Raw genomic sequence first — 57,671 nt, forward strand, 5'->3', positions numbered from 1 at the left:
GGATGGAGCGTCGATGTGTTCGGCGGGGCAAACGCGCCATTGATCGTAGCCGAAGCCGAACGCGCCACACCGGTGACCAACCTGACGATTCCCAAATTCTGCATCACCGAAATCACCGATCAGCCCCGATTCAACAACGACGGGTTGGCCGGGCGTCCGTTCAGCGAATGGGCCGACGACTTCGAACGCGAACTCGCCCAGCAGGGACCGCATTTCCAGCAGTATTTCGGCAAGAATCGCATGGCCTGAATCCGGTGCGCCCCAGCGGCCGTGCTCGAACGCACCGGATTCAGCACCCCGATCAATACATCTCAGTACATCAACGTGGCCAAGCGACGACGTGCGCGCTTCAGACGCTCATCGGTGGGCTCGGGAATGGCGAAGTACTCCAGCAGACGCTTGCGCACCGTCTCAAGATCCGCCTTGTGCCCGGCAGCCAGGAAGTCCAGCAACCTGTCGAATGCGTCCTGAATCTGTCCGCCGATCATGTCGATGTCAGCGACGGCCAGCTGGGCGTCCACATCGTCGGGAGCGGCGGCAGCCGCGGCACGCACCTCACGCACATTGGCCTGACCGGAACGGGCCAGCAGCAAAGCCTTGGCACGTTCGCGGGCGGCAAGCGCATCGTTCGGATCGGATTCCAGCACACGCTCGTATTCGGCCGCGGCCCCGGCATAATCGCCTTCTTCCGCCAGTCGATGGGCTTCAGCATGTTCCGGCGGCACCTGCTGTTCGGCAGCGCCCGCGCTCTGCGCCGCATCCGAATCAGGATCGCCAGAGTACGGAGCAGTGCCGTTCACACCGGCCTGAGCGGCGGCGGCAATGATCTTGGGAATGACTTCGTCGCACAACTGCTTCAGTTCATCATCTCCCGGCAGTCCCTGCAGCAACGGCATCGGACGGCCGCCGATCAGGGCGAACAGTGCGGGCGCACCGGTAACCTGCAACGCCTGAGCAATCGAGGGATTGGATGCGATATCGATACGGGAGAGCTGGATCTGACCGTTCAGCTTGTTCACCGCGTCACCCAAGGCACGAGCCATCGGGAACAGACGATCATCGGTCGGCACCCACAGCAGCAGCAGAATCGGGAACGTGGCAGAGGTGGTCACCATGGCCTGGAACGTGTTCTCCGTGGTGTCGATCACATAGCCGCCGGCCGCCGGCGCGCCACCGGCCTGTCCGGGCTCGGCCTTGACCTGATGCTTCAGCGCCTCCAAATCGACCGCCCCCGCGAGCGAGACTCCGGGATGGAACTGCTGATCTGCCATTTTTTGCCTCCACGTTCGTATTCGTTATGACTCCAAATATCACAACGGTGCCGGAACCGATTGTAGTTCCAGCACCGAAGGATTATGGCTTTCTATGCCCAGGCTATGCTCACGGCGTCAGCATGCCGTTCGCTTTACAACGCCTCGACCTTGACCGGCTGACGATCGGATCCCACTGCCGTGATCTGCTTGCCGGAATCCTTGAGCGGAATGTACAACGCCACCACGTTCACATAGGTGACCTTCATAGTGCTGGTGTACTTATCGCTGTTGTACAGCACTTTCTCATCGTTGGACGCGGGCTGCGATTCACGGCCGTCACCAGCGTTACGAGTCCATTCACCATTAATACGGCCCACGACCAGATCGCCGCCGTCCGCAGCGCGCATCACCCACATCTGATCGGGCACCGCGGTGAAGGTCTGCTGTTGCGTGCCGTTGTTGCCTTTTACGCCTTCTTCGACCTTCTGGGTCAACGTAGCCAGCTCCTGACGCATCACATCGTCCGCGAAGTTCGCCGCGTACTGGCTTTTGTCGCCGTTCTGCAGCACGTCGGCATATTGCGCCAAGGCATCGGCCGGAGTGGCCACCAGATTATCGTCCTTGGCGGTACCCATCTTCGATCCGATGGTAGGCACTTCGAACTTCGGCAGCTGTGCGCCGTCGAACAGTCGGGCCATGGCCACCAACTTATAGTTCTGCTGTGCCGAATCCTGGCTCAGCACCAACAGTCGCTTGGCCTGCTGATCTTCCGTGGTGGTGGTGATGTCGAATATCGTACGCGGCCAGCCGTCTTCCGTAGGGATCACGGTCTGGGCAATATCCTTGGGGATGGTGGCGTACTTGGACATGCCGCCGCCGCGTTGGTTGATGATGCCCTGGCTGGTGCGAATTTCCAGCTGCGGGCCGCCCATCACGGCCGCATACGCATCCGGATTCTTCGCCTGATCAGCCTCATCGATGGCCTGAAGAATACGCAAACGAATTTTCTTCTCCTGTGCCTCGGTCAGGTCCGGGGCGGCTTTGGCGGAAGTCGATACGCTCGGCGTCGGGATCTGGCCCTCGCATGCCGTCAGCGGTGCTACCAAGGCAACGGCGGCGAGCGCGGCCACGCACAGTCTGCTCCAGCGCTTGGTCATCGGTTCTCCTCCGTTTCCTTGTTTTCGTGGGGTTCGGGTTCGTTACGCAGACTCGGGAAGGCGAACGTGCCGGTGGAGGCCTCCGCCGTGTTCCCTTGCGAAGCGCTCCCCTGAGTCGTGCTCTCCTGTGCCAGACGCGAGAAGTACGCCTGCAGTTCGTCCGGCGTAATCACGGACGTAGATTCGTTGTCCTGTGCCGAAGACCAGTCGTCGGACTGTCCGGAGGACTGCTGATCGGCCACCAGATTACGTGAAGCGGGGTCAATGATTACCGGCGACGACGTTTCGACGGACTGCTCATTGGCGCCGAGCGAACGATCGTTGCTCACAGCCGGACGGCTTCCCCGACGATGCGACGCATGACGGCGGCGGCCGCGTCGACCCGACGCGGCGCTTGCGCCACCGGACGCCGTAGCCCACGACACGCTCGCCGTCTCCTCTTCCTGAGGCATGGTGGCCACACCTTCCACAAACCGCTTGCGACGCTTATGCGGCGGCATGGCGAACACCGATGCGGACAGTGCGGCCAGAATGGCCAGCAATCCGCCGGACAGGTAGAACGGCATCGCAAAATCCGGCACTTCGGAGCGCACCCAGTGCAGCTTGACCGTGCCCTTGGTGTTGTTTTCTCCCAAGTCCACGATGGCCACGGTGGAATCGGCCGTGTCCTTGCTGTTTAAGGACACCGATTTGGCACCGCATTTCACCGACGACCACATGTCGGAGTCTTTAAAGGCCACGGCGTTCCCGTCGCCAGCGGCATTTTGAGAACTCTGGGATGCGCTATTGCCCTTTTTGGTGGTCAGGTCGGACCAGGACGACATACCGGTAATACGGGTGTAGGCTTCGGACGACACCCAGCCGGTCACATCCTTGGACGCCCCCAGCGCCACGCATGCTTCGGCTTGCGATGTGGAACCAGCGGATTCCACGGTGATGGTCGTACTACGGTCCAATAAAGTCAACACTCCGGGATCAGTCACCACATAACGAGTCCCGGTAATGGCGGCGGATACGGTGATCTCGCTGGAGGGCTTCCATATCGTAGCGTTCAAATACCCCAACGCGATGGCTGCCACAGCAAGCAGACCAAAGATAGGCGTCACCACTCCACGCATGATTACGGCATGACGGGATGGGCGCTCGGCACCCTTATCCGGTCTTGTAGTCTGTTCTTCAGCACTCATAACTCCACCATTCTACAATCTTCACTTGTTGATTACCTTGAGAGGGCGGAAAATCAGGGTTAGTCGGTAGTCTGGTGTGTCATGCGCAAGTCTGTTGTCACCAAAATCGTAGCCCTCGCCTGCTCGCTGATCATGTGCGCAGCAGTGGCCGGCTGCTCCTCCGATTCATCCAGCTCATCGGATTCGTCCAAGTCGTCCGATGCGTCTTCCAGCAAGAACCAGATCGCCGGCGTCACCGCCACAGGAAAGCTCGGTGAAAAGCCTACCATCTCCTTCAATGCTCCGATGACCGTCTCGGACGGCTCATATGTGGTGTTGCAGAAGGGCGACGGCGACGTGATCGAAGACGGCGATCGCGTGTGCGCGCAGGGCATCGCGCTGAACGTCAAGGACGGCACCGAGCTCATGGACACGTGGACCAAGAACACGCCCGACTGCTCGCTCAAGGTGAGCTCCTCCACGCTGAACTCCACCTATTACGGTCAGATCAAGGGTGCCAAGCTCAACACCACCATCGCTTTCGGTGTAAACGACCAGAATTCCTCCGGGTATTCGTACATTCTGGCGATGACTCTGGTTTCCAAGTCCAAGGATCTTGAGAAGGCCACCGGCGAGGAAGTCAAGGACATTCCCGCCAATCTGCCGAAGGTCACGCGTGCGAAGGACGGCAAGCCCTCCATTGATATGAACGGGCAGGGTTCAGTGGATTCGTTGATCTCCCAGACGCTGATCAAGGGTTCCGGCAAGAAACTGACCGATACCAACACGGCAGTGGTCAAGTACTCTGGTTGGCTCACCGACGGCACCCAGTTCGATTCCTCTTGGACCAAGAACACCACGATCGACGCTGACCTTTATTCGGGCGGCCAGCATACGGTGATCGCCGGCTGGCAGAAAGGTCTGATCGGCCAGACCGTCGGCTCTCAGGTGCTGCTGGTGATTCCTCCGGATCAGGCCTACGGATCTTCCGGTCAAGGCTCGATTCCCGGCAACTCCACGCTGGTGTTCGTCATCGATATTCTCGCCGCGTACTGATCTCTCGCCGATACGCAGCTCATACGCAGCACAGATATCCTCGGCTCTCCTTTGCAGGAGAGCCTTCTTATTTTTACGAATCGCTATGGATTGTTATGGAGTACGTTACAGTGGGTGCCTATGCGCATTATCGTTGCCGACTGCTCGGCCGAATATTCCGGCCGACTCAACGCCACACTTCCGCTGGCCAAACGTGTACTGCTGATCAAGGCCGACTCCAGTCTGCTGATTTTCTCCGAACTGGGCTCCTACAAGCCGCTCAACTGGATGACCGCCCCCTGCACCATCAAGGAGCTCGACCCATCCTTTTCGCGCGAATCGGACGGCAAAGACGATTCTGAGCCCTCCGAATCAGACTTTTCGCGCGAATCGGGTGCAGAGAGTGCAGAGAGTGCAGAGAGTGCAGAGAGTGCAGAGAGTGCAGAGAGTGCAGAGAGTGCGGAAGGCGCGGAAAGTGCGGAGAAGGTGCTGCGGGTTTCGTCAGATAAGGGAGCTGACGTGCTGGAAGTTACGTTGTGGCACGTCTACTCCGACCAGACCTATGACCTAGGCGAGGATCCGGGACTGATCAAGGACGGCGTGGAGGACCATCTGCAGCAGTATCTTGCCGAACAGATCGAGCGTATCGGCAAAGGCGCGAAATTGGTACGACGCGAATACCCCACAGCCATCGGCCCGGTGGACATCATGGCCATCAACGCCGATGGCGAGCATGTGGCGGTGGAGATCAAACGACATGGCGGCATCGACGGCGTGGAGCAGCTCACGCGCTACTGCGAACTGCTCAATCGCGATCCCCTGCTGGCTCCGGTGCATGGCATTTTCGCCGCACAGACCATCACACCCCAAGCCCAAGTGCTTGCCAAGGATCGTGGCTTCACCTGCCTGATTCTCGATTATGACGAGATGAAGGGCACCGAGGACGACTCGCTGCGACTGTTTTAAGGCGGGGATGCGCGCGATTGGTTCTGTAGCGATCGTGATTGTGCGCGGTATGTGGCTACGTATGGCACGAGAGGCAGTTTGCAGTAGGCGGCTGCTGCTCGCGATGCGCGATTGCCCCATAACACGGGCCACGCAATACGTGATTCCCCCTATCGCATGGCCCGTCGCGGTACATGATCGCATGGCCCGTCGCGGTACATGATCGCATAGATCGCGATTATGCAATCACGTACCACGCCTCCAACCAAGTGCTCACCACATAAAGCCAAAGTGTTTGCCACATGGCCACAGAAATATGTAATTCGCCGTTTTGTGGCAAGGATGCGCGGTACGAAACCGCATAAACCGCATTATTGCGATTTCGTGGCGCAAGTGCCGTCGCGATCTGTCCGTTTCCGACCGTGCTGCGTGCCGTGCACCCGCCGCAATGAATCATATTCCGGTGTGCGGCACATCCCAAGTAACTCAAGCAACTACAGAACAGCAATAAGTAGTGATTAAGCAGTAATCGCTACGCCGATCGCAAACCACGCACACGCACACGCATATACAAAAAGGGGCTCTCTCTGCACTAGTCATCTAGTCAGAGAGAACCCCTCATGCTATTCGCTATCCAACAAGCGAAGTTCAGGCCTCCACGCCGGAGTACTGCACGTCGTGGCCGCGTTCGACCGCCACGGTGAGCTTGTTCGAGTCGAAGGAGATGAATCCATCGGTCACCTCGAACATGTGGCGATCGCCATCGGGCTCAACCACGGTGAGCGTACCCTGCTTGATCACCGTGAGCACGGGCTCATGGTCCGGCAGAATGCCCATGCCGCCTTCGGAGGCGGGAATGGTCACGCTCGACGCCTCGCCGTGCCACACCGGGTGGTCGGCGGCGACGATGTTGACCTTCATCGTGGTCTTAACCGAATCAGCCATCACGCACCCAGTTCCTTCTGCATGTTGTGCCACTTCTCTTCGAGATCGTCGATGCCGCCGATGCCGGAGAATGCCTGCTCCGGAACGTCGTCGTACACGCCGTCGCAGATGCGGGTGAATGCTTCGATGGTCTCGTCGGCCGGCACATAGGAGCCCGGGCGACCGGTGAACTTCTCGGCCACGTAGAAGTTCTGGCCGAGGAACTGCTCGATCTTACGAGCACGGTTCACGGTGGTCTTATCCTCTTCGCCGAGCTCGTCGATACCGATCAGGGCGATGATGTCCTGCAGCTCCTTGTTACGCTGCAGAATCGCCTTGACGCGGTTGGCGCACTCGTAATGAGCCTGGCCAACGTAACGCGGATCGAGGATTCGCGAGGTGGAGCTCAGCGGGTCCACTGCCGGGTAGATGCCCTTGGAGGCAATGTCACGAGAAAGCTCGGTGGTTGCATCCAAGTGGGCGAAGGTCGTGGCCGGTGCCGGGTCGGTGTAATCATCGGCCGGCACGTAGATGGCCTGCAGCGAGGTGATGGAGTGGCCTCGCGTCGAGGTGATGCGCTCCTGCAGAGCACCCATCTCATCGGCCAGGTTCGGCTGGTAACCCACGGCGGAAGGCATACGGCCCAGCAGCGTGGACACCTCGGAACCGGCCTGCGTGAAGCGGAAGATGTTGTCGATGAACAGCAGCACGTCCTGGTTCTGCACGTCGCGGAAGTACTCGGCCATGGTCAGTGCGGTCAGCGGGACGCGCAGACGGGTACCCGGCTGCTCATCCATCTGGCCGAAGACCAGAGCGGTCTTCTCCAGCACGCCGGCCTCGTCCATCTCGCCGATCAGATCGTTACCCTCACGGGTACGCTCGCCCACGCCGGCGAACACGGACACACCGCCGTGGTTCTGGGCCACGCGCTGAATCATTTCCTGAATCAGCACGGTCTTGCCCACGCCTGCGCCGCCGAACAGACCGATCTTGCCGCCCTGCACGTACGGGGTCAGCAGATCGATAACCTTGATGCCCGTCTCGAACATCTGGGTCTTGGACTCCAGCTGATCGAATGCCGGCGGGTTACGGTGAATCGGCCAACGCTCGGTGATGGTGATCTGCTCTTCCGGCTTCTTGTTCAGGATGTTGCCGGACACGTCGAAGACGTGGCCCTTGGTCACGTCGCCGACCGGCACGGAGATCGGAGCGCCGGTGTCGTACACGGAGGCGCCACGCACCAGGCCGTCGGTCGGCTTCAGTGCGACGCAACGTACCGTGGAGTCGCCGAGGTGCTGTTCAACCTCAAGCGTGATTTCGGTGGCCTTGGCTTCGCCCTCTTCCTTGGCACCGGTGTTGACGATCGTCACATGCAGTGCGTTGTAGATGTCAGGCAGATGGCCCACCGGGAACTCAACGTCGATAACCGAACCTTGGACTCGGGTAACACGTCCGTGAATCGGCTCGCCGTTGGTCTCGGAAGCCACAGTGGTCTGGTTCTCAGCCATAGTGTTCCTACTCTTCCTTTGTATTCAGCGCGTCGGCGCTGCCGATGATCTCGGTAAGTTCCTGGGTAATCGAAGCCTGACGCGAGGCATTGAGCCTACGGGTAAGCGCATCGATCAGGTTGCGTGCGTTGTCCGTTGCCGTGTGCATGGCGTTCTGGCGGCTTGCCGTTTCGGAGGCGGCAGCAGTCAGCAGACACTCGTGGATACGAGACTGGATGTACTTCGGCAAGATGGCATCCAGCACTTCATCCAGACTCGGCTCGAAAGCGTACAACGGGGAGATATCCTCCGCGGCCTTCTCGTTCTCCGGGTCCGGAACCTTGGCTTCGTTCCCCACGATTTCCACAGGCAGCATGCGCAGCACGCGCACCTTCTGGACCACCATGTTGATGAACTCGGTGTAGACGATGTAGAGCTCGGAAACTCCACCCTTCTCCGCCGGCTTCATGTAGGCATCCATCAGGGTGTTGGAGATCGTCTCAGCGATTTCCACGCCGGGCTGGTCGGTGTCGCCTTCCCATGTGGCCGCTACGTCGCGGTTGCGGTATTTGTAATACGTCGAACCGCGACGCCCGTACACGAACAGCTCCGGCTGCTTGCCATCCGCCTCAAGGCGGGCCAGCAGCGACTCCGTTTCACGGATGATCGAAGAGGTGTACGGGCCGGCCATGCCACGATCCGAGGTGAGGGCGAGAACAGCCACGCGCGGGTTGCTCTCGTCCTTCACTGCGATCGGATGCGTGATATGGGTGTGTGCCACCAACGCTTGCACGGCATCGAAAATCGCATCTGTGTACGGCTTCGCGTTCAGGGCCACATCACGGGCCTTGGCGATATGCGAAGACGCAATCATCTCCTGAGCGTTGAAGATCTTCTCCAGCGACTCAGTGGAGCGGATGCGTGATTTCAATGCGAGTTGCGAGCCCATGGCTTACTTCTCTCCCGCCACGATCTTTTCCTGCTCGACCGGAGCGGCCTGAGAGGTGTCAGGCTTCTTCTCCACCAAGGGCTTGCCGGCGGAGGTCACGAAGGTGGCACGGAAGGCATCCACAGCCTCGCCGAGTGCGGCCTCGGTATCGGCGGTGAAGTCCTCAGTCTCGCGAATGGTCTTGAGGATATCGGTGTTGTGGTCGAGGTAGTCCAGCAGACCCTGCTCGAAGGGAAGCACGTCGGCCAGCTCAAGGTCGTCGAGCTTGCCGTGGGTGCCGGTCCAAACGGACACGACTTCCTGCTCCATCGAGTACGGGTGGAACTGCGGCTGCTTCAACAGCTCGGTCAGGTGGGCACCACGGGTCAGCTGAGCCTTGGATGCCGCATCCAGATCGGAGGCGAACATGGCGAAGGATTCCAGCGAACGATACTGTGCCAGGGAGATCTTCAGCGTACCGGAGACCTTCTTCAAAGCCTTGGTCTGTGCGGCGCCACCGACTCGGGAGACGGAGATGCCCACGTCCACGGCAGGACGCTGGTTGGCGTTGAACAGATCGGACTGCAGGAAGATCTGGCCGTCGGTGATGGAGATCACGTTGGTCGGGATGTAGGCGGACACGTCGTTCGCCTTGGTCTCGACGATCGGCAGACCCGTCATCGAACCGCCGCCGAGATCATCGGAGACCTTGGCGCAACGTTCAAGCAGACGGGAGTGCAGGTAGAACACATCACCCGGGTAGGCCTCACGCCCCGGCGGGCGACGAAGCAGCAGGGAAATCGAACGATAAGCTTCAGCCTGCTTCGACAGATCGTCGAAGACGATGAGCACGTGCTTGCCGTTGTACATCCAGTGCTGGCCGATGGCCGAGCCGGTGTACGGGGCGATGTACTTGAAGCCTGCGGAATCGGAAGCCGGGGAAGCCACGATGGTGGTGTACTCCATGGCACCGGCGTCTTCGAGGCTCTGCTTCACCGAAGCGATGGTGGAGCCCTTCTGACCGATGGCCACGTAGATGCAGCGCACCTGCTTCTTCGGGTCGCCGGATTCCCAGTTCGCCTTCTGGTTGATGATGGTATCGATCGCGATGGCGGTCTTACCGGTCTGGCGGTCGCCGATGATGAGCTGACGCTGGCCGCGGCCGATCGGCGTCATTGCGTCGATGGCCTTCAGACCGGTGGACAGCGGCTCGTCGACCGGATGGCGGTGCATCACGTCGGGGGCCTGGGCCTCCAGAATGCGTCGGCCTTCGCTCTTGATCTCGCCGAGGCCGTCGATCGGCTTGCCCAGCGGGTCCACGACGCGGCCGAGGTAGCCGTCGCCGACAGGCACGGAGAGCACTTCGCCGGTACGGCGCACTTCCTGGCCTTCCTCGATTCCAGCGAAATCGCCGAGAATCACCACGCCGATTTCACGGGCGTCAAGGTTGAACGCCAGGCCGAGCGTGCCGTCTTCGAACGTCAGCAGCTCATTGGCCATGCAACCAGGCAATCCCGTCACGTGGGCAATGCCGTCACCGGCCGTGGCGACATAGCCCACTTCCTGGGTGGGGGTGTCGCTCGGCTGGTAGGACGAGACGAAGTCGTCCAAGGCCTTGCGAATCGAGGCGGGATCGATGGTCAGTTCTGCCATGATCACTCCTTCTATTGGTTATTGTTCAGTCAAGTCTTTGCTTGTGTTCCGCTGTGCGGTAGGCGCCCAACCTTACGTACTCGAAGTGCGATCGGGTTGGACTTGTCGATCCGCTCAGTTCGTGTTCGCTCTTACGGTGCGATGCAGGTTCTGCAGCTGAGCCACCACGGTGTTGTCCGTGACCTCATCGCCGATCTGGATGCGCATGCCGCCCAGAACGCTCGGATCCACCACGGAATTGATGTGCACCGGACGTCCGGCCTTGGCCGAGTAGATCGCGGTCAGGCGCTTGATCTGTTCGTCCGTCAGCGGGGTTGCAGTGGTCACGGTGACCATCGACTCGCCCATGTGACGGGAGAACTTGTTGATCAGCCACTGGATGGTCTCCAGATAGCGGCGACGACGCAGGTTACAGGTGGCGTGTTCGGCCAGCCTCATCGTGATCACGTTCAGGCCCTTGCCATCGAACACCTCGCGGAACAGCTTCACGCGGGCTTCGCTGGTTGCCTGATCGTCATAGAGCTTGGCGCGTACCACCGGCAGCGTCAGCAGCGCGGAATGCAGCTGGGACAGCTCGATGGATACCTGCAATGTGGCACCGGTGGCATCGGCGTAGTACATCATGGCATCCACACCGAAGTCCTCCACCGCATTGGCGATGTCTCGCGCGCGGCTCCAACGACGAGCGACCAGATCGGTCATGATCTCCATGGTCATCGGATGGGCCGCACCCTTGAACATCTCGTTCAAGACAGCGACCTTGTCGGCCACGGGCCTTGAAGGATCCGTCAGCGCACGCTCCAACGCGATGTTCTGATCGAGCACGCTGGTGATTTTGAACAGTTCGTTGCCGATCCGCCATGCATCCTCACGGGTGTCACGCAGCTTCGGGGCGAGCGAATCACGCGACTCGCGGTCTGCAATTCGAGATGCCTCTCCTCGCATGGTCACCTCCCTTTCTGGTTACGGATGTTCCTGACGATGTTCACAGTCACTTCTTGGCGTCCAGATCGTCGAGCATGGAGTCGATCATCGAGGACTGCACTGCGCTGTCTTCAAGCTTGGCACCAAGAATCTTGCCGGCCAGAGCGGTGGCAAGAGCACCGACCTCGCCCTTGAGCGAGACCATGGCCTGCTGCTGCTGAGACTTCAGCGAACGCTGGGCATTGGCGGTGATCTGAGCCGCATCGGCTTCGGCGCGAGCACGGGCGTCGGCAACGATATGCGATGCTTCGGCGCGGGCGTCGTCGCGAATCTTCGCGGCCTCCACACGGGCGGTGCTCAGCTGGGCCTCATACTTGGCCTTAGCCTCGGCAGCGTCCTTCTGGGCTTGCTCTGCTTTGGCGATGCCGCCTTCAATCTTGGCGGTACGCTCATCGAACACGGCCTGGAACTTCGGCATGAAGAACTTGTAGAAGAACACCGCGATGACCAGCAGAATAATCAGCGACCATACGATGTCGTAGACCTTGGGGATGAACAGATTGATTCCGTCTTGCTCCGCGAAAGTCATTGTCGTTCTCCTTTCATAGCTTCATTTCCACTTGCGATTGCTTTCGTTACCACCGATCGGCCGTCATGCATGCGCACTGCACGGTCGTGCGGCAGTCAACGATGGCGATCACTGGAAGATGAAGCCGGCCACCAGTCCGAGGAGGGCCAGAATCTCGACGAATGCCAGACCCAGGAACATCAGGGTCTGCAGACGGCCGCCGAGCTCAGGCTGACGAGCGGTGCCTTCGATGGTCTTGCCGATCAGGATGCCCAGACCGATGCCAGGGCCGATGGCGGCCAGGCCGTAGCCGATTGCGTTGAGATTACCAGCGACCTCAGCGAGGGTGATGATATCCATGGGTTTTTCCTTTCTGGTTTTTCTTCTGTAACGAAGGAAATATTGAAAATCTTTGATTATGCAGCGGAAGCGAAGAGTCGCTTGGTCAGCGACCGTTGCTATGCCTTCGCTTCGCTAAGCGTCGTGTTGCCGGCCGTTGCGGACTGTGCCTGATTCATCGATGCCCGGCAAACGCTTGGTCTCACTCGGTCTCCGGGTAGCTCATGTTGATGTATGCGGTGGTCAGCATGGCGAAGATGAATGCTTGCAGGGCGGCAACCAAAATTTCGAACAGCGTCATGACAAGGCCGGCGGCAAAGGTGCCGATACCCAGGATGGACCACAGCTTGTTCGGAATCTCGATGAGGAACCACTGCGTGGCTGCAAGGCAGACAGCCACGGTGATATGGCCGGCAACCATGTTGGCGAAGAGTCGCAGGGTCAGGGAGACCGGACGGATCACCAGCAACTCAAGCAGCTGGATCGGAGTGAGCAGAATGTAGATCGGTGCCGGAACGCCTCGGGGGAACAGCTCCTCCTTGAGGAAGTGGCCGAGGCCCTTCTCTCGTGCGCCGGCAACCCAGTACTGCACGAAGCACCAGCCGGCGAAGACCAGCGGCATCGTGATCGTGGCGGTGGCGGCAATATTGAAACCGGGGATGATGCCACACAGGTTGAACACCAGAATGGTGAAGAACATGGTGGTGATCATCGGCAGATACCGCCGACCGCGCTCCTTACCCATCACCTGATACACGATCTGATCGCGCACAAACTCGATGACCCATTCGACGGCACCCTGCCAGCGACCGGGAATCAGCTTGGCACGCGCGGCGGAAACGCCAAGTACCACCAGCATGATCGCGGTGGCAATAATACGCACCATGATGATGCGGTCCATGGCGAACGGTGTACCCGGGAAGATGATCTGGGGAAGGAGGAAGTCGTCGACGGTGGGGAATTCCGGACCATCCGCGGCTAAAGTAAGCCCGCTGAAAAGGGCATCGTTCATTCTCACGCCTCCTGCTTCTTCAATGTCAGGTGTCAGTTTAGACCAGCGGAATGGCTGAATGTGACGTTGCGGTTACTTTCGCCCTCCGCCTCGGTGCCTGCCACAGCGCAGACATGAGTCGACGTTGGGCATTCGACTCCGAATGACTGAAAGGTGATTATTGGCCTGTGTTGGGACAAAGTCAATGCCTTGTGGGCGTGTCCGTCAGCAGACCTACTGCCGCAACGTTTTTAGGCAAGGTTACCATGCTTGGCGTGTATTAGACGATTGCCGGCGGAGTGCCGGTTTTCAGCCAAATACCGGTCCATATTACGGACAACTTTCTGTCCGCATCGTGATCACTCGGGCATCTTGCCCTATGAGATGCTCAGTCTTGGCGAATCACGCCATACCCATCGTGCATAAACGGTGCGAAATTGTCCTTACGAGGCCCACCAGGCAGATGGCGGATCGAACGGTCGGTGCCAAGCTTCTTTTCGATTCTCAGCTGCGGCACCTCGGTCAGGTCATATGGAGTGGTCTGGTATACCCAGTTCAGCCAATTGCGCCACAGCAGGTTGCCATGAGCACGCCAGCTGAACAATGGCTCCAAATTCGGGTCATCGTTCGGATAGTAATTCTCAGGGAACGGTACATTGGTCAGCCCCTTGGCCATGTCACGTTCGTATTCCTCGGCAAGCGTGTATTTGCCATACTCCCAATGTCCGAGCGCGAACACTTCAGAAAAATCACGGGTGGCCACCAGACCAGGGCCGGAGCGAGGCCCCCATGTAAGCACCTGCAGATCCTGTTTCCTCAGCGCCAGATCAGCTTCGTTCACACCGGCGAGACGGGAGTGCGGCTGAAGCGCGATTTCATCAAAACCGTTGGTCAGGAAGCAGTATTCATCCTGCAGATACTGAGGGAACACACCGAAGATCTTCTGCGGATAGTCCACCTTGCGCACACCATAGCGATAGTAGAGCGCCCCCATCGCGCCCCAGCACAGATACATGGTGGAGAACACGTGGGTGGACGCCCAGTCGAGGATGGTTTTGAACTCCTGCCAATAATCCACATCCTCGAATGCCAGATGCTCCACCGGAGCACCGGTCACCACGAAGCCATCGTAATAGTTGTCCTTGAACGCATCGAGCGTTTCATAGAACTTGACCAGATGATCGGCGGAGACATGCGTGGCCTCATGCGTGGAGGTCTTCATGAAGTCAATCTCCACCTGCAGCGGGCTCTTCGAGATAAGCCGCAGCAACTGAGTTTCAGTCTCGATCTTCTTCGGCATCAGATTCAAGATCACCAGTTTGAGCGGGCGCACCCGCTGACGCTCCGCCTCGGGTTTCTCCAGAGCAAAGATGCGCTCTGAGTCGAGAATGTCACGGGCCGGCAGGCCACTGGGAATCTTGATAGGCATACTTCATATTATGACAACACACCGCAGACGGGACACCGCAACGATTATCACCTTCGGTTATGCCGCGTTATAGACACGAGGCAGAATCGGACCGACCAAACGCGACACGCCGATTTGACATATGCATGTTTGACAGTATCTTAGATAGAGCTGTCTTACAGACAAGCCGGCGCGGGGTGGAGCAGCTCGGTAGCTCGCTGGGCTCATAACCCAGAGGTCCATGGTTCAAATCCATGCCCCGCTACCAACCGAAAGGCCGGGAATCGCAAGGTTCCCGGCCTTTTTCGTCGCCCAACATACTCGGCACTGTTGCCGACCCATCAGCCCCAACGTGGGTTTTTTCAGCGAATGCCTTATCACATCTGGAAAAACGTACGCTGACGGTCACTCAGCGTACGTTTTTCCAGATAAAACGGAATTTACTCTGGAAGAACGTACTCCACAGGCGTTCTGCCGCGGATCATAGGCACCATGCACAGAAGAACCACGAAGCTATCGGCTGCGGCGTCTGACTATAGCGAGCATCGTTCCTCCTATGGCGAGCGCCACACTGGCCAGACCGGTGGCCGCAGTGGTATCGACACCGGTAAGCGGCAGCGGAGACTGAGGCTCCTTCGGCTCTACCGGGGTTTCGGGTTTCTCCGGTTCGCAGGGCTCTTCGGGACGTTCGGGCTCGCACGGCTCCTCAGGCTCTTCTGGTTCACAGGGGTCTTCCGGTTCGCAGGGCTCTTCTGGTTCACAGGGGTCTTCCGGTTCGCAGGGCTCCTCTGGTTCACAAGGTTCCTCCGGTTCGCAGGGCTCCTCCGGTTCGCACGGCTCCTCTGGCTCGCACGGCTCCTCCGGTTCGCACGGCTCACACGGCTCGGTCACCCGGGTCCGTTCCCACGCATCGTCGTACCGACTAGCCGCCGGCGCAACCCGATCATCCCCTTTGAATTCCCATACAAACACGTACCAGCCATGGCTTTCGGCGATGATCGTCATCGGATCGCCGTGCGCGTCCGGCGAACCGGCACCGATGGAAAACGTGCCGTTCGTGGCCGGAATATCCCACTCGATGACTTTGCGATGGTTCTCATCCGGGGCCGGCACATCGGCACCCGTGGGTTTGTACGCATCGTCATTGGCGGAATCATTCGGATCTCCGGACCACCACACACTCACCTGCGCATACTTACGGTCCGCACCGAATCCATAAGCCGCATTACCGGTGAACTCGCCGTGGTCGGACGGAAAGCCCGTCACGGTGATGGTGTCACTCAATTCAGAACCGACTTCAGCGGAGTGCTCGGTAACCGTGGACTTGACCGTCACCTTGTCTCGCGCCACATTACTTTCGGCGGCCTCCAGGAAGGCACTCGACCAGTCTCCGGTCAGGTAGCCTTTCACCTGATCACTCTGATCCGCTCGACGAATCACCCACACCCATGTACCGAATTTGCTGCCCTGATGCGTCAGATACGGGGTGCTGCCGTCGGGTGTGGTCATGGCCTGCGCATGCACGCGCTGATTTGGTCCGGTGAATGTCGCCGTACCATATGCCACTGGTTTATGGCCAGCCGTGGCCAGCCGGGCGAGGAAATCATCAGCACTTTCCTGTGTTTTCGGAGCGACGGTACCGCCCAGCGCATGGCGAGCGATCCCGTCGAAGTAATATCCGCGCGCCTTGACCTCCATACCGGTCACCCACCTGCTGTCTTGATCGGCCAGGCCACTGGTCACGTCGTCGAATACCGGCGAACCGACGTCAAGCACCTTGTCTGACACCGTAGTGGATACGGACGGCGCGAAATCCTTGCGCACACGGAACGTGATCGAAGATCCGCCATCCACACTGATCGAATCGAAGGCGATCATGTCTTGCGTACTGTCCATCACATGCATCTGCGGACGCTTGTACGTGGTGGTGACGCTCACTTCACCCCGACCGGTCGCATGCCACGGCAATTCAATCGGCCCGGTTGCGGACGTTCCCGAATATTCAGTGCCGCCGTTGGCGAATTGGCCGGGCCCGTGCAATGTGGCGGTGAACGGTATGCCGGCTACCGGCTTGCCCTGATAGTCCACCACGCTTACCTTGACCTTGCCGCTGCGCATCGCCTCGGCGTCAATGCGTTCCACCACCGTGCCGGCGGCCACTTTGCCGGCGGACTCATCCCAAATCTGTGCCGCACGAGTCACGACGGTCGGATAATGACGGCGAATCACCTCCATCTGGCGCGCCCAATCCTCATCATCCTTACCGAAATGGTCCTGTACCACGATGGCGATCGCGGCATGGGTTCGCGCATCGGTTTCACGGTATCGCTCAAGAATCCACGCCATACGCTGTGTGTTCTCGTCGTTCTTCACCACGGTGGTCGGACCAAGTAGATAGTCGGTCAACTTACCGGCCTCGATACAGTAGTATTTGTTGCCGTTACCGTCCATGGCAACCGCCCCTAGGTAATAATCCCTGTTGTCATAGGGGAAAGTCACTCGATGCCGGGCATCCGTCTGGTCCAACGTTGCGGCGTGTGCGGTGAACGACAGCGAGCACACCACACCGATCATCGTGACCATACCTATCACCATGGTGATTACAGCCATAACCGTTCTGCGCCATGCCGGCGCCCGCATTGCATTCATATCCCCTACCATCATTGGTCCTTTCCTTGATTCCGGCCGCTCGCGAACGCAAGCCGGCGGCGTATCCGGCCCTTGCCGCCCCTGTACACTTCGATGTGCTCAGGTAGGGCTCGATCATGGCAGATTTCACACGCGCATCACCCGGTTTTCGACCAATGTGGTTCGAGCTTGCTGATTATCGGCGAGTTGTGGATAACTCAGCGCCCGATTACCGGGAAGTTATCCACTTCATGCGGATTCCAGAAGGTTTACATGGAAGTTATCCACAATCCACCTGATTGGCACAAATCCCTCTAGAATGAGCAGGTATGGAAGAAGTACAACAAAGCGCGATTACGCGCAGCCATACCAATACCAATAATTCCTCAGCCACCAAGGCTCCCAAGGCATCGAAGTCAAAGGCGACTTCCTCCGCGAAAACGTCTAAATCCACTCGTCGTCCCCGTCTCAGCGCCGAAGCCGCACGCACGGCCAAGGCTCTCGAAGGACTGGCGTTCGAGGCTCCGGCCCCGGTCATCGAGGCGAACGAGCCCGGTCAGTTCGGCCGCATCAACGTCATGGACGTTACGCCGGCTGAAGAGCGCGGCATTTATCCCGCGCGCGTGGAACTTGGCGAGCCGTTCAAGGTGACCGCTCAGGTGTTCATCGAGGGCCGCACCAAGGTGGGCGCCACCGCCATCGTGCGCAATCCGCGCGGCAAGGAGATGCTGCGCCTGCCGATGACCTGCACGAACCCCGGCCTGGACCGCTGGGAGGTCATGCTCAAGTGCGGCGATCACAGCGACCTGAAGCCGTGGGAGGACGGCTATGCTGTGGTCAAGCGTCAGCTTGGCATCTGGACCGTGACCGTCGAGGGCTGGGAAGACACCTACCGCTCTTGGCTGCATGACGCACGCATCAAGGTGCAGGTCAAGGATGATGTGGACAACGCTCTGAATTCCGGTGCCGAACTGCTGGCACGCTGGGCGCTGACCAAGGATGCCGGGCTGAGTGCCAAAGACCGCAAGACGCTGGAGAAGGCCGCTGAAACCATGGCCGATGAATCCTTGAGCGCTGAAGATCGTCTGGCCGCCGGCGATAATGACGAAATCGCCGCATTGCATGTGGCCCATCCGCTGCGCGACGGCGTCTCGCCCAGCCAGCCGCAGCGTTTCAAGGTGGAGCGTCCGAAGTCCAGCTTCGCCGCCTGGTATCAGTTCTTCCCGCGTTCCGAAGGCGCGACCGTCGATCCGGAAACCGGCAAGATCGTACAGGGCACGCTTCGCACTTCGATGGCCGGTCTTGAGCGCGCCGCCGCGGAAGGTTTCGACATCGTCTATCTGCCGCCGATCTTCCCGATTGGCGTGACCAACCGTAAGGGCCGCAACAATTCGCTGATCGCCGGTCCGGACGATCCGGGCTCCCCGTTCGGCATCGGCTCCGAACTCGGCGGTCATGACACCGTTGATCCGCTGCTGGGCACGATGGATGATTTCAAGGCCCTGACCGCTCGCGCCCACGAGCTGGGACTGGAAATCGCTCTTGACTTCGCCCTGCAGTGCTCGCCTGATCATCCGTGGGTCAAGCAGCATCCGGAGTGGTTCCGTCACAAGCCGGACGGCACCATCGCTTTCGCCGAGAACCCGCCGAAGAAGTATCAGGACATCTACCCGATCGACTTCAACGCTGACATGCCGGGCATCGAAAAGGAAGTCGAACGCATTCTGAACCTCTGGATTGAGGCAGGCGTGACCATCTTCCGCATCGACAACCCTCACACCAAGCCGGTTCGTTTCTGGCAGGATGTGATCGCCTCGGTAACCAAGAAGCACCCGGAGATTCTGTTCCTGGCCGAAGCGTTCACCCGCCCGGGCATGATGCGCGCGCTGAGCTACGTGGGCTTCACGCAGTCGCACTGCTACTTCCCGTGGCGCAACACCAAGGAGGAGCTGGCCGAGTACCTGCCGATCACCAATGGCGACGACGGTTACTACCAGCACAACACGTTCTGGCCCACCACCCCGGATATTCTCACCGCTTACGTGCGCGACAACGGCATCGCCGGCCATTGCGTGCGTGCGGTGCTTGCCGCCATGGGCTCCCCGAGCTGGGGCATCTACAACGGCTTCGAACTGATCGAAAACAAGCAGCGTCCCGGTTTCGAGGAGCAGATCGACAACGAAAAGTACGAGGTCAAGGTCCGCGATTGGTCCAAGGCCGAACGTTACGGCGTGGCCAAGATGCTTACTACGCTCAACAAGATTCGCCGTGAGCATCCGGCGGCCCTCAGCTACCACAACCTGACGGTCCTGCCCACCTCCGATCCGAATATTCTGGCCTTCATGCGTCGCACGCCGGCCGAACTAACGGGCACCGGTCAGGCGGACACGCTGATCGTGGTGGTTAACCTCGACGGCCACAACGCACATCAGTCCACCGTACACATCGAGCTTGGCGAGCTGGGCCTGCCCACCGACCGACCGCTCAACGTGCGCGATGAACTTACCGGCCGTGAATTCCAGTGGGGTTGGGACAACTTCGTCTCGCTCGCCCCATGGGCCGACGTGGCGCATATCTTCACCGTGCAGTGAGTTTTGCACCCGTTCGGTAGTAGTGTGTGTAACGAATAATTTGCCGATTCCCTAAGGAGAACAACAATGGCAGAAACCTTCAACGTCGTGGTCGAGATTCCGCGCGGTTCCAAGAACAAGTACGAAGTGGATCAGGAGACCGGTCGCGTGTTCCTGGACCGCGAGCTGTTCACCGCCATGGGCTACCCGGATGACTATGGCTACATCGAGGGCACCCTGGGCGAGGACGGCGATCCGCTGGACGCCCTCGTGATGGTCAAGAACTCCGTGTTCCCGGGCTGCGTCATCGAGTGCCGCGCCGTTGGTCTGTACCACATGGAAGACGAAGAGGGCGGCGACGACAAGGTGCTGTGCGTGCCGGCCGACGTCCGCTACGACGGCATCAAGGATGTCAAGGACGTCAACGAGTACCACCTCGCTGAGATCAAGCACTTCTTCGAGCAGTACAAGGCTCTGGAGCCCGGCAAGGAAGTCAAGCCCGGCGACTACTGGACTGGTGCGGACGTGGCCGAGAAGGAAATCGTCGAAGCGCGTGAGCGTCTCGCGAACAGCGCGAAGTGATTTCCGTCAGGACAGCCCAGTGGGCTGTCCGCGGCCACGTGCGAGGATGCGACAGCATCCGAGCCAATATTGAGCCGGCCAAAGGCCGTCCATAATTGCAGGACCGTGGCCGAGAAGGAAATCGTCGAAGCGCGTGAGCGTCTCGCGAACGCTTCTAAGTGATCCTTTCACTGAACTAGCAACACGCTAATGAAGAGGGGAGCATTCCACCCGGGATGCTCCCCTCTTTCGTGTCATCAGCTGTGGCGGTAAGCCGAAATGTGTCCGGCGCAAGCGCTCCAAGCGATGTCGACCGCTGAGACGACCATCTGCCGGCCGTCTCAGCGCACGTTCTTCCAGAGCAATGTCTCCATTTTCGGAAAAAGGTACGCTGACAGTCACTCAGCGTACCTTTTTCCGGAAGAGGCGATTTTCCGGTTCCCTCACGCCAAAGCGCGCAGGAACGCGGCGGATTGACGCATGAATTGCAGTTGATTTGGCGCATCGAAATGTTCGATGGCGAAATAGCCGTCATACCCCGTCTGCGTACGCGCCGCACGAATCAGACGGGCGATCGGCATGTATCCGCCACCCGTTGGCACCACTGCCATGCCTTTGCGAACTGCACCGTACGGCATCGAAGCCGAATCCCGCGGTTCGATGCCCCTGTCCTTGACGTGGAAATGCATGATGCGATCACGGAACAGCCGATAGGCATCATCGCAACGTTCATCGCTGAATACGTAGTTTCCGGTATCCAACGTGTGCCCCAATCCCGGAACCTGCTCCAGGAACCAGCGAATCTCGGCAATACGGGCGATCGGCGAGGTCACCGCATCGAAATCCTCGATAGTCACGGTAATGTTTCGCTCGGCTGCATACGCAACCATATGACGCAATGCGTCGCGCATGGCCGATACACGAGCATTGCCACCGAGCCATGCGGCAACCTGCCGGTATGCGGTCTGCGTCGAATCACCGAAGGCATGATCGACCGACCAATCACAGGCGTCCAGCAGTGGCGTAAGCTGCGCCGCCTCATCTTCAGGGAGAAAACCCGGAATCGGCATGACACGGCGGACTCCGAATTCCGCGGCAAGATCGATGACGGCTTGCGCATGCGCCGTCTCCCCCTGAGCGAGCGCAATGTCGCCGAACTCAAAGAACTCATATATATTGCTGATCTCCAGTCCGGCTTTCGGCAGTTCTTCGGCGAACATCTCGCGTTCGGCAAGCAGTCTCTTGCCCTCGACTTCCAGGCCGGTGATGCCGAGCGCACGGATCTCGGCGAACAGTTCAGGCAGATCCTTGCCGGTCTGTACTGCGGCTTCAGCTACATGATCATAAAATACGGAAATCTTCATAAGATGCATCCTTGGGTCATTGTTGCCATCGTTCTCGCGGTGCCGCATCACTGATGACGGGCAGCATATTCTTCTTCAGGCGTACGTTCCAACGCCACGCAATCAATCGGTTCACGCTGACGTATCGTCGGGGCCGCCCAACGTACGCCGTTGGTGATGATGCGCTGGATTTCAGGAATGTAGTACGTTGGATATTCCTCGTGACCGGGCTGGAAATATAAGATGCGACCCAGGCCGCGCGTCCATGTACAGGCCGAGGGGAACAGATTGCCTCCGGCGAACCATCCGGCGAACACCACATCGTCCGGCTTGGGAATGTCGAACGGCTCGCCGTACAGCTCTTCTTGGTCGATGTCCACGAACTGCGGCACACCGGCTGCGATCGGATGGGCGCGGTTTACACAGACCAACCGCTCGCGATCGTCATGTTTCCAGCTCAACGTCATGCTGGTGCCCAGCAGCCGTTGCATGATGCGACTCCAATGCGCCGAATGCAAGGTCACCAATCCCATGCCTCGCAGCACATGGTCGCGCACGCGTTCCACTTCTTCATCGGTGAAGGCGTCCTGTGCCATGTGGTTCCAGAACACCAGCACGTCCGTATCGTCAAGTGTGGCCTCGTCCAATCCGTGATCGGCCATATCCAGCGTACGAGTGGTCACGGCAAGGTCTTCTTCTTTGCTCAGGAATCCAGCGAGAACCTCATGGATACCGTCCGGATATACCGTTCGCACATTTGGGTATTCGCGCTCTTCGATGTATTCGTTCCATACGGTGACGTTGATGGTCATAATCGCTCCTTTGCTTGGGCTCCGTAGCCCCGACCTTGCATCATCCCAACTTCAGATGACCGGTTTCCGATAATAGTGATACAGTGATGTTTTGTCTTTTCAACTAGGCGTAGGCGGCGTGTGGGAACGCTGGTCGAGGCCCATCGCGCGGATGTCCGGCGATGAACCTTCTTCACACCATGATTTCGATCATTATTCAAACGCTGTTGATTTCCATTTCCGTTGCCATGGATGCTTTTGCCGTTTCCATTGGCAAAGGCCTGACAGTAAGTCGTGTTCGTGCGATAGATGCCATTAAGACGGCTTTATGGTTCGGCGGCTTCCAAGCGTTATTCCCTATTCTCGGTTATTTTGCGGCCTCCACATTCAGCTCGTACATGACCGCTTTTGATCATTGGATCATTTTCGGCCTGCTCGCGTTCATCGGAGGCAATATGGTGCATGAAGCCTTCGAGGAAGACGAGGTCAACGCCAAGGAAACAGCGCAATTCGATTGGAAGCACATGCTTCCGTTGGCCGTGGCATGCAGCATCGATGCTTTTGCGGTAGGCGTAAGTCTGGCGTTCATGAAGATCAACGTCATTTTCGCCGTAACCATGATCGGCGTGGTCACCGGACTGTTCTCCGCACTCGGCTTGTACATCGGTCGCATATTCGGCTCCCGCTGGCAGAAGCCCGCACAGATCGCCGGCGGCGTGGTGTTGATTCTCATCGGCGTCAAGGTGCTGCTGGAGCATCTGGGAGTTCTGGCGCTGTAGACGAAGCCTTGCGAGCGGATGTGCATCAGCTCCTGCACACGAAGTAGGATATTCACCAGATATTGTCATGACGGAAGAGGGAAAGCACATGAGCGCAATCACCCCAACCCAAGCGAACTGGAAGAATAAGACCTTGGGCATGCTGCTGACCCAGCTCACGGCATACGTGCTGCTCATCGCGGCCACGGCCATTCCCGCCCGCGGTCCTCTACCGGCAATTCCGCTTATCGTCGCAGCCCTAGTTCTGGGTGAATTCGTACTGTTCTGGCCGTTCCGTGGTTCGACGTTGGACCGTGCGGTCACGCTGGTGTTCGGCGTAGTATCGCTGATGTTCGTCGTCGTCCCCTTCCCCTCCGGCGAAGTGCCGCCCGAACAGATGGACAGCCATCATGAAGCGTTTCCGTGGTACTCATGGTCGCTGGCCGTGGGCTTCCTGCTGATCGCACTGGTGATTTTCTCGTTCGGACGTCAGATGGCTCGCGAGAATCGTACGCATCTTATCCGCGCGCTGTCTCATGCCGTAACCTCTGGAGTCGCCGCCATTGCGGTGGCCGGATGGTGCTTCCTGCCACCGCTGGGGGCCATGCTGCTCAAAGGCAGCACGATCGGCATCGTTGCCGTGGCGGTACTGGTAGTACTTGCGTTGGCCCTTGCCGTAGCCTCTGTGCTGTGGGTGCGTGACGCCGATCCCGATCCGGCGATTCGCTACCCTTGGATCGGCACCGGTCTGATGCCCGTGATGATGATGGGCGTTTCCATCGCTGCGGCCACACTGATTCTCTCGCGTCTGGGAGCCTGAATCACCCGTAATATTCGTTACCGACTCGTTGCGACTCCGGCCACGGTTTCGCAACGTTTCGGTAACGATTACGCATCGATTCTTGCACACGCGAGTGCAATACAACACCATGCCGCCGATGGGGTGATCCGCCTACCGTTGATTGGCGAATTCATATTCTGTGCAGGTTACATTCATGTGTCCACTGCACGCGCGTACAATGAAAAAAATCAACCATGGCAACGTTCACCATTGCTGGCTCTACGAGCAGCAATGCAACAGCACAGTCTCCGCTCCTGACGAGGACTGAAGAGAATGAGGGGGAACAGCGTGACGGATCTTACGTTGATGACATTCGCCAGCGACCCCGCCACCGTGCTGCCATCCCTCGCCCTGTTGTCCCATCGCGTACGCGTACTGCCCATGGATGCGGCGAGTCTGGTAAAAATGCCGGAGAACACCATTCTGTTCCTTGACGCACGAGACGACTTGGCCACTGCCAAAACACTGTGCCGCATGATTCATGCCACCGGACTATCCACGCCGATCGTGCTGATTCTCACCGAAGGCGGGTTCACCGTGGTCAACTCGCAGTGGGGTATCGCCGATGTGGTGGTGGCCACCGCATCGCCCGCCGAAGTGGAGGGCCGTCTACGGCTGGTCTCCGAACGCGGCAATGCGCCCGCCACGACGTCCTCCAGCCTGCCCGCCGATTCCGGCACTGCGGTGGAAGACGGTCAGATTCGTTCGGGCGATCTTATCGTGGATACCAACGGATACACCGCATCCTTGCATGGTCAGCCCATCGATCTGGCATACAAGGAATTCGAGTTGCTCAAATACTTGGTGCAGCATCCTGGCCGTGTGTTCACGCGCGCCCAGCTGTTGCAGGAAGTATGGGGCTACGACTATTACGGCGGCACCCGCACGGTGGATGTGCATATCCGTCGTCTACGCGCCAAGCTCGGCGGAGAATACGAGCATCTGATCGGCACCGTGCGCAATGTCGGTTATCGTTTTGATCCGCCGGAGAACGATCATGGCGAGGCGGCGGCCAAGCAGGCCGCACAGTCCGCCGCCCACAACGCTTCTGCTCCCGCGCCCGTTGCCGCTGACACCATTGGCGCCGCCGCCCACGTCGGTTCCGGCATCGACACCTCAGCCGATGGCCTCAACGCCTGATTCAGGCCGATTCCATGCGCGAAACCAAAACCGCACGAATCGCACGCATGCATGACGAGTACGCCACGTTATGTCAGGTGATTCCCGCTCCCCGATGCGCACTTAACTTTTCCTCGCCGCTGCAATTGCTGATCGCAACGGTGCTCAGCGCCCAGACTACGGACAAGCGCGTGAACACCGTGACTCCTGAGCTTTTTTCCACCTACCCCACCGCCGCGGCTCTGGCCGGGGCCAATCCCGCACAGGTAGAGGAGATCATCCGTCCGCTGGGCTTCTTCCGGTCCAAAACACAGCATCTCATCGGACTGGCCACAGCGTTGAGCGAACGGTTCGATGGCGAAGTTCCGCACACGATGGATGAGCTCACCTCGCTGCCGGGTGTGGGGCGCAAAACCGCGAACGTGGTGCTCGGCAATGCATTCGGCGTTCCCGGCTTCCCGGTGGACACTCATGTGATGCGCGTCACCGGACGGCTGCGCTGGCGCACCGATTGGCGGATCGCCAAATCCGACCCGGTCAAGGTAGAGCGGGAGATCACCGCCTGTTTTCCTCCGGACGAATGGACCGATCTGAGCCATCGATTGATTCTGTTCGGACGGGCCACCTGCCACGCGCGCAAACCCGACTGCGGCCACTGTCCGCTGGCCGATTCCTGCCCCAGCTATGAACCCGCACAGTCATAAGCATGCATAAAGCCAGCGCTTGGCGGTTTGCCCCCGCTGAGGGTGCTTGATGCGGCGGTTAACTGCCAAGTGCTGGCCATTCAACGTCGCTGGGTTCTCTTAGCGGCGACGAACTGCCAATCGTCGGCAGGATAACTGCACCAGAAACACCATTAGCGAAGTCGGATAGCCAACGTATGGCAAACATCCGCCGCCGTCTTACGCGTCTCATCGCTCTCCACCGCTAGACTGGGCGGCATGCGAAGCAGGCATAACAGGCAGCCCAACGGATGGGCGCAATGGGGGATTTTCTTCGGAGTCGCGGCGGCACTCGGCGCACTCGTCTGGACCGGGTGGGCTGTCCTCGGACATCATTCGATATTGCCGACCGGCACCGCATCCAACACTCAACAGGTCAACATTGGTGTTACCGACTTGCCGCAGTCCTTGGATATTCGCCCCGGTGGCGCAACGACCGTATCCGGCAGCGACGAGGCAAGCATCGATAATCTCAACGCCACGCCGAGCGCCGACCGTCTTCTGCTGGGCAATGTCTACGAAACACTGGTCACCATTGATCAGCACAATCAGCCGCAGCCGGGGCTGGCCACCAAATGGAACATCTCCGACGATGGCCTGACCTACACCTTCACACTTCCGTCGGCGGTCACATTCTCCAACGGACATACTCTCGACGCTACGGATGTGGTGTGGTCACTGCAACAGGCACAGTCAGCCGAAAACAAGTCGAACGACACTGGCGATACCACCAATCCTTCCGACACCCTCGGTAATCTCGCATCGGTGACCAATCCGGACGCCACCACCGTAACCATCACGCTGACGCAACCGAATCCCACGCTGTTACGCACCCTCAGCGGTCCGCTCGGCGCAGTTTTCGACGCCGAACTTGGCGATGGCTTCGACTATGCCACCCAAGCCGCGGGGTCCGGACCTTTCACCATAGCCGATTTCAAAGCCGGCAAATCCCTGACGCTCGCCCGCAACGACACCTATCACGGCACCAAAGCGGCGAGCGCAACCGTCACCATCACCAAATTTGATGATGACGCCGCCCTGTCCAAGGCAGTTACGGACGGCACTGTGGACCTGGCCGCCAATATGTCAGGGAAGCAGGCGGCCACGCTCACCAACGACAGCGGCGTGACGGTGAGCAAAGGCACCACCACCAGCAAGGTGCTGCTGGCATACAATCACGGCAATGATTCCCTACTTTCGGACGAACAGGCGCGAAAGGCGTTCAGGTATCTGTTCGACGCAAACGCTATTGCAGACGCACAGTCGGATTCGGCCGGGCTTCTGTCCGGTCCGATCAGTCAAACGGAACCGGGCTACGAGGACCTGACCAGTCTGTTCCCGCATGATGTGGCCAAGACGCAGGAAATGTTCGCCTATTTCGATCCGATGTACCTGACCACCGTGGATCTGGTGGTCAGCGAACAGTATCGCTCCATTGGCGAGGCAATCGCTCAGCAAGCCGGCCAGCTCTCGCTGCCGCCCGTGCAACTGGAGGTCCTGCCCGAAGCCGAATACGCACAACGCATCGCAGCAGGAACATGGGCCATGACCGTGGTCAGCATGAACGGCACAGGCGACGCCGGCCTGTTCGCAGACCCGAATTCGATGTTCCATTACAATCATGGCGAGGCGCAGCAGGCATGGGCCGCGGCGCGGGCAGCCACCAATGACACCGACTACGAATCGCGGATGAAAGCGTATGCCCGACTGGTCAGCGAAGATGCGGCGGCGGACTGGCTGTATACGCGGGCCTGTCTTACGGTGGCACGGGACGGAGTCAGCGGATACCCGACCGAGATGACCGATCAGCGGATGGACCTCAGCCAAGTGCAGGGCGCATGAATGTGAGTGTGAATCCGCGGTTCCCCTCAAATCCATCCGGGGAGTGCGGCAGGGGCCAAATAATAGGCCTTGTCATACAACATGCATACACTTTGGCCTTATGACTGAAGGCAATTCCATCATCAACGCCAACCTCACCCCGCTGCCCGACAAGGTCGGCGTGGACGGTCTTGAGGATAAGTGGCGCGCCGTTTGGGATGAGAACGGCACCTACAAGTTCAACAACACCCGTGACCGCAAGGCCGTGTACTCCATCGACACCCCGCCGCCCACCGTTTCCGGTTCCCTGCACGTGGGTCACGTGTTCTCCTACACGCATACCGATGTGATCGCACGGTACAAGCGCATGCGCGGTTATGACGTGTTCTACCCGATGGGCTGGGACGACAACGGTCTGCCCACCGAACGCCGTGTGCAGAACTATTACGGCGTGCGCGTGGACGTCTCCCTGCCGTACGATCCGGATTTCAAGCCGCCGTACGAGGGCACCGACGGCAAGAAGATTGACGCCAAGGATCAGGTTCCGATCTCCCGCAAGAACTTCATCGAGCTGTGCGAGAAGCTGACCGCTCAGGACGAGAAGCTGTTCGAGGCGCTGTGGCGCAAGCTGGGCCTGTCCATCGACTGGTCCCAGACCTACCACACCATCGGCGAGCACCCGCAGCGCGTGGCCCAGAAGGCCTTCCTGCGCAACCTCGCTCGCGGCGAGGCCTACCAGCAGGACGCTCCGGGCCTGTGGGATGTGACCTTCCAGACCGCCGTGGCTCAGGCCGAGCTGGAATCCCGTGAATACCCGGGCTTCTACCACAAGGTGGCCTTCCGTTTCGAGGATGGCACCCCGATCTACATCGAGACCACCCGTCCGGAACTGCTGGCGGCCTGCACCTCGCTGATCGCCAACCCGGAAGATGACCGTTACAAGAAGTATTTCGGTCAGGAGGTCTATTCTCCGCTGTTCAAGGTGAAGGTGCCGATTCTGGCTCACCCGGCCGCCGAGATGGACAAGGGCGCCGGCATCGCCATGTGCTGTACGTTCGGTGACGTGACCGATGTGCAGTGGTGGCGCGATCTGAAGCTGCCCACCCGCCCGATCATTCAGCGCAACGGCCGCATCGTGATGGACACCCCGGACTGGATTACCGACCCGGCCGGCCGTGAGATCTTCGCCGAAACCGCCGGCAAGACCACCTTCTCCGCACGTAAGGTGATTGTGGACAAGTTGCGCGAGGCCGGCGATCTGGACGGCGAGCCGACTCCCACCAAGCGTATGACGAACTTCTACGAGAAGGGCGACAAGCCGCTCGAAATCGTCACCTCCCGCCAGTGGTACCTGAAGAACGGCGGTACGGATGCCAAGCTGAACGCCGAGCTCATCGAGCGCGGCAAGGAGCTGAACTTCCACCCCGACTTCATGCGCGTGCGTTACGAGAACTGGGTGCATGGCTTGAACGGCGACTGGCTGATCTCCCGCCAGCGCTTCTTCGGCGTACCGTTCCCGCTGTGGTACCCGGTCAAGGCTGATGGTGAGCCGGACTATGACCACCCGCTGACCCCGTCCGAGGATCGTCTGCCGATCGACCCGACCATCGACGTGCCGGAAGGCTATACCGAGGACCAGCGCGATGTGCCCGGTGGCTTCACCGCCGAGAAGGACATCATGGACACCTGGGCCACCTCCTCGCTCACCCCGCAGATCGTGACTCACTGGGCTGAGCCGGATGAGGCTTCTCAGGCGTTGTTCAAGGCCACTTTCCCGATGGATCTGCGCCCGCAGGGTCAGGACATCATCCGCACCTGGCTGTTCTCCACCGTGGACCGTGCCCATCTGGAGAACAAGTGCCTGCCGTGGGCTCACGCCACTCTCTCCGGTTGGATCCTCGATCCTGACCACAAGAAGATGTCGAAGTCCAAGGGCAACGTGGTGGTGCCGAACGAGCCGATCGAGAAGTTCGGTGCCGACGCTGTCCGCTATTGGGCTGCGGCCGCCCGTCTGGGTCTGGACGCCACCTATGACGTCGGCCAGATGAAGATCGGCCGCCGTCTGGCCATCAAGCTGCTGAACGCCACCAAGTTCGCTCTGGCGATCGGTCGTGAGGACGAAAACCATCATGTGGCTGATTCTGCTGTGGCTGCTTGGAATCCGGCTGACGTGACCGAGCCGCTGGATCGCGCCGCCATGGCCAAGATGGCCCTTGTGGTGCGTCAGGCCACTGAGGCCCTGGAAGCCTACGAGCACTCCAAGGCTTTGGAGGTTATCGAAAGCTACTTCTGGCAGTTCTGCGACGATTACATCGAGCTGGTCAAGAACCGTGCTTACGGCACAGCGGATGCCACCGGCCACACGCCGTCCGAGGCCGCCGTGAAGTCCGCTCGCACGGCTCTGGGCCTGGGTCTGGATGCTTTCACCCGTCTCCTGGCTCCGTACCTGCCGTACGCCACGGAAGAGGTGTGGAGCTGGATGCATGCCGGTTCCGGTTCCGTCCACCGCGCTGCATGGCCTACGCCGGATGTGTATGCCGCTGCCGCGTTCAAGGTGAATCCGGAGCTGTTGGCTCACGCCGGCGAAGCACTGGCTGCGCTGCGCGGCATCAAGTCCAAGGCCAAGGTGTCCATGAAAACCCCGATCCTCTCCGTCAAGCTCGGTGTGGACGATGAAGTGCGTGCCTCCTTGGAAAGCGCTCTGGGCGATATCGCCGAGGCCGGTCGTGTGGTGGGCCGCATTTCCTTCGTGGGTGCCGCCGCTGCGCTGAAGGCCGTGCACGAGACCGCTGAAGCCGCTGTGGACGCCGCGAAGAACGCCAAGGCCGAAACCGAGAACGCCATCAGCGTGATCGTTGAGGACAGCGAGCTCGGCGAGCCGCCTGTTAAGAAGAAATGATTCCACTTCTTCTTAACAGGCGGCCTTCGCGGCTGCTTATAGTGCAGCCGCTCACCTCGCCTACGGGAAGCCCACTGGGCTTCCCGCTATACGGCTCGGCCTGTTAAGAAGAAATGACGGCTGCCGCGTCACCGCTGTTTCGGCAAGCTCTATAGCTATATGAGGTAGGGGTTTGTCCGACTGATTGAACCAGTCGGACAAACCCCTACCTCATTGTTTATGCGAATACGTCGAGCACGCCCGGGTCTCCCCCGGCATCGGCGATGTGCTGATGTCGCTTTTTCGCTTCGGTCACCACGAACTCGCGGTATTTTTCTGCGATTTCCGGGTCTAGGCCCGCTTCGATGGCGATGCGGTGAAGACGTTCGATCTGATAATCTTCGCGTTTCATGTCTTCGGGAGCGAATCCGGCATTGGCTTTCAGTACGCCCACCTGCGAAGTGGTTTTGAACCGCTCGGCAAGCAATGAAATCACAGCGGAGTCAATGTTGTCGATGGATTGACGAAGCGCTTTGATGCGCGCCACCGCCTGTGCGGTTTCCGGATGGGCCGCCGCCTGGGCGGAATCAATGGTGGTCCTCTGCCAGTCACTGCTCGTTTCGCTCATAGATTCGAGAATACTCCTCCACCACGGTTTTTCGCGAGCCTTTGTGTTCTTTTGCGACCCCGCACGATGCTCTTGTACGTCCAAATAAGCCAGCTATCACGTTACAAGGGCTGATTTCCGGTCTTCCAGCCGATGCGGGGCAATCATCGCACAGTCGGCCGGTGAAAAACATCCTCTCCCTATCCACAATGGAATGCCCACAGTGGAGCCCAGCCCCCCCAATACGACAAAAAGGGCTGCATTCCACATGACATAGAATACAGCCCTAGGCGCACGTTACGGCGTCAGTTGCCGTTGGTGGCATTGCCAGTATTGGCCTGCTGCACAATGGCTGCGAGGAAATCGCGATTGGTGGCGGTCTTCTTGAGACGCGGCACCAGCGTCTGATAGGCCTGTTCGGGCTCCATGCCGCCGAGCAGACGACGCAGACGGTAAATAATCGGCAACTCCTGCGGATTGGTGATGAGCTCCTCGCGTCGAGTACCGGACGCATTGATGTCGATGGCTGGGAAGAGACGCTTGTCCGCCAACTCGCGAGACAGACGCAATTCCATATTGCCAGTGCCCTTGAACTCCTCGAAAATCACCTCGTCCATCTTGGAGCCGGTTTCCACCAGCGCGGAGGAGATAATCGTCAGCGAGCCACCGTTTTCGATGTTGCGGGCGGCACCGAAGAACTTCTTCGGCGGGTACAGTGCCTGAGCATCCACACCACCGGAGAGAATACGACCGGAGGCCGGAGCCGCAATGTTGTAGGCGCGGGCCAGTCGGGTCATGGAGTCAAGCAACACCACTACATCCTGTCCCAGTTCCACCAAACGCTTGGCACGTTCGATGGCCAGCTCAGCAACCGTGGTGTGGTCGGAGGCCGGACGGTCGAAGGTGGAGGAGATAACCTCGCCCTGCACCGTGCGCTCCATGTCGGTGACTTCTTCAGGACGCTCGTCCACGAGCACCACCATCAGATGCACTTCAGGATTATTGGTAGCGATGGCATTGGCGATGTTCTGCAGGGTAATCGTCTTGCCGGCCTTCGGCGGGGAGACGATCAGACCACGCTGGCCTTTGCCGATCGGGGCCACAATATCCATGATGCGACCGGTGAGCTTGTTCGGCACGGTCTCCTGCTTCAAACGCTCCTGCGGGTAGAGCGGAGTGAGCTTGGAGAACTGCGGACGGTTCAACGATTCTTCAACGCTCTGGCCGTTGATGGAATCGATGGATTGCAGCGGCACGAACTTCTGACGCTGATTGCGGCGATCACCTTCACGCGGAGCGCGAATGGAACCGTGCACCGCATCGCCCTTACGCAAGCCATACTTCTTGACCTGTCCCATGGAAACATACACGTCGTTCGGTCCGGGCAAATAACCGGAGGTACGCACGAAAGCGTAGGAATCAAGCACGTCGATAATGCCCGCCACGGGGACCAGATCCTCGGCCGGCTCTTCACGGCGGGCGTCACGATCCGCGCGTTCCGCGCGCGCTTCATGATCGTCACGACGACGATCGTCCTCGCCGTTGGCGTCACGGCCACGCACACGACGGCCACGACGATCCGCGCGATCGGAACGGTCGTTGTGAGTATCGCGATCGGCACGGTCACCACGGTTGCGGTTGCGACGCACAAATTCACGTTCTTCGCCGTTGTCCTCACCTTCGGCCGGTTCCACGTGCTTCTGCGTAGGCAAGGTGGCCAGAATATCATCAAGATCACGCACATTGTCGTCACGATCCTCATCACGACGACGCTCCTGATCACCCTCGTCATTGCGAACACGACGGATAATCGGCTCGACAGGCTCCTCACGACGCGTACGACGAGAGGCACGATCGCCGCCATCGCCTTCTCCCAAATCAAGCGAGGCAAGCAGATCATCTGCAATATCGTCCTGCTTGCGGGACTTGCGGCGCGGGGCCTCACCATCGGCGTTTTTACGACGTGCGGTACGACGAGAATCTGCAGCTTCCGACTTGCGACGAGTCCGACGACGAAGAGCTTCCGATTCGGCACCATCTGCGGATTCAGAGACGGTTTCCACCGCGGCGGCAACGAGATCAGCGGCATCCTGAGCGCGGGCATCGACATCGTCGGAGGCGGCAACGGAAGCATCCGCAGCGGACTCAGCGGGAACAATCGGAGCATCCGAGATGTCTGCAGACGCGGCGATAGGCTCGGACTCGGTCGACGAAGTGGCGATCTGGGCAGCGGTCTCGGCATCCTTGCTGGTTTTGGTGCCCTTAGGCGCACGTACGGTCACACCAGCCGGCGCCTGACCGCCACTGCGCGCGGCCTGAAGAGTGGCGATGAGTTCGGGCTTGCGCATGGTCGACGTGCCGCGCAATCCCATCTGCTTGGCGAGCTCCTTGAGCTCAGGCAGTTTCATACTCTCAAGATCTTGGCTATTTGCCACTGGTATGCCCTTTCCGTACCGCGCAAGCCCACGGCCGCCACGGCGTTAAGAGTGATATTTGCGGGTTCACCCGCCAACGAATGTTCGTCTGCGTCTCTGGTGCCTGAACGAACGTTGAACACTTTACAACGTCAACCAGACCAACGCAAAACGACTGCGGAACGTCCCTATCAAACGCAGATCAACGGTCATATATCGCATAATCCAATCAGATTGCAGCGTACAGACTCAACAGATACGGATGTGCCGGAAGAAGCACACAACAGAAAAGCCCTCTCAGGCGGGATTGCGCTTGAGAGGGCTTTGTCACGTCACAACAATCGTCGGACTGTTGTGTCACGCTCCATTATTTACTTTTGCTCATGGTAGGACTTTTCAGTGTTGACAGACCACACGTTCTTCTTGGAGGTCTTGCCGGTCTTGATGTTGTCCACGGCTTCCATGGCGGTGGCCATGGAGTGATCCATGTTGTTGTAACGGTGCTGACCGTTACGGCCCACGCAGTACAGGTTGCCGAAACCATCGAGGTATTCGATGAGCTCGTCCATGTGCTCGTAGGTGTCGAAGTAGGCGGGGTAGGCCTTCTTGACGCGCTCACGATGAGAATCGAGCACATCGTCCGGACCGCTGATCACACGCATGCGGGTGAGCTCGGAAATGGCGAATTTGGTGGCGTCCTCGTCGCTCATGTTCCAGAAGGAGTCACCTTCCTCGCAGAAGTACTCCAGGCCGACCCACACGGTGTCGTCCACATCCTTGACCAGATACGGGCTCCAGTTGTTGAAGATCTGCAGACGGCCGACCTTGTAGCCCGGATCCTGCACGTAGATCCAGCAATCCGGCACGATCGGCGGGTTGCCGAGAGTGGGGATGTCGGTGGTGTTCTTGAGCTTCAGATGCTTGACCAGAAGGCCCACGGTCACGAAGTCGCGGTACGGCAGACCGTTGGCCACGGCGGTCATATCGGTCGGGGCCGGCTTGGAGTCGGTGGCCTCAGGATCGGAACCGGCGGCGTCGATCGCATTGACCAGATCCTTCACCGGCATCGAAGAAATGAACTGATCGCCGGCGAGCTCGGTACGGTTGCCCTCGGAATCCTCGTACACCACGGAAGAGACAGCACCGTTGGTCTGACGAAGCTCCACCACCTTGGCGTCGGTCAACACCTTAACGCCCGCGGCCTCGCAGTTGGACTCCACAGTTTCCCACAGCTGGCCGGGGCCATACTTCGGGTACCAGAATTCCTCGATGAGGGAGGTCTCCACCTCGGCGTTGGAGCGCTTCTTCGGCAGCAGCTTCTGGAAGGCGTTCTTCAACACCCCCATGATGGACAGGCCCTTGACGCGCTGAGCGCCCCAATCAGCGGAGATCTGGGAGGGGTGACGGCCCCACAGCTTCTCGGTGTAGCCCTCGAAGAACATCGAGTACAACTTGCGGCCGAAACGATTGATGTAGAAGTTCTCCAGATTGTCTTCCGGCAGCTTGTGGAACATGGACTTCAGGTAGCTGAAGCCGGCCACCAGCGTGAGCTTGAAGCCCATGGCCTTGAACGTGTTGGGGCTCAGCGAAATCGGATAATCGAAGAAACGACGGTTCCAGTAGATACGGGACACACGGTGGCGCTTGAGCATCACCTTGTCTTCCACTTCAGGATCCGGGCCGCCCGGTTCCATGTCGTGTTCGCGGCCAAGCTTCTTGTCATCGTAGGAAGGAGCGCCCTGCAGCGGCAGCACGTTCTTCCACCACTCCATGATGCGATCGTCCTTGGAGAAGAAACGGTGACCGCCGATATCCATGCGGTTGCCGTTATGTTTGACGGTGCGAGAAATGCCACCGAATGCGCGGGTCTCCTCCAACACGGTCACGTCATACTTTTCGGAGCCACCGTCCTTGACGAGCTCCCATGCGGCGGTCAGACCGGCGGGACCACCGCCGATAATCACCACGGATTGCTTTTCGCTCACTTGCATCTCCTTATAACCAAATCAGCGATAGCTTACCTTAAGCCTTGGAAACGCACGCTCTGATTGTGCATTTCGTCACGATTTCTCTTCGGCAATCGCCTGTGCTCCAGAGTGCTTAATGGATTGCCTAATGGATATCGTCCGGGATGTCGATATCGGTTTTCTGGACTTCCTCTACATTCACGTCCTTGAACGTTACGATACGCACGGATTTGACGAAACGGCTGGAACGGTACACATCCCACACCCATGCGTCAGTCAGCTGCACATCGAAATACACATCCTGTCCGGCGGAACGTACATTGAAATCCACTTTGTTCGCCAGATAGAAGCGACGTTCAGTCTCCACCACATAGGTGAACAGCTTGATAACGTCGCGGTATTCCCGGTACAGAGCAAGTTCGGCGTCGGTTTCGTAATTGTCAAGATCCTCGGCGCTCATGCCTGATTATTCACCTTCCGTTTCACGCTTACGGCCGCGGCCCAGCGTACGCCACCATGCTTCCTTTGACGGCTTGCGCTCGCCCTGCCCGTACGGCCAGTTGCTTTCCTCTTCCAGACTGCGGCGAGTGGCACTGTGTTTGCCATCTTGACGCTCGTCACCATTGCGCTTGTCCTTGGCCTTGGCCGCATCCTCATGGGTTTCAGACTCGCCCGCCATACCTGGTTGAGTATATTCCACCTGATCGGTGCCGGACTCATCCGATGCGACCGCCCGTTCCTGATTCACCTGAATGGCGATGGAGTGCTCACGCGCGGACAACGCCTCTTTGACGCCGGGATTGTCTTCGATCAAATGCATGCCGAACGCGTCAAGAGATCGAATCGGATCGTATTCGTCCACCAAGGTGTCCATGACGATCAAATCCTGATACTTGTCGTTTTCCGCATCCCACAACGCATCGCGCGAGGTGCCGGACGGCACGAAGCCGAGCGACTGGTACACGGAAATGGAACGGCTGTTCTTCTCCGGCACACCAACCCAAATACGGTGCATGCCAAGGCCAGCCGGCTCAGGAGCGAAACCATAGGTCATCACACGCGGCATGGCGTCGCGCGAATAGCCACGGCCACGATAATCCCGACCCAACACGATCTGGATACGGGCGGAGCGGGACCAACCGTCGATATCGATCAGGAAAATCATGCCAATGACGTTGTCGGTTTTCGAGGCATCCACTTTACCGTCGTCGTCGTGATCGGCGTCGGTGAGTACCGCCCATGCGATCGTGCGACGAGATTCCGGGTCTCCCACACCGGATTCCGCCGGTGCCTGACCGGCTTCCCATGCCTGAGAGCGACGGACCCATGTATGCACCACCGCGCGTTCGGTGGCCGGGTCTTTGCCGGTGATTTTGGAGGCACCATAGAAGGCGTCAAGTTCATCCAAACGAGGCAGATCGTCAACGGTTGCCGGGCGCAGATGCACCATTTCACCGGCAATCGGCGGAATAACGATGCTACGCGGCAGATCGCGCGCCGCTTGCGCTTTCATTGCCATACTCAGCGTCTCGTTGGTGTCAGTCATTGCTAGTTGTCCCCTGTTTCGGCTCACGATTCAGTGCCGAACATATATTACTCGACTGGGTGAACGCTGAAAGACGACTGTGGACGCTGTATACAACACAACAGGCCGTAACCGCGCGGACCATTGGTAATGTCGCGCGGTTACGGCCTGTTGTTTGTGCGGGTGTATTGCCCGATCAGTTCTTGATCTTGCCCATGACGACCTTGGTCACGGCCTTGGCATCAGCCTGACCACGAGTGGCCTTCATCACAGCGCCGATGATCACACCCATCGGCTTCATGTTGCCGCTCTTGAGCTTCTCGACCACGTCGGGGTTGGCTTCGAACGCCGCGTCCACGGCAGCCTCGATAGCGCCGTTGTCCTCGACGATCTTGTAGCCGTGCTTGGCGACTACCTCGTCCGGGGTGCCTTCGCCCTTCAGCACACCGGCGACGGTCTGCTTGGCGAGCTTGTCGTTGAGCTTGCCGTCAGCGATGAGCTTCTCCACCTCGGCCACATCCGCCGGGGTGACCGGCAGCTCTTCCAGCGAAACGCCTTTGGCGTTGGCTTCGCGGCTCAGCTCGCCCAGCCACCACTTGCGGGCACCGGCGGCGGAAGCACCGGCCTTGACGGTTTCCTCGATGAGATCGAGGGCGTCGGCGTTGAGGATGTCACGCATCTGCAGGTCGGTCAGGCCCCACTCGCTCTTGAGACGGTTGCGACGCTCGCGCGGCATCTCCGGCATCTGGGCCTGAATCTCGGCGATGTGCTCCTTGGTGATGTGCAGCATCACCAGATCAGGATCCGGGAAGTAACGGTAATCGTCTGCATCGGACTTCACGCGGCCGCCGGCGGTGGTCTGCGTGGCCTCATCCCAGTGGCGAGTCTCCTGCAGGATGTCCTTGCCTTCGTCGAGACGCGCAGCCTGACGACGAATCTCGTACTGGATAGTCTTCTCGATGCCGCGGAAGGAATTCACGTTCTTGGTTTCGGAACGAGTGCCATACGGAGCATCGGCGGACGGACGCAGGGAGACGTTCACATCGGCACGCATGTTGCCCTGCTCCATACGAGCGTGGGAGATGCCCAGCGCACGAACGATGTCGCGGATGGCGCGCATGTAGGCACCCGCGATTTCCGGAGCACGGTCGCCAGCGCCTTCGATCGGCTTGGTCACGATCTCGATCAGCGGCACACCGGCACGGTTGTAATCCACGAGGGAGTGATCGGCACCTTCGATACGGCCATCGGCACCACCGACGTGCGTGTTCTTGCCGGCGTCGTCCTCGATGTGGGCACGCTCGATCGGCACACGGAACACCGTGCCGTCTTCCAACTCAACGTCCAGGTAGCCGTTGCCGTTGGTGGGCTTGTCGTACTGGGAGATCTGATAGTCACGCGGCATATCCGGGTAGAAGTAGTTCTTACGGGCGAACTGGCTCCATTCGGCGATCTCACAGTGCAGGGCGAGACCCAGCTTGATGGCGTAGTCGACGGCAGTCTTGTTGACCACCGGCAGGCTGCCCGGCAGACCCAGGGAAACCGGGGTCAGCTGGGTGTTCGGCTCGCCGCCGAACTCGATATGAGCCGGGCAGAACAGCTTGGTGTTCGTGCTCAACTCAACGTGGGTTTCCAAGCCGAAGACCACATCGTACTTCTTGGTGGCATCGGCGTACTTCATCAGTTTTTCAGCCATGATGTTGTTTTTCTTTCCTTCCGATGCTTTACTCAGCAAGGCCGTCGAGCCACGGGGTCTTCAGGTTGTTCCAGATCGGACCGCCCCAGCTCTCCTCAAGAGCAGCCTCAAGGGCAGCTGCCGGCTTGTACATGACCTCGTCACGCTGCTGCGGGGCGATGAACTGGAAGCCTACGGGCAGACCGTCGTCGGACAGACCGGCCGGAATGGACATGGCCGGCACACCGGCGAGGTTGGCCGGGATGGTGGCGATATCGTTCATGTACATGGCCAGCGGATCGTCCATCTTCTCGCCGAACTTGAAAGCGGTGGACGGGGAGGTCGGGGAAACCAGCACATCGGCCTGCTCGAAGGCCTTCTTGAAGTCCTGGATGATCAGGGTGCGAACCTTCTGAGCCGAGCCGTACCAGGCATCGTAGTAGCCGGCGGACAGCGCGTAGGTGCCAAGGATGATACGACGCTTGACCTCGTCGCCGAAGCCGGCCTCTCGGGTGTAGGCCATCATGTTGGCGGCGGTCTGCGGCACACCGGCCGGCGGCATGACCCTGAGGCCGTAGCGCATGCCATCATAGCGAGCCAGGTTGGAGCTCACCTCGGACGGCATGATGATGTAGTAGGCGCCCAGAGAGTAACCGATGTGAGGCACGGAAACCTCGACGACCTCGGCACCCATCTCCTTGAGCTTATCGACTGCCTCGTTGAAGCGGGCCTCGACGCCGGGCTGGAAGCCGTCGCCGCCGAGCTCCTTGATAAGGCCGACCTTCAGACCCTTGAGGTCGCGCTTGGCACCCTCGCGGGCAGCGGCGACCATCGGGCGCGGGCCTTCCGGAATGGAAGTCGAATCGCGGCGATCGTGGCCACCGATGACTTCCTGCAGCAGGGCGGAGTCAAGCACAGTACGGGAGACCGGACCGATCTGGTCGAGCGAGGAGGCCATGGCGATGGCACCGAAACGGGAGACGCCGCCGTAGGTGGGCTTGACACCGACGGTGCCGGTCAGAGCGCCTGGCTGACGAATGGAGCCACCGGTATCGGTGCCGAGGGCCAGCGGAGCCTCGAACGCGGCGACTGCGGAAGCGGAACCACCACCGGAACCACCGGGCACGCGCTCGGTATCCCACGGGTTGTGGGTGGTCTGGTAGGCAGAGTGCTCGGTGGAGGAGCCCTGTGCGAACTCATCCAGATTGGTCTTGCCGAGCAACGGCATGCCAGCGGCCTTGAGCTTCTCGATGACGGTGGCGTCATACGGCGGCACCCAGCCTTCGAGGATCTTGGAGGCTGCGGTGGTCTCGATGCCCTTGGTGACGATCATGTCCTTGATGGCGATCGGCACGCCAGCCAGCTCAGGCAAAGCGGCCTTGTCTTCGGCGGACTTCTTGTCGAAGGCGTCGGCCTGTTCCAGAGCCACATCGCCGGAGACCTTGAGGAAGGCCTTGATGGACGGCTCTGCGGCTTCGATCACCTTGAGGTGAGCTTCAACCAGCTCACGGGAGGTGACGTCGCCCTTCTTGATGGCGGCGGCCTGCTCGGCAGCGGACAGCTTGACGAGAGTTGCGGTTTCGTTGCTCATCGGGTTCACTCCTCGCTTCCCAGGATTCGCGGTGCCACGAACATACCGGCCTCGGTCTTCGGACCACCGGCGAGCGCCTCCTCCTGCGTGAGCGGGGTTTCGGCAACGTCCGGACGCATGTAAGCCTCAAGCGGAACCGGGTTTGCAGTGGGTTCAACGTCGTCGGAGGCAACTTCCTGAACCTTGTTGATGGAGTCTGCGATGACGTTCAGTTCGCCCTGCAGACGGGTGATTTCCTCATCGGTGAGCGCGATTCGGGCAAGATCGCCCAAATGCACGATTTCTTCGCGTGAAAATGTTGGCATGCGCCTTACTATACGAGCGGTTTGTGACACGCGGTTATCGGAATGGCTCGTTTCGACGCCTATTGGAACCCCTCAGCGCGGCAAAAGTCCGACTTGGCCGAGGACTCTTTCCCTTTGACGCTTGTCCGCGCGGCAAAACCTCGAATCGGCCGACGATCCGCTCCGCGAAAAGTGTCCAAGCGGCAGGAATTCTCGGGGTGGCCGATGATTCGACCCACTGGCAATTTCTCAGTGAAGCGCATTCTCGACTTTGTCTATGAAGCGCCCCGTTTATCGCGGTTATCGGAGCATATCATCGAGCCGCCCAAGAAAATGCCTCGCTAAGCGCCCGCGCACAGGGTGAAATCTCGACTGCGCCGAGAACTCGCCCCGCTTATCACCGATTACCAGGACGCATCCTCGGTCTGGTCGAACATCTGAGCGACTTATCGCTCCTCCGACTTTCGAGTTATCCACATTTCTCAATGACAGCGACGAACTCGGCATTCGCGCAATCGCTCACAATCCGGCGCAATCGCCCATACACCCGGCCAGGTGCCGAAGCTCGAACCACATTGCCTCGAATAACTGGACTCCACAGCCGCTGCTGACATACCGTCGAATCATGAAACATCACAAAGAAGTGGACACCATTGTTGCGCAAGCCAAGGCCGAGCACCGCTGCGTATACGGCACCACCAAGGCGCATCGTTCAGCGCTGGCGCGACGCGCACAGGCGCTTGAGCTCAGACGCATATCCCCCAACATGTATGTCGTACCGGAATACTGGAGTTCCTTACGGCCCGATGAACGTACCCGGCATATGGCCCGCACCGCACATCTCAAACATCCAAACTGGGTATTCGCAGGAATCACGGCAGCAGCCATTCACGGTCTCGAACATCAGTGGCGTCTTCATGACGGTTCCATCACTATCATCACGGCATCGCAAGGACCGCGCTCCAGCAGTTCACAGGTGAAACGCATATTCGCACCGAACTGCATACCGGAATATGTCAACGGGCTTCCAGTCACCAGCAAAGCCCGAACAGTCGTGGATTGCGGCCTTTCCACGGAATTCCGTTTCGCGCTGCCTATTATCAATTCAGCACTGCGCAAAGGAGTCACCGTTGCAGACATCTTCGATATCTGCGGCACCATGCATCGTGATTGCACGCCGATATTCCGTTTGTTGCATTATGCTAACCCGGAATGCGAAAACGGCGGCGAATCATTGGCCTTAGCAACAATCATCGAAGGCGGATTGATGATTCCCGAGCTACAACAGGAAATCATCGATCCGCAAACCGGATCTCTATATCGAGTGGATTATCTTTGGAGACTGCCTACAGGCCGTATCGTTGTAGGCGAATTTGACGGTTATGAAAAATATGTGAATCCGGACATGAATAATCGAAGCGGTATTCGCGGCGCGGTCCATGCGGAAAAAGAACGGGAAACCGGATTGTATCGCGCCAAAGTCGATGCCATAGTTCGATTTACCTATGAGGATGCGATGGCGCGACATCCATTGATCAGCAAGTTGCGCGCAGCAGGCATACCAAACGCCAGATCAATAATGGTTCCTGCAACGAGTGCGGGCTAGCAGACAGGCACTGCATCACCACGCATCGCCACGCACGCGGCAGAGCACCCATTATTTGATTATTTGATATCAGCTTTTGCAGTGACGGTCAGTCCGCCAATCCACGCCACGGCGACCCACGCACACAGGATGAGACCGGACTGCCACCATTCGGGAATCCAATAATTCTGCTGCGAGGTGACGGACGAGACCGCATCGCTTCTGATGCTGGCACCAAGGAAGTTGTTCATAGACATATCCGGCGTGAGATACGCCAACGTGCCAAGCCATGACACCTGGCTGACCGCCATGGAGACAATGGCCAGTATGGAAGAGAGCACCATAAGCAGCACGACCACTATGCTCACCCCTCCCACCGTGGAGCGTGTCAAGGCACCCAAGCCCACCGCCAACAGAGCGATAAGCATGATGATCAGCGGAAATCCCGCCACGGTGATGGGGATGATGCGCCACTGGTCCCCTTTCAACGCGGCGACATCATGTCCGTGGACGAACAGCCACAGTACGCCGGAGGCCAGCAGGACGCCCACCATGCCTGATGCGAGTGCATACAGCGCCACGGCGAGCGATTTGCTGGTATAGAACATGATGCGCCGGGGATTGGCGGTCAGGCTGGATTGAATAGCGGATGTAGTGTATTCGCTGGTGATGGCCATAACGCCGAAAATGCCGATCACCAGTGCTGCGGTGCTGCCCGATGAAGCCAGCACCGCCCATAGGTCAACTGCGGCAAGAGGCTTGGGATGATCAAGCGTTTTGCCAGTGGTGATGTCGACGGTGGCCATGAACGTTATGGTCCAAGCACTCAGTGCAGCCATGCCCACCATGAGCGCGGCGGCTAGGCCGAGCAATATCCAAGTGGACTTCAACGACCTGAGTTTGAGCAGCTCGGCCTTGAGCGAACCGAGGAAAGATAATCGGATGCGGCGGTTCCAACGGTTGGCGCGACGGCCGGCAGATCGGTTTACGGCAGCGCTCGCGGCTTCGGCGTTCGTGGTTGTTACGCTCATTTCGTCACCTCCGCGGCTGGCTTGGCCTGATATTCGACTTGGTTATGCGTCAAAGCCATGTATGCCTCCTCCAGCGAGGCGCGTTCCTCGACAAGTTCATATGTAATGAGTCCAGCTCGGGCGAATACATGGGCCGCAGCAACCAGATCGGCACCGGTGATGCGGAATACCTCGCCGATGGGCGGATCTGCAGGCGTCCGCTGATCTGACACGACTTGAACTTGTGACGCGTTAGCGAAAATCGCATGGAGCTTGTCTGGCTCGGGAGTCACTACGCGGATGGAGCGTGTGGAATGTTCGGCTACGAACTTGCCCACCGTAGTGGTTTCCAAAATACGTCCTTGGCCAATGATCACCAGATTGTCTGCTGTGAGCGCCACTTCGCTCATCAGATGCGAGCTCAGCAATACGGCACGTCCTTGTGCAGCGTAATAACGGCATAGTTCACGTACCCATTTGACGCCTTCGGGATCAAGTCCGTTGATCGGCTCGTCCAATACCAGATTGTGTGGGTCGCCGAGCAGCGCGGCGGCGATGGACAGACGCTGGCTCATACCGAGAGAAAAGCGTCCTGCCTTGGTGCGCGCCGCGCTTGTCAAACCGGTCATATCGATGACCTCGTCCACTCGGCGTTGGGGAATGCCATTGGTATAGGCCAACGCAAGCAGGTGGTCTCGCGCGGAACGGGACCGGTGTGCCGACTTGGCGTCCAGTACCGCACCGACAGCGCGCATCGGTGCACGGAGCTTAACGAATGGTGTGCCATCGATCAGCGCACGCCCGTCATCCGGAGCGATCAAACCGAGCATTGCCCGCATAGTGGTGGATTTACCGGCACCATTAGGTCCTAGAAAACCTGTAACTTTGCCATCTTCGGCCGTAAACGCCACATTGCTCAATGCTTGTTTGGATTTGAAGCGTTTGCTGAGCCCCTCAACCTCAATCATGCTTTAACTGTAGGCGACGATGCGCCGCTCCGCCAGCAATCATGGCACGCTGTCAACGTATGGCTACTGAATACATATGACTCGTGATGCTTGCCGGGGCAGATGCGCATCGCTGTATAGCTATGCGGTCGGTCTAATCGTGTGACCGCTCGCCCTCGGCTCAGGCGATAACCGCATGCTGCGCAATCCACGCATGCATTGCCACGGCGGCAGCGGCACCGGCGTTGATGGAACGTACGGACCCGAACTGGGAGATGTAGACCACGTCATCGGCCAGGTCAAGCGCTTTTTGGCTGAGGCCAGGGCCTTCCGCGCCGAACAGGAGCAGGCATCGTTTGGGGAACCGGTAGGTTTCCATCGGCACTGCGCCCGGAATGATATCAAGGGCGATGACTCGGGCGGCCTGTAGTTCCTTGATGCGGCTGTCCGCATCGGCAAGTTCCGCCATGGCGCGCCGCATGGGAGAACCGCCACGGGTGACGCCGATGTCCTGCCCGCCAAACGAGTCAGGAATCAATGACTGTCCGTCAGCCGCAGGAGCATGCGCGCCATATTCGTGAACATGGATGGCGGCCGCAGCAGCACGGGCACGCTCGTAGGCGATCTCGCCGACGATCCGGTTGCGCCAGCATTCCACCAGCTCGGCGATCGAAGGATGATGCTCCACATGCTGGTAGAGCTCAGTCATCAGAGCGCCCTTGCGATTCCACTTATGCGGGCCGACGATGTGCACACGCTTCGCTTGGAAAGCGTTGGCAGTACGAACCATGGAACCGATGTTGAAATCGTGGGTCCAGTTCTCTACCGCAACCTCAAAATCATGACGATCACGCGCATCCAGATCGGCTTTGATTGCCGGTACGGACCAGTAACGATAACGATCGAGCACGTTGCGTCGATCGCCTTCGTCCAATAGTTCCGCATCGAAACGGGAATCATAATTGACGGATGAGGCATCGTCCGGGCGAGGCTCGCCAGGATGGGTCTCGCTCCATGGACCTAAGCCAATCTCACGGAATTCAGGTTCACCGGATGCTTTGGCCGCTAAAGAAATCGGATTGGGTGCGTGCATGTCTATCGCAGTTCGGATTCGTCGAAGACCTGAACGAAAGGCAATTCGTGCTCGTCTCCGGTGGATGGATTGATGACATCGATAGTCTTCGCACCGCCGCCCACCAACGAGGCAATGGCCACCACGGTTGCGCCCAACTGCTCCACCACGCCGAAATCCAAGCTCAGCTCGTTGCCATTGCGCAAGGTGACCAAAGAGCTGGTCTGCACATACGACTTTTCGGACAGCCATGCGTCCAGCAGCAATACACGACGCCCGGCGATGGACGGTCCCTTGATGGAGGGATAGACGAAGTCCATCACGAATCCGTCCAAATCCTCCCCACGAGAGGCGGCAGCCTGCATCATCGCGGACACCATCGGCACAGCGGCCGCCGTCAACGCACCAACCGCATCGAAATCGTCCACCGAATAGCCGGCATCCTCCAAGGCGTCCAGCAGCACATGGCCCATCACCACAGCTGCGCGGTGATCAAAGGTCACCGCCGCCAATTCGGAGAACGGACGGCCCACCACATGTTCTTTGAGCAAGGTAGCAAGCTGTTCCCGCGGATCCAGCATGGCGAACGAGGGGGCATGCTTGGCAACGGCAAGGTCCGGGGTACCGGTAGGGCGGAATCCAGATTCAGTCATATGCACAGCCTATCGCCTGAGGGGGTCAGGAACGGGCATTGGACGAATCATCGTCCGACGGCACCACCTCGGGTGCGGAAAGTTCGTTGATATTACCTTTCTCCGACTCGATCAGTGGCACTTCCTCAATGACCTTGGTGGGTTCGATCTTCTGCAATTTACGCGCCGTGGGCAGTACACGCTTCTCCAGGCTTGCGGCGAATTTGTTATATGCACCCACCGTCTTGGAGATCTGCGCGCCGAGCTTGGTGGCGTAGTCGCCCAGCACGGCGAAGCGCTCATACAGTTCACGTGACAGATCGAACAGCTGCTTGGCATCGTCAGTCAGGGACTGCTGCTGCCATGCATACGCCACGGATTTCAGCACAGCCCAGAGCGTGACCGGAGAAGTGAGCGCCACCTTGCGGGAGAATGCATCATCCATCAACGTGGGATCCGCCTCAAGCGCCGCCTGCAGCAACGCCTCATTCGGGATGAAGGCCACCACAAAATCGGGAGCAGTGTCGAAAGCATTCCAATACGCCTTCTCCCCGAGGGCGCGCACATGCTCGCGCAACGCTTTGGCATGCGAACGCAGCAACTCATCTCGTCTGGCCAACTCCTCGGGGGTTGCAGTCTCAGGAATCTCGCATGCACGCTGATAATCGGCATATGGCACCTTGGCATCAATCGGAATGGTTTTGCCTCCGGGCAAATGCACAATCATATCCGGACGCAGCGTGCGGCCATCGGCCCCAGTGACCACCACCTGCGTATCAAAATCAACATGCTCCATAAGGCCGGCGGATTCCACAATGTTCTTCAGCTGAGCCTCGCCCCATGCGCCACGCACCTTATTGTTACGTAATGCAGCGGAAAGCGAGCTGGTCTCCTTATCCAGCCGGGCTTGCTGGTCATTCAGCCCTTTGAGCTGGGCTCCGAGCGCCCCCATCTCCTGTTTGCGCCCCTCTTCGATCTGCGTGACCTTATGCTGCAAGGCATCCAGATTCTTGGCCACCGGAGCCAGAGCTTCCAGCACTTTGCTCTGTTCTTTGAGGCGTTCTTCCTGTTCACGACGTTTGGCCTCTGCGGCACGCGCTTCAATTTCACGCTGACGTTCAGCCTCGGCGGACGCGCGTTCCCGCTCATGCTGTATGCGAATCTGCTCAGCCTGCTGCGCTTGCGCCAACTGCGATTTCACGAACGCAAGCTCACGCCCGGCACCTTCGACCTGCGCCCGAGCCGCAGCATGCTGCGCACGCAACTCGGTAATCTCCTCCTTGGCGGAAGCCAGAGCGCCCTGCGCCTCGCCAAGTTCCTCGGACTTGGCGCCCCGGGCCATCTCCTGCCCTTTCTGCCGCCCAAGTTGGAATCCGGCAGCAAGACCCAGCATGAGTCCCACCACCAGCACAACGACTACGATAATCACGGTTCCCAGTTGTTCAGACATGTTCCCCAGTATGGCACCAGACACTTGAGCCGGTAAAATTTTACCGTCATCGACGAAACCAAGCCGTTTTCAGGACTTCACCAGACGGGAAATGGCCGCAGAAGCCTCGGCAAGCTTCTCATCCGCAACCGGCCCGCCTTCAGCCGACGCCTGACGCACGCAATGCTGCAAGTGATCGTCAAGCAACAGCAACGCCACCGACTTCAACGCTGAATTCGACGCGGAAATCTGCGTGAGCACGTCAATGCAATACTTGTCGTCTTCCACCATCTGTTCGATGGCGCGCACTTGTCCCTCGATACGACGCAAACGCGCAATAATCTTCGCCTTGTCTCCGCCATAACCATGCATCGGCACACCTTTCCTGCATCTGCGGCACGCCAAACACAACCGACATGCCAGCATACGTACACGCCCGAATCCAGCCATCCGCGTCTCGATACGCCATCAGCCGAACACGCCATCATTATATACCCTCTAGGGGTATAGGGTATACACTGTGCCTCGGATACAATAGGAGAGCATCAAGGAGGAGGGATTATGACATTCAGCATCTTTCCCGTAACCGTGGCACTCTTGGCTGCAGCAGCACTGACATGGCTGGTTCTTCGATTCTTCTTCGCCCCGCAACATGGCAAGGAAGGCATCATCGAGGGAGGCCACCAACGTGCAACCATCACCGTCAAGGGCGGCTACTCCCCCGCCACGGTGACCATGCGCCCCGACATGCCCATCACACTGACCTTCGACCGCAAGGAAACCGGCGAATGCACCTCGCATGTGGTGTTTGCCGACTTGGGCATGGACATCATGTTGCCAGGAAACACGTCAACCGCCGTGGAGCTGCCACCTCTTCAGCCCGGCGAATACCCATTTGCCTGTGGCATGAACATGGTGCACGGATTACTGCGCGTCGAAGAACACACAGCAGAAGCAACAGCGCACCCCATCACACAACGTGCCGCACAACCGCTGCCACCATCCGCCACGCCAGCCGCATCGGCAACACCGAACGCGGCCGAAGCCGAACGCCGCGAAGCCGAAGAGCGCCGCGCGGAAATCAAATCACTGGCTAGGCTGGTGACCATAGGCGCGATCCTGACGATTCCGGTCTTCGCCACGACCATGCTGCACATGGCCGACCCCGCACTCGTGCCGCACTGGATGGTCAATCCTTGGCTGCAGGCCATTCTGATCACCCCAGTCATGTTCTACTGCGGCCACCCCATCCACACCGTCGGATTCCCGGCACTCGCCCACCGTTCTCCGGACATGAATTCGTTGGTGTCGCTGGGAACCTCAGCCGCCTATCTCTACAGTCTGGTGACGTGCGTCGCTCCTTGGATATTTCCGGAAGGCTCACGTGAACCCTATTTCGAATCGGTCGGCGTGGTCATCACCCTGGTACTGGTCGGTCGTCTACTGGAAAACAAGGCGCGCGAAGGCACCGGGCAAGCCGTACAGGCGTTGATCAAGTTGCGTCCACACACCGCGCACCGATTGCACAGCAACGTACCGATTACCGCGGCAAACGCCACGTTGCCGGCAACCGCAGCAGCCAGCCTCCCGTGGCGTGACCCCGCAAACAGCACGGACGTCGACGTCGACTCCATCAGTACCGGCGACCTTCTTGTGGTACGTAACGGCGAGCGAGTCCCCACGGACGGCGTCATCGTGGCAGGTGAGGTCACGGTAGACGAATCCATGATCACCGGCGAATCCAAGCCGGTGTCCAAATCGACCGGCGCATCGCTGACCGGCGCTACGGTGCTCATGAAAGGCGACTGCGTGATGCGCGCCACCCAAGTCGGCGCAAACACCGTACTTGCGCAAATCACAGCCATGGTGGCACGAGCGCAGGCCACCAAAGCCCCCGTACAGCAACTCGCCGATCGCATTGCGCGCTATTTTGTGCCCGCAGTGATGATTATCGCCATATGGACCTTTGCGATCTGGGTCTCACTGGGTCCCAGCCCGCAGCTCGCGCACGCTCTGGTCACTGCCGTCAGTGTGCTCATCATCGCATGCCCGTGTGCGCTGGGACTCGCCACGCCGCTGTCCGTGACTGTGGCGCTCGGCCTCGGTGCCTCCAACGGCGTACTGGTCACATCCGCAAAAGCTCTGGAACAGGCGAGACGCATCGGTACGGTGGTTTTCGATAAGACCGGCACCATCACCCGAGGTGTAGTCGATGATAACGCCGACTGGAGCCGCCCAAGTTACGAACAGGACACCGTCAAAGAAGGGTCAGTCGAGGCGATTGCGGCATTGCGCGCCCGCGGCATACGTACGGTGATGTTGTCCGGAGACAAGGCCGACGTGGCAGGTCGTATCGCACGCGAAGTCGGCATCGACACCGTGATCTGCGAAGTCAAGCCCGACGGCAAGGCGTACTGGATTCAGCGACTTCAGCACGAACGCGATACCCGGAATTCACATGATTCGCAATCCGCTACAGCACAACAAGGCAGCAATGCCGCCCACGATACAGCGACGGCAAACACCGGCAAGAATCGCTCGACAGCAAACCTTATCGCGATGGTGGGCGACGGCATCAACGATGCTCCGGCGCTGGCCCAAGCCGATCTCGGCATCGCCATCGGCACCGGCACGGATGTGGCCATGCAATCCGCCGACGTGACGCTGATGAGCGGCGACCTACGAGGCGTACTGAAAACCATCGATCTTTCGCAGGCCACCATGCACAACATTCGGGAAAACCTCGGCTGGGCGTTTGGATACAACGTGATCGGCATTCCGATCGCAGCCGGCGTGCTGTTCCCATTCACCGGCTGGCTGCTAAGCCCTATGATCGCAGGGCTTGCGATGGCGCTGAGCTCCGTATGCCTGGTGCTCAACGCGAATCGTCTGCATGGGGTGAACATCAGCAGATTCGATGCCGGTGCCACCGCCCCGCAAAGTACCGCCGCCCCCGCCGGTGAACCGACCGTCATCATCGACGATCACACCTCATTGCACTTGTCCGCAGATACGGACAACAACCATCCAACCACCAAGGAGAATCCCATGGATATGAACATGCACATGCATCACGCCGCTCCGACCGAGGGCGAAACCGCCACCGACCCGGTATGCGGCATGACCGTGGCCGTGAACGCGGACGCCATCACGCGCGAGCACGATGGCAAAACCTACTACTTCTGCGGCGAGCACTGCGCCAATAACTTCATGAAGGCTCCGCAGATCTTCTTGGAGAAGTAAGTCGAACCTGCTCAACAACAATGGCCTCCATCATTGCGATGGAGGCCATTTCATACGCGCCCGAAAACCAGTGATCAGGCACCGAAGAAGAACACGAACATCCAGCAGCCGATAATGGCACCGACGATCGGGGCCACGACCGGAATCCATGCCTCGTTCCAGCGAGACGTGCCCTTGGACGGAATCGGCAGGACGGCGTGCAGAATACGCGGCATGAGATCGCGGGCCGGGTTCAAGCCCGGTCCGGTCGGGCCGCCCATGGAGGTAACCAAGCCCCACACGATGAAGCCGACGACGATTGCGGCAGCGGCCGGATCCTTTTCGCCCCACGGGTCCATCAGGCAGCACAGTGCACCGAAGACGAGCACGAGGGTGCCGAACATCTCGTTGATGAAGTAATTGAGCTTCTTGTTATCCGCATCGGTGGTGCAGAAGGTGGCGAGGATGGCCTCGGGATCCTCAGTCTCCTTGTAGTGCGGATAGTAGGTCAGGTAGACGATGAACTGTCCCAGAGCGGCGCCAAGCAGCTGCGCGATGATGTACGGCAGCACTTCGTTCCACGGGAACAGGCCGTTGACGGCCTGGGCGAGGGTCATGGCCGGGTTGATATGCGCGCCGGAGACCGCACCGAACATCAGCACCGGGAACATCACACCGAAGCCATAGCCCATGGCGATGTTCAACCAGCCGGCGTGATGGCCTTTGGTGTTCTTGAGTTCGACGTTAGCCACGGAGCCATTGCCGAAGATCATCAGGATGGCGGTACCGAAGAATTCGGCAGCCAGCTTGGTAAAGAGGGAGTATTCCACTGCTTCTTCTTTTCTCGTTCTAGTGAATGATGTGACCCACAATGGCCGAATGGCCAAGTCACGCAAACGGAACAAGTGTACGCCGAGGGCTGAACGTGAGCGAAGCGAGAGCGGCAGCATCGGAATCCGATAATCGGATATCCCGTTTACAAGGGGCTGATATCCCATTCATTCAGGCGATATGGAGCACTCATCGCACCTGCCCCGTGAGAACAACCCTTTTTGACCCTTAACCCCACATCCACGACGCACCCGGTTAAGACCCACGTTTTGGCCTATAACCCCCTTAACCCCTATTAACCCCACAATGCGGGTTTGATGAATGGATGTGTTGAAAAAACAAAAAACCGGAATCTTTCGATTCCGGTTGTCTGTGCCCCCGCAGGGATTCGAACCCTGGACACGCTGATTAAGAGTCAGCTGCTCTAACCAACTGAGCTACAGGGGCGTTGGTTAGTTGTTGAAGTGTTCCTTGCAACGAGTGATAAATATACTCAGATTTGTCTCACGCGCAACCCTCGGCGTGTCGCCCGGAATTTCAACGTTTTGAAAATCGCGATTTTGCAGCGGCGCATCGTCTTTGCGATCGCGACAACCACACCGACATCACAGCTTCACAAAATACACACATCTTTGTGAATCACGTGCGTGGCTCACACTCTCGTGCCTTGCACTCACGTCTTCCCCGCTTTACGCCCTTATGACCAACCATGATGGAGTTCTCATGGAAAAACGAAAGCCCCGCGCTGTGCGAACACAAGCGCGGGGCTTTCAATGCTTAAGCTCAGACTTCCAGTCTGAAAGATTCCAGCATTACGCCGGAATGATTCACTCGGCCACGACCTTCACGAAGAAGGAAGCGGTGATCTCCGGGTGGAGGGCCACCTTGGCGGGGAAATCGCCGGTGGTCTTGATGGTCTCGACCTCGATGGACTTCGGATCAACCGGAGCCTTGTCGGACAGAGCGATGGCGATGGCTTCCTTGGAGATGCCACCGAACAGCTTGCCGGACTCGGACACCTTGGCGGCGATCTCGACGGTGGTGCCCTCGATAGCAGCCTTGGCAGCCACGGCGTCTTCACGGGTGGCGACGGCCTTGGCCAGACGAGCGCGCTTCATAGCGGTGATCTGAGCCTCAGCGCCCTTGGTCCAAGCGAAAGCCAGACCCTGCGGGAACAGGAAGTTGCGGGCGTAGCCGGCCTTCACGTTCACCACATCGCCGGAGTGGCCCAGGTTGGACACGGTCTTGGTGAGAATAACCTTAGTTTCAGCCATTGTTCAAAGCCTCCCTAACTCAGCGGCCCGAGGTGGCGTACGGCAGCAGAGCCATCTCGCGGGCATTCTTGATAGCCTTCGAGATCTCGCGCTGCTCCTGCACGGTCACACCGGTGATACGACGGGAACGGATCTTGCCGCGATCGGAGATGAACTTGCGCAGCAGCGCAACGTCCTTGTAATCGATCTCGGTAATCTTGGCAGCCTTCAGCGGGTTCGGCTTCTTCTTGAACGGCTTGACCGGCGGCTGCGGCCTCTTGCGTGACATGATGTTCTCCTTAAAAGTAAATATGATGATTGCTGCTGATCAGCAGGTTGCAGACAAGTTCAGCATCGGCACGCGATCATAATGACCGCGCGATGGATCAGAACTCCGGATCGTTGTCGTCTCCGCCAAAATCGGAGGAGGCACCGAACGTCGCGAAGCTACCGCCATCGGATGCACCGGCGTTGCTCCACGGATCGGCCGCCGGCGCGGACGGTGCGGTCTGGGCGGGCTGCTGGGAATAGCCAGCGCCACCCTGATACCCACCGTTGTAGCCGCCCTGGCCACCGTTGTATCCACCGTTCTGCGCGGCCGGAGCATTGCCATAGCCCTGATTGGCCTGACCACCCTGGAATCCGCCGTTATTGCGTCCCTGGAAACCGCCCTGACCGGACGACGTACGGGACACCTGTGCGGTGGCATAACGCAGGGAGGGGCCAATCTCATCGAGCTGCAGCTCAACAACGGTTCGCTGGGAACCGTCCTGAGCCTGATAGGAACGCTGCTGCAGACGACCGGTGGCGATCACACGCATGCCCTTCTTCAGGGACTGAGCGCAATGGTCGGCCAAATCTCGCCACGCCGAGCAACGCATGAACAGTGCCTGACCATCTTCGAACTGATTGGTCTGACGGTTCCAGTTACGCGGAGTGGAAGCAATCGTGAAGCTTGCCACGGTAGCCCCGCTGCCGATGGTGCGCAGCTCGGGGTCCGCGGTGAGGTTGCCCACGATGGTAATGACGGTTTCGCCTGCCATGACGGTCCTTCTTATACCTTGCTTTTGCCTAATGCCTTGAATACCAGCTGTTCAGCTGACTAACGCTTTGAATTCAGCCCTTACGAAGGATCTTCGTACGGATCACGGATTCGTTGAGGTTGAGCACGCGGTCGAGCTCATCGCTGGTAGCGGGCTCGGCGGTGTACTTCACGACGACGTAGTTGCCCTCGGTCTTACCGGCAATCTCATAGGCGAGCTTGCGACGGCCCCAGTAATCGGGCTCATCGTAAGAACCGCCTTCCTTGGTGACGAGTTCCAGATACTGCTCGGTCAGCTTCTTCAGACCGCGCTCATCCAGCTCAGGATCGGCGATGAACATCAGTTCGTACTTGTGCGCAGACATCACCCACCTCCTTCGGACTATCGGCCACGGACCTTCCGTGGCAGGAGTGTGTATGCGTGTGCCCTCCCAGCAACCGGCCGAATTATGCGTAAAACGCACCCATCGCACCACTCGCCGCTCTTCGGGCAACTTGAACAGCCTATATATAGGGCGGGACACGATGCAGCGTGTGGTTGGAGCTGCGGCAAACGTTCGGCAAACATCTGACGGCCCGCACACGATACTGTCCGTCAGACCGTCGGCAAACAGGCCTAGCTCACCTTATTTATGACTCCAAACTCAACATTTAGGATGCGTTTGCTCGTATGATGGTGCGTGAAAGAAGAAAAAACCAAGAAGGGGGACTTATGTTCTGTCCTAACTGTGGTGCGACCGTCCGCGAAGGTGCGCAGTTCTGCGCAGCTTGCGGCGGTCGGATTGGCTCTGCATCGGCGGCAACGGCTGCCCCGGCGCAGCCTGCACCGACTCCTAATCCTTCCGCGGCCCCGGCACCTGCGCCCACGGCCTCGATTCCGATGCCGGGTGGCGCTCCTGCCGCCCCGGCTCCGACTCCTGTGCAGCCTGCCGCAAGCGCGGCTCCCGCAGGTCAGCCCGCACCGGTTCCGGGAGCCCCGGCACAGCCCGGCCCGGCACAGCCTGTTGCCGCAAGCCCGCTGGCCAAGGAGCTTTTCAGCGCGCCGAACATGCAGACCATCGGCATCGCCGCCGCCATTGGCTTCGGCGCAGCGCTCGTTTTGTCGCTGTTCCCGGCCATCGCGATGAACTCCTATAATTCGTCGTCGTTCTCGGTGACCTCCGATTCTTCGATCGGCCAAGCCCTCAACGGCATGTTCGTCTCCGGCAACGGCATCAATTTCTTCCACTTCCTGTTCCTGGCCTTGGCCATGGGCTTGGGCGGCGGTCTGCATTACGGCATCATCGACACGAGCTACACCAGCCTGGACGCCTCCAACATGACCTCTTTCCCGCTGGGCCTGACCGGCGTGGCGCTGCTGGTGGGCACCGCCTTCGGCGCATACATGTTCGCACGCGCCAAGAGCACTCGTTTCAAGTACACCGGACTGATCTCCGGCCTTATCACCGCACTGCTGCCGGCAGTGGTGATCACGCTGCTCGCGGCCATCGCCGCAGCACCGATCGCCGACGGCTCCACCATCGTGGCCAAGTACTCCGGCGCCACGATCCGCACCTTCTTCATGGCTTACCTGCTCTCCGCCCTCGGCGCGCTGGCCGGCTATGCACTGGCCCAGTACGCCCCTGATTCCAAGACCGTGTTCGGCGCGGCTTGGCAGTGGGCTCATCGCGTGCGCGGCTTCGTCCGCACCGTGACCGCCGTGCTGGCCTTCCAGCTGGCGCTGTTCTTCCTCGCCGGTCTGGTGGCGCTGTTCGTCACCGCCTTCTCCGGCGGAGAGGGCGTCATGATCCTGACCTTCCCCGTCACGCTGATGATGCTCGGCAGCTTCTACTTCACGTGGGCCACGTTCGGCGCCATGACCATATCGCAGTCCGGTCAGCTTCCTCAGGATGCCAGCCTGTTCAGCGTGAACCTCAACACGACCGTATGGCCGATCTGGCTGCTGTTCGTCGCGTTCGTGCTGGTCACGTTCGTGGTGGCGCTGCGCACCTCTGCCCGCAATCTCTACGATCGCGCCTACATGGGCTGGATTCACAGCTGGAAGTCCCCGGTGGCCGTGATGGTGTTCTGGCTGATTGCCAGCCTGCTGTTTGAGCCGCTTTCCGAGCGTTACACCATGTCTCACACCATGTCCATCGGACCTGCCCTGTGGTACTTCCTGGTCATGGGCATTTGGGCATTCCTGGTCGAAGTCGTGGCTCTGACCTTCGGTCCGACCATGGTGGTTTCCATGCCGGGCTTCTGGCCCGTGCTCGTGGGCGGCACCGTCCGCGCCACTCCGCAGCAGGTGGTCGATTACATCCATGCCAGTGATGGCATGTTCGGCAAGTGGCCCACTTGGGGCGCTCCGTCGGCCGGTGTGAGCGCCCAGCCATACGCTGGCGGCACCAGCGCACCGTCTGCCGGTGCCGCTCCGGCGGCCCCCGGCGCTCCGGCCGCTCCGGCCACCCCCGGTGCTCCCGCCGCTCCGATGGCCGCCCCCACGGCTCCCGGCGCGGCTCCGATGGCCGCCCCCGATGCCGGTGCCACGGCCATGACCGCCCAGCAGAAGAAGTACTTCATCATCGGCGGCGCGATCGCCGGTTTTCTGGTGGTGTTCGGCATCGTCTACGGCGTGCTGTCCTCTTCGCTCTTCAGCGCGAAGAGCGTGGCCAACAACTATGTTGCAGCCATCGCCTCGGGTGACTACGACAAGGCCAGCTCCATCGCCAACCCGCATGTGGACGCCGCCCAGAGCGTGCTGCTGACCTCCAAGGCCTCCACCGGTGAGAACACACGCATCACCAATGCGCGCATCTCCCAGACCACCAACAACTCCGACGGCACCGTCACCGCTCAGCTCACCTACACGCTGAACGGCAAGGAGGTCTCCACCGATTCGATCAAGATGGTGGCCAACGGCAGCAAGTTCCTGATCTTCAAGAACTGGACCGTTGCCGAGCCGCTGGTCAAGACCATTTCGGTCTACGCCTCCGACGCTCCCGACGGCATCACCGTCAACGGTGTGAAGGTGACCGCCAAGAACGCGACGAACAACGACGCCGAGGACAGCGGCACCTACCAGCTCAAGGTGTACCCGGGCATCTACAAGGTCGGCGTGCCGAAGTCCGACTTCTACAGCGCCAAGACCGTGTCCGTCAACACCAATGACGGCAACAGCGGCACCTTGGACGTCCAGCCCACGGACAAGCTGACCTCCGCCATCCAGGATGCAGTGGACGCCAAGCTGGACGAATGCGCCGAGTCCACCGAGGCTGAACCGTCCGGCTGCCCGTTCAGCTACTCCACCTACAACTCCCAGAAGTACCGCAACTTCTCCTGGTCCATCGACACCTATCCCGAGGTGAACTACATCTCGCTTTCGGACGGTAGCTACGATACCGACTACGACGGCAAGGTGACCGTGAAGTACGAGTACCACTACTACGACGGCTGGGAGTCCGAGGATGACTGGAACTACTTCTCGGCAGACGGCAACTTCACCATCAAGGATGGCAAGGTGACCGTGGACCTGAGCAGCAGCTCATACTGATCCCTCTTGCCGATAATCGTCGGCGGAATTGAGATGGCCAAGCGATTGGTCTCCTCACCATACCGACGTCCATAACACACAAGCACCCCGCCGCGGCACCGTCTGCGGCGGGGTGCTTGTACACTGGGTAAGGCGTAAATCAACACAGCGACTGAAAAAGGATGCGAACGCATGTCGGCGATTCTTGAAGGCACTCCGGATAAACGACTCGTTCTGGTCACGGGCCGTGCCTACCCCGAGCTG

At 59.3% G+C, this 57,671-nt stretch carries 48 protein-coding genes, 2 tRNA genes and 3 pseudogenes (2 of these 53 cut by a window edge); 17 read left to right on the forward strand and 36 right to left on the reverse strand.

What is annotated here, in order from left to right:
- Positions 1-249: the 3' portion of a CYTH domain-containing protein gene (locus CUU80_RS06060; RefSeq protein ID WP_100496464.1), read on the forward strand. It extends 378 nt beyond the left edge of the window; 249 of the gene's 627 nt are visible here — the last part of the coding sequence; its start codon lies beyond the left edge, outside the window; the stop codon is at positions 247-249.
- Between the two features lie 62 nt (positions 250-311).
- Here CUU80_RS06060 and CUU80_RS06065 read toward each other — a convergent pair whose 3' ends face one another.
- From CUU80_RS06065 to CUU80_RS06075, 3 genes are all read right to left on the reverse strand, one after another.
- A complete protein-coding gene (locus tag CUU80_RS06065; RefSeq protein WP_100496465.1) occupies positions 312-1,271 on the reverse strand; it encodes a tetratricopeptide repeat protein in 960 nt (319 codons plus the stop codon).
- A gap of 134 nt (positions 1,272-1,405) precedes the next feature.
- Positions 1,406-2,410 (reverse strand): DUF8094 domain-containing protein, encoded by a 1,005-nt coding sequence (locus tag CUU80_RS06070; RefSeq protein ID WP_100496466.1) that lies wholly within the window; start codon positions 2,408-2,410, stop codon positions 1,406-1,408.
- A complete protein-coding gene (locus CUU80_RS06075; RefSeq protein ID WP_243388670.1) occupies positions 2,407-3,597 on the reverse strand; it encodes a hypothetical protein in 1,191 nt (396 codons plus the stop codon). Before CUU80_RS06075 ends, CUU80_RS06070 begins: the two co-directional genes overlap by 4 nt.
- An 81-nt stretch (positions 3,598-3,678) precedes the next feature.
- Between CUU80_RS06075 and CUU80_RS06080 the strand changes: the two genes are divergently transcribed.
- Positions 3,679-4,632 carry an FKBP-type peptidyl-prolyl cis-trans isomerase gene (locus CUU80_RS06080; protein ID WP_100496467.1) on the forward strand — a complete coding sequence of 318 codons (954 nt, stop codon included), beginning with the start codon at positions 3,679-3,681 and terminating at the stop codon, positions 4,630-4,632.
- 120 nt (positions 4,633-4,752) lie between these two features.
- Positions 4,753-5,577 (forward strand): endonuclease NucS, encoded by an 825-nt coding sequence (gene nucS / locus CUU80_RS06085; protein WP_100496468.1) that lies wholly within the window; start codon positions 4,753-4,755, stop codon positions 5,575-5,577.
- Positions 5,578-6,204: 627 nt separating this feature from the next.
- Here the strand turns inward: nucS and CUU80_RS06090 are convergent.
- From CUU80_RS06090 to CUU80_RS06130, 9 genes are all read right to left on the reverse strand, one after another.
- Positions 6,205-6,501 carry a F0F1 ATP synthase subunit epsilon gene (locus CUU80_RS06090; protein WP_100496469.1) on the reverse strand — a complete coding sequence of 99 codons (297 nt, stop codon included), beginning with the start codon at positions 6,499-6,501 and terminating at the stop codon, positions 6,205-6,207.
- Positions 6,501-7,988: a F0F1 ATP synthase subunit beta gene (gene atpD, locus CUU80_RS06095; RefSeq protein WP_100496470.1), complete on the reverse strand. Its 1,488-nt coding sequence runs from the start codon at positions 7,986-7,988 to the stop codon at positions 6,501-6,503. Before atpD ends, CUU80_RS06090 begins: the two co-directional genes overlap by 1 nt.
- 7 nt (positions 7,989-7,995) lie before the next feature.
- Positions 7,996-8,916, reverse strand: a complete 921-nt coding sequence (locus CUU80_RS06100; protein ID WP_100496471.1) for a F0F1 ATP synthase subunit gamma — start codon at positions 8,914-8,916, stop codon at positions 7,996-7,998.
- Between the two features lie 3 nt (positions 8,917-8,919).
- A complete protein-coding gene (gene atpA / locus CUU80_RS06105; RefSeq protein ID WP_100496472.1) occupies positions 8,920-10,548 on the reverse strand; it encodes a F0F1 ATP synthase subunit alpha in 1,629 nt (542 codons plus the stop codon).
- Positions 10,549-10,662: 114 nt separating this feature from the next.
- Positions 10,663-11,493, reverse strand: coding sequence for a F0F1 ATP synthase subunit delta (locus tag CUU80_RS06110; RefSeq protein WP_100496473.1), 831 nt, complete (start codon positions 11,491-11,493; stop codon positions 10,663-10,665).
- Between the two features lie 46 nt (positions 11,494-11,539).
- On the reverse strand, positions 11,540-12,061 hold the full coding sequence (locus CUU80_RS06115) for a F0F1 ATP synthase subunit B (protein ID WP_100496474.1): 522 nt from the start codon (positions 12,059-12,061) through the stop codon (positions 11,540-11,542).
- 108 nt (positions 12,062-12,169) lie between these two features.
- Entirely contained in the window at positions 12,170-12,400 is a 231-nt protein-coding gene (gene atpE / locus CUU80_RS06120) for an ATP synthase F0 subunit C (protein WP_033890625.1), read from the reverse strand.
- 181 nt (positions 12,401-12,581) lie between these two features.
- On the reverse strand, positions 12,582-13,391 hold the full coding sequence (atpB, locus tag CUU80_RS06125) for a F0F1 ATP synthase subunit A (protein WP_100496475.1): 810 nt from the start codon (positions 13,389-13,391) through the stop codon (positions 12,582-12,584).
- 367 nt (positions 13,392-13,758) lie between these two features.
- Entirely contained in the window at positions 13,759-14,799 is a 1,041-nt protein-coding gene (locus CUU80_RS06130; protein ID WP_100496476.1) for a homoserine O-succinyltransferase, read from the reverse strand.
- A 170-nt stretch (positions 14,800-14,969) separates the two neighbouring features.
- On the opposite strand from CUU80_RS06130, the gene CUU80_RS06135 reads away from it, so the two are divergent.
- Positions 14,970-15,046, forward strand: a tRNA-Met gene (locus tag CUU80_RS06135).
- Positions 15,047-15,291: 245 nt separating this feature from the next.
- Here the strand turns inward: CUU80_RS06135 and CUU80_RS10975 are convergent.
- On the reverse strand, positions 15,292-17,442 hold the full coding sequence (locus tag CUU80_RS10975; RefSeq protein WP_243388671.1) for a cell surface protein: 2,151 nt from the start codon (positions 17,440-17,442) through the stop codon (positions 15,292-15,294).
- A gap of 293 nt (positions 17,443-17,735) precedes the next feature.
- On the opposite strand from CUU80_RS10975, the gene CUU80_RS06150 reads away from it, so the two are divergent.
- Both CUU80_RS06150 and CUU80_RS06155 read left to right on the forward strand, forming a co-directional pair.
- Entirely contained in the window at positions 17,736-19,997 is a 2,262-nt protein-coding gene (locus CUU80_RS06150; protein WP_100496478.1) for an alpha-1,4-glucan--maltose-1-phosphate maltosyltransferase, read from the forward strand.
- Between the two features lie 66 nt (positions 19,998-20,063).
- Positions 20,064-20,558, forward strand: a complete 495-nt coding sequence (locus CUU80_RS06155) for an inorganic diphosphatase (RefSeq protein ID WP_100496479.1) — start codon at positions 20,064-20,066, stop codon at positions 20,556-20,558.
- Between the two features lie 422 nt (positions 20,559-20,980).
- On the opposite strand, the gene CUU80_RS06160 is transcribed toward CUU80_RS06155, so the two are convergent.
- Positions 20,981-21,901: a sugar phosphate isomerase/epimerase family protein gene (locus tag CUU80_RS06160; protein ID WP_165775862.1), complete on the reverse strand. Its 921-nt coding sequence runs from the start codon at positions 21,899-21,901 to the stop codon at positions 20,981-20,983.
- A 47-nt stretch (positions 21,902-21,948) separates the two neighbouring features.
- On the reverse strand, positions 21,949-22,692 hold the full coding sequence (locus CUU80_RS06165; protein WP_100496481.1) for a ThuA domain-containing protein: 744 nt from the start codon (positions 22,690-22,692) through the stop codon (positions 21,949-21,951).
- Between the two features lie 179 nt (positions 22,693-22,871).
- Here CUU80_RS06165 and CUU80_RS06170 point away from each other — a divergent pair, with 179 nt between their 5' ends.
- From CUU80_RS06170 to valS, 6 genes are all read left to right on the forward strand, one after another.
- Positions 22,872-23,450, forward strand: a complete 579-nt coding sequence (locus tag CUU80_RS06170; protein WP_100496597.1) for a manganese efflux pump MntP — start codon at positions 22,872-22,874, stop codon at positions 23,448-23,450.
- An 88-nt stretch (positions 23,451-23,538) separates the two neighbouring features.
- Entirely contained in the window at positions 23,539-24,249 is a 711-nt protein-coding gene (locus CUU80_RS06175; RefSeq protein ID WP_100496482.1) for a hypothetical protein, read from the forward strand.
- Between the two features lie 327 nt (positions 24,250-24,576).
- A complete protein-coding gene (locus CUU80_RS06180) occupies positions 24,577-25,410 on the forward strand; it encodes a winged helix-turn-helix transcriptional regulator (protein ID WP_243388685.1) in 834 nt (277 codons plus the stop codon).
- 14 nt (positions 25,411-25,424) lie between these two features.
- Entirely contained in the window at positions 25,425-26,093 is a 669-nt protein-coding gene (nth, locus tag CUU80_RS06185; protein WP_100496483.1) for an endonuclease III, read from the forward strand.
- Between the two features lie 237 nt (positions 26,094-26,330).
- Positions 26,331-27,953: an ABC transporter substrate-binding protein gene (locus tag CUU80_RS06190; RefSeq protein ID WP_100496484.1), complete on the forward strand. Its 1,623-nt coding sequence runs from the start codon at positions 26,331-26,333 to the stop codon at positions 27,951-27,953.
- Between the two features lie 100 nt (positions 27,954-28,053).
- Positions 28,054-30,831 carry a valine--tRNA ligase gene (valS, locus tag CUU80_RS06195; RefSeq protein ID WP_100496485.1) on the forward strand — a complete coding sequence of 926 codons (2,778 nt, stop codon included), beginning with the start codon at positions 28,054-28,056 and terminating at the stop codon, positions 30,829-30,831.
- A 217-nt stretch (positions 30,832-31,048) separates the two neighbouring features.
- Here valS and CUU80_RS06200 read toward each other — a convergent pair whose 3' ends face one another.
- The 8 genes from CUU80_RS06200 to gatC all read right to left on the reverse strand — a co-directional run bounded on the left by CUU80_RS06200 (position 31,049) and on the right by gatC (position 40,894).
- Entirely contained in the window at positions 31,049-31,438 is a 390-nt protein-coding gene (locus CUU80_RS06200; RefSeq protein WP_100496486.1) for a chorismate mutase, read from the reverse strand.
- A gap of 284 nt (positions 31,439-31,722) precedes the next feature.
- Positions 31,723-33,852: a transcription termination factor Rho gene (gene rho / locus CUU80_RS06205; RefSeq protein ID WP_100496487.1), complete on the reverse strand. Its 2,130-nt coding sequence runs from the start codon at positions 33,850-33,852 to the stop codon at positions 31,723-31,725.
- Positions 33,853-34,202: 350 nt separating this feature from the next.
- Positions 34,203-35,816 (reverse strand): NAD(P)/FAD-dependent oxidoreductase, encoded by a 1,614-nt coding sequence (locus CUU80_RS06210; RefSeq protein ID WP_100496598.1) that lies wholly within the window; start codon positions 35,814-35,816, stop codon positions 34,203-34,205.
- A 127-nt stretch (positions 35,817-35,943) separates the two neighbouring features.
- A complete protein-coding gene (locus tag CUU80_RS06215; RefSeq protein WP_003828150.1) occupies positions 35,944-36,258 on the reverse strand; it encodes a DUF2469 domain-containing protein in 315 nt (104 codons plus the stop codon).
- 6 nt (positions 36,259-36,264) lie between these two features.
- Positions 36,265-37,344, reverse strand: a complete 1,080-nt coding sequence (locus CUU80_RS06220; RefSeq protein ID WP_165775863.1) for a GNAT family N-acetyltransferase — start codon at positions 37,342-37,344, stop codon at positions 36,265-36,267.
- A 175-nt stretch (positions 37,345-37,519) separates the two neighbouring features.
- Positions 37,520-39,019, reverse strand: coding sequence for an Asp-tRNA(Asn)/Glu-tRNA(Gln) amidotransferase subunit GatB (gatB, locus tag CUU80_RS06225; RefSeq protein ID WP_100496489.1), 1,500 nt, complete (start codon positions 39,017-39,019; stop codon positions 37,520-37,522).
- Between the two features lie 28 nt (positions 39,020-39,047).
- Positions 39,048-40,589 carry an Asp-tRNA(Asn)/Glu-tRNA(Gln) amidotransferase subunit GatA gene (gene gatA / locus CUU80_RS06230; protein ID WP_100496490.1) on the reverse strand — a complete coding sequence of 514 codons (1,542 nt, stop codon included), beginning with the start codon at positions 40,587-40,589 and terminating at the stop codon, positions 39,048-39,050.
- 5 nt (positions 40,590-40,594) lie between these two features.
- Positions 40,595-40,894: an Asp-tRNA(Asn)/Glu-tRNA(Gln) amidotransferase subunit GatC gene (gene gatC / locus CUU80_RS06235; RefSeq protein WP_033890649.1), complete on the reverse strand. Its 300-nt coding sequence runs from the start codon at positions 40,892-40,894 to the stop codon at positions 40,595-40,597.
- A gap of 604 nt (positions 40,895-41,498) precedes the next feature.
- Here gatC and CUU80_RS06240 point away from each other — a divergent pair.
- On the forward strand, positions 41,499-42,479 hold the full coding sequence (locus tag CUU80_RS06240) for a hypothetical protein (protein WP_100496491.1): 981 nt from the start codon (positions 41,499-41,501) through the stop codon (positions 42,477-42,479).
- Positions 42,480-42,538: 59 nt separating this feature from the next.
- On the opposite strand, the gene CUU80_RS06245 is transcribed toward CUU80_RS06240, so the two are convergent.
- The 7 genes and pseudogenes from CUU80_RS06245 to CUU80_RS06270 all read right to left on the reverse strand — a co-directional run bounded on the left by CUU80_RS06245 (position 42,539) and on the right by CUU80_RS06270 (position 47,920).
- A complete protein-coding gene (locus CUU80_RS06245) occupies positions 42,539-43,489 on the reverse strand; it encodes a permease of ABC transporter system (RefSeq protein ID WP_100496492.1) in 951 nt (316 codons plus the stop codon).
- Positions 43,486-44,436, reverse strand: coding sequence for an ATP-binding cassette domain-containing protein (locus CUU80_RS06250; protein WP_100496493.1), 951 nt, complete (start codon positions 44,434-44,436; stop codon positions 43,486-43,488). The genes CUU80_RS06245 and CUU80_RS06250 overlap by 4 nt, the downstream gene beginning before the upstream one ends.
- A 160-nt stretch (positions 44,437-44,596) precedes the next feature.
- Positions 44,597-44,872, reverse strand: a pseudogene (locus tag CUU80_RS11230) (TrmH family RNA methyltransferase); the annotation flags it as partial.
- Between the two features lie 120 nt (positions 44,873-44,992).
- Positions 44,993-45,508, reverse strand: a pseudogene (locus CUU80_RS11235) (RNA methyltransferase); the annotation flags it as partial.
- A 2-nt stretch (positions 45,509-45,510) separates the two neighbouring features.
- Positions 45,511-46,140 carry a type I phosphoribosyltransferase gene (locus tag CUU80_RS06260; protein ID WP_165775864.1) on the reverse strand — a complete coding sequence of 210 codons (630 nt, stop codon included), beginning with the start codon at positions 46,138-46,140 and terminating at the stop codon, positions 45,511-45,513.
- 25 nt (positions 46,141-46,165) lie between these two features.
- On the reverse strand, positions 46,166-47,569 hold the full coding sequence (locus CUU80_RS06265; RefSeq protein ID WP_165775865.1) for a DNA recombination protein RmuC: 1,404 nt from the start codon (positions 47,567-47,569) through the stop codon (positions 46,166-46,168).
- Between the two features lie 69 nt (positions 47,570-47,638).
- Positions 47,639-47,920 (reverse strand): metal-sensitive transcriptional regulator, encoded by a 282-nt coding sequence (locus tag CUU80_RS06270; protein ID WP_100496495.1) that lies wholly within the window; start codon positions 47,918-47,920, stop codon positions 47,639-47,641.
- 189 nt (positions 47,921-48,109) lie between these two features.
- On the opposite strand from CUU80_RS06270, the pseudogene CUU80_RS06275 reads away from it, so the two are divergent.
- Positions 48,110-50,455: pseudogene (locus CUU80_RS06275) on the forward strand (HAD-IC family P-type ATPase); the annotation flags it as partial.
- 159 nt (positions 50,456-50,614) lie between these two features.
- Positions 50,615-50,791, forward strand: coding sequence for a YHS domain-containing protein (locus CUU80_RS11240; RefSeq protein WP_439329974.1), 177 nt, complete (start codon positions 50,615-50,617; stop codon positions 50,789-50,791).
- 74 nt (positions 50,792-50,865) lie between these two features.
- Here the strand turns inward: CUU80_RS11240 and CUU80_RS06280 are convergent, their stop codons facing one another.
- The 6 genes from CUU80_RS06280 to rpsF form a co-directional block, all read right to left on the reverse strand.
- Positions 50,866-51,600: an MIP/aquaporin family protein gene (locus CUU80_RS06280; RefSeq protein WP_100496497.1), complete on the reverse strand. Its 735-nt coding sequence runs from the start codon at positions 51,598-51,600 to the stop codon at positions 50,866-50,868.
- Positions 51,601-51,974: 374 nt separating this feature from the next.
- Positions 51,975-52,048, reverse strand: a tRNA-Lys gene (locus CUU80_RS06285).
- A 380-nt stretch (positions 52,049-52,428) separates the two neighbouring features.
- The gene (rplI, locus tag CUU80_RS06290; RefSeq protein WP_100496498.1) at positions 52,429-52,875 is read right to left on the reverse strand and encodes a 50S ribosomal protein L9; all 447 of its coding nucleotides are present in this window, start codon (positions 52,873-52,875) and stop codon (positions 52,429-52,431) included.
- A 19-nt stretch (positions 52,876-52,894) separates the two neighbouring features.
- The gene (gene rpsR, locus CUU80_RS06295) at positions 52,895-53,143 is read right to left on the reverse strand and encodes a 30S ribosomal protein S18 (protein ID WP_033890661.1); all 249 of its coding nucleotides are present in this window, start codon (positions 53,141-53,143) and stop codon (positions 52,895-52,897) included.
- Between the two features lie 97 nt (positions 53,144-53,240).
- Positions 53,241-53,897, reverse strand: a complete 657-nt coding sequence (locus CUU80_RS06300; RefSeq protein WP_100496499.1) for a single-stranded DNA-binding protein — start codon at positions 53,895-53,897, stop codon at positions 53,241-53,243.
- Positions 53,898-53,970: 73 nt separating this feature from the next.
- Entirely contained in the window at positions 53,971-54,261 is a 291-nt protein-coding gene (gene rpsF / locus CUU80_RS06305; RefSeq protein WP_100496500.1) for a 30S ribosomal protein S6, read from the reverse strand.
- Between the two features lie 347 nt (positions 54,262-54,608).
- Here rpsF and CUU80_RS11100 point away from each other — a divergent pair, with 347 nt between their 5' ends.
- Together CUU80_RS11100 and CUU80_RS06325 are read left to right on the forward strand one after the other, a co-directional pair.
- Entirely contained in the window at positions 54,609-57,428 is a 2,820-nt protein-coding gene (locus CUU80_RS11100) for a zinc ribbon domain-containing protein (RefSeq protein WP_165775866.1), read from the forward strand.
- 171 nt (positions 57,429-57,599) lie between these two features.
- Positions 57,600-57,671, forward strand: partial view of a ribose-phosphate diphosphokinase gene (locus tag CUU80_RS06325; protein WP_100496501.1) — the 5' end (the start) only. It continues 942 nt past the right edge of the window; only the first 72 of its 1,014 coding nucleotides appear in the window; it begins with the start codon at positions 57,600-57,602; its stop codon lies off the right edge, out of view.

The sequence above is a fragment of the Bifidobacterium scaligerum genome, from assembly GCF_002802865.1.
In the GTDB taxonomy this organism is placed as follows: Bacteria; Actinomycetota; Actinomycetes; order Actinomycetales; family Bifidobacteriaceae; genus Bifidobacterium; species Bifidobacterium scaligerum.

Excerpts from the sequence above, each read along its gene's own strand:
- CUU80_RS06065 (WP_100496465.1), bottom strand. The coding sequence starts at position 1,271 with ATGGCAGATCAGCAGTTCCATCCCGGAGTCTCGCTCGCGGGGGCGGTC.
- CUU80_RS06070 (WP_100496466.1), bottom strand. The coding sequence starts at position 2,410 with ATGACCAAGCGCTGGAGCAGACTGTGCGTGGCCGCGCTCGCCGCCGTT.
- CUU80_RS06075 (WP_243388670.1), bottom strand. The coding sequence starts at position 3,597 with ATGAGTGCTGAAGAACAGACTACAAGACCGGATAAGGGTGCCGAGCGC.
- CUU80_RS06080 (WP_100496467.1), top strand. The coding sequence starts at position 3,679 with ATGCGCAAGTCTGTTGTCACCAAAATCGTAGCCCTCGCCTGCTCGCTG.
- nucS (WP_100496468.1), top strand. The coding sequence starts at position 4,753 with ATGCGCATTATCGTTGCCGACTGCTCGGCCGAATATTCCGGCCGACTC.
- CUU80_RS06090 (WP_100496469.1), bottom strand. The coding sequence starts at position 6,501 with ATGGCTGATTCGGTTAAGACCACGATGAAGGTCAACATCGTCGCCGCC.
- atpD (WP_100496470.1), bottom strand. The coding sequence starts at position 7,988 with ATGGCTGAGAACCAGACCACTGTGGCTTCCGAGACCAACGGCGAGCCG.
- CUU80_RS06100 (WP_100496471.1), bottom strand. The coding sequence starts at position 8,916 with ATGGGCTCGCAACTCGCATTGAAATCACGCATCCGCTCCACTGAGTCG.
- atpA (WP_100496472.1), bottom strand. The coding sequence starts at position 10,548 with ATGGCAGAACTGACCATCGATCCCGCCTCGATTCGCAAGGCCTTGGAC.
- CUU80_RS06110 (WP_100496473.1), bottom strand. The coding sequence starts at position 11,493 with ATGCGAGGAGAGGCATCTCGAATTGCAGACCGCGAGTCGCGTGATTCG.
- CUU80_RS06115 (WP_100496474.1), bottom strand. The coding sequence starts at position 12,061 with ATGACTTTCGCGGAGCAAGACGGAATCAATCTGTTCATCCCCAAGGTC.
- atpE (WP_033890625.1), bottom strand. The coding sequence starts at position 12,400 with ATGGATATCATCACCCTCGCTGAGGTCGCTGGTAATCTCAACGCAATC.
- atpB (WP_100496475.1), bottom strand. The coding sequence starts at position 13,391 with ATGAACGATGCCCTTTTCAGCGGGCTTACTTTAGCCGCGGATGGTCCG.
- CUU80_RS06130 (WP_100496476.1), bottom strand. The coding sequence starts at position 14,799 with ATGCCTATCAAGATTCCCAGTGGCCTGCCGGCCCGTGACATTCTCGAC.
- CUU80_RS10975 (WP_243388671.1), bottom strand. The coding sequence starts at position 17,442 with ATGATGGTAGGGGATATGAATGCAATGCGGGCGCCGGCATGGCGCAGA.
- CUU80_RS06150 (WP_100496478.1), top strand. The coding sequence starts at position 17,736 with ATGGAAGAAGTACAACAAAGCGCGATTACGCGCAGCCATACCAATACC.
- CUU80_RS06155 (WP_100496479.1), top strand. The coding sequence starts at position 20,064 with ATGGCAGAAACCTTCAACGTCGTGGTCGAGATTCCGCGCGGTTCCAAG.
- CUU80_RS06160 (WP_165775862.1), bottom strand. The coding sequence starts at position 21,901 with ATGAAGATTTCCGTATTTTATGATCATGTAGCTGAAGCCGCAGTACAG.
- CUU80_RS06165 (WP_100496481.1), bottom strand. The coding sequence starts at position 22,692 with ATGACCATCAACGTCACCGTATGGAACGAATACATCGAAGAGCGCGAA.
- CUU80_RS06170 (WP_100496597.1), top strand. The coding sequence starts at position 22,872 with ATGATTTCGATCATTATTCAAACGCTGTTGATTTCCATTTCCGTTGCC.
- CUU80_RS06175 (WP_100496482.1), top strand. The coding sequence starts at position 23,539 with ATGAGCGCAATCACCCCAACCCAAGCGAACTGGAAGAATAAGACCTTG.
- CUU80_RS06180 (WP_243388685.1), top strand. The coding sequence starts at position 24,577 with ATGACATTCGCCAGCGACCCCGCCACCGTGCTGCCATCCCTCGCCCTG.
- nth (WP_100496483.1), top strand. The coding sequence starts at position 25,425 with ATGCGCGAAACCAAAACCGCACGAATCGCACGCATGCATGACGAGTAC.
- CUU80_RS06190 (WP_100496484.1), top strand. The coding sequence starts at position 26,331 with ATGCGAAGCAGGCATAACAGGCAGCCCAACGGATGGGCGCAATGGGGG.
- valS (WP_100496485.1), top strand. The coding sequence starts at position 28,054 with ATGACTGAAGGCAATTCCATCATCAACGCCAACCTCACCCCGCTGCCC.
- CUU80_RS06200 (WP_100496486.1), bottom strand. The coding sequence starts at position 31,438 with ATGAGCGAAACGAGCAGTGACTGGCAGAGGACCACCATTGATTCCGCC.
- CUU80_RS06215 (WP_003828150.1), bottom strand. The coding sequence starts at position 36,258 with ATGAGCGCCGAGGATCTTGACAATTACGAAACCGACGCCGAACTTGCT.
- CUU80_RS06220 (WP_165775863.1), bottom strand. The coding sequence starts at position 37,344 with ATGACTGACACCAACGAGACGCTGAGTATGGCAATGAAAGCGCAAGCG.
- gatB (WP_100496489.1), bottom strand. The coding sequence starts at position 39,019 with ATGGCTGAAAAACTGATGAAGTACGCCGATGCCACCAAGAAGTACGAT.
- gatA (WP_100496490.1), bottom strand. The coding sequence starts at position 40,589 with ATGAGCAACGAAACCGCAACTCTCGTCAAGCTGTCCGCTGCCGAGCAG.
- gatC (WP_033890649.1), bottom strand. The coding sequence starts at position 40,894 with ATGCCAACATTTTCACGCGAAGAAATCGTGCATTTGGGCGATCTTGCC.
- CUU80_RS06240 (WP_100496491.1), top strand. The coding sequence starts at position 41,499 with ATGAAACATCACAAAGAAGTGGACACCATTGTTGCGCAAGCCAAGGCC.
- CUU80_RS06245 (WP_100496492.1), bottom strand. The coding sequence starts at position 43,489 with ATGAGCGTAACAACCACGAACGCCGAAGCCGCGAGCGCTGCCGTAAAC.
- CUU80_RS06250 (WP_100496493.1), bottom strand. The coding sequence starts at position 44,436 with ATGATTGAGGTTGAGGGGCTCAGCAAACGCTTCAAATCCAAACAAGCA.
- CUU80_RS06260 (WP_165775864.1), bottom strand. The coding sequence starts at position 46,140 with ATGACTGAATCTGGATTCCGCCCTACCGGTACCCCGGACCTTGCCGTT.
- CUU80_RS06265 (WP_165775865.1), bottom strand. The coding sequence starts at position 47,569 with ATGTCTGAACAACTGGGAACCGTGATTATCGTAGTCGTTGTGCTGGTG.
- CUU80_RS06270 (WP_100496495.1), bottom strand. The coding sequence starts at position 47,920 with ATGCATGGTTATGGCGGAGACAAGGCGAAGATTATTGCGCGTTTGCGT.
- CUU80_RS11240 (WP_439329974.1), top strand. The coding sequence starts at position 50,615 with ATGCATCACGCCGCTCCGACCGAGGGCGAAACCGCCACCGACCCGGTA.
- rplI (WP_100496498.1), bottom strand. The coding sequence starts at position 52,875 with ATGGCTGAAACTAAGGTTATTCTCACCAAGACCGTGTCCAACCTGGGC.
- rpsR (WP_033890661.1), bottom strand. The coding sequence starts at position 53,143 with ATGTCACGCAAGAGGCCGCAGCCGCCGGTCAAGCCGTTCAAGAAGAAG.
- CUU80_RS06300 (WP_100496499.1), bottom strand. The coding sequence starts at position 53,897 with ATGGCAGGCGAAACCGTCATTACCATCGTGGGCAACCTCACCGCGGAC.
- rpsF (WP_100496500.1), bottom strand. The coding sequence starts at position 54,261 with ATGTCTGCGCACAAGTACGAACTGATGTTCATCGCCGATCCTGAGCTG.
- CUU80_RS11100 (WP_165775866.1), top strand. The coding sequence starts at position 54,609 with ATGTTCTGTCCTAACTGTGGTGCGACCGTCCGCGAAGGTGCGCAGTTC.